Annotated in this window: 53 protein-coding genes and 1 tRNA gene (2 of these 54 cut by a window edge); 23 read left to right on the top strand and 31 right to left on the bottom strand. The window is 41.1% G+C overall.

Annotated features, from left to right (window positions below; translation table 11 throughout):
- Positions 1-1,060: the 5' portion of an excinuclease ABC subunit UvrB gene (gene uvrB, locus EDC44_RS00485; protein WP_131974271.1), read on the bottom strand. The gene continues 965 nt to the left of window position 1, outside the view; only the first 1,060 of its 2,025 coding nucleotides appear in the window; the start codon lies at positions 1,058-1,060; its stop codon lies beyond the left edge, outside the window.
- A 216-nt stretch (positions 1,061-1,276) separates the two neighbouring features.
- Here uvrB and tesB point away from each other — a divergent pair, with 216 nt between their 5' ends.
- Together tesB and EDC44_RS00475 are read left to right on the top strand one after the other, a co-directional pair.
- A complete protein-coding gene (tesB, locus tag EDC44_RS00480) occupies positions 1,277-2,143 on the top strand; it encodes an acyl-CoA thioesterase II (protein ID WP_131974269.1) in 867 nt (288 codons plus the stop codon).
- A gap of 103 nt (positions 2,144-2,246) precedes the next feature.
- Positions 2,247-2,582: a hypothetical protein gene (locus tag EDC44_RS00475; protein ID WP_131974528.1), complete on the top strand. Its 336-nt coding sequence runs from the start codon at positions 2,247-2,249 to the stop codon at positions 2,580-2,582.
- On the opposite strand, the gene EDC44_RS00470 is transcribed toward EDC44_RS00475, so the two are convergent.
- Positions 2,579-2,986 carry a Cd(II)/Pb(II)-responsive transcriptional regulator gene (locus EDC44_RS00470; RefSeq protein ID WP_131974267.1) on the bottom strand — a complete coding sequence of 136 codons (408 nt, stop codon included), beginning with the start codon at positions 2,984-2,986 and terminating at the stop codon, positions 2,579-2,581. The two genes, EDC44_RS00475 and EDC44_RS00470, sit on opposite strands and share 4 nt — an antisense overlap.
- A 106-nt stretch (positions 2,987-3,092) precedes the next feature.
- Between EDC44_RS00470 and EDC44_RS00465 the strand changes: the two genes are divergently transcribed.
- The 5 genes from EDC44_RS00465 to EDC44_RS00445 are packed head-to-tail and all read left to right on the top strand — an operon-like array spanning position 3,093 to position 6,151.
- Complete coding sequence (locus tag EDC44_RS00465) at positions 3,093-3,773, top strand: DUF4198 domain-containing protein (protein WP_131974265.1); 681 nt, start codon at positions 3,093-3,095, stop codon at positions 3,771-3,773.
- Complete coding sequence (locus EDC44_RS00460) at positions 3,773-4,255, top strand: carboxypeptidase regulatory-like domain-containing protein (protein WP_131974263.1); 483 nt, start codon at positions 3,773-3,775, stop codon at positions 4,253-4,255. Before EDC44_RS00465 ends, EDC44_RS00460 begins: the two co-directional genes overlap by 1 nt.
- 8 nt (positions 4,256-4,263) lie before the next feature.
- The gene (gene cbiM / locus EDC44_RS00455) at positions 4,264-4,875 is read left to right on the top strand and encodes a cobalt transporter CbiM (RefSeq protein ID WP_131974261.1); all 612 of its coding nucleotides are present in this window, start codon (positions 4,264-4,266) and stop codon (positions 4,873-4,875) included.
- Positions 4,872-5,516 carry an energy-coupling factor transporter transmembrane component T family protein gene (locus EDC44_RS00450; RefSeq protein ID WP_207896663.1) on the top strand — a complete coding sequence of 215 codons (645 nt, stop codon included), beginning with the start codon at positions 4,872-4,874 and terminating at the stop codon, positions 5,514-5,516. The genes cbiM and EDC44_RS00450 overlap by 4 nt, the downstream gene beginning before the upstream one ends.
- On the top strand, positions 5,513-6,151 hold the full coding sequence (locus EDC44_RS00445) for an energy-coupling factor ABC transporter ATP-binding protein (RefSeq protein WP_131974259.1): 639 nt from the start codon (positions 5,513-5,515) through the stop codon (positions 6,149-6,151). Before EDC44_RS00450 ends, EDC44_RS00445 begins: the two co-directional genes overlap by 4 nt.
- On the opposite strand, the gene EDC44_RS00440 is transcribed toward EDC44_RS00445, so the two are convergent.
- Positions 6,108-6,509 carry a YbaN family protein gene (locus EDC44_RS00440; protein ID WP_131974257.1) on the bottom strand — a complete coding sequence of 134 codons (402 nt, stop codon included), beginning with the start codon at positions 6,507-6,509 and terminating at the stop codon, positions 6,108-6,110. The genes EDC44_RS00445 and EDC44_RS00440 overlap by 44 nt on opposite strands.
- Before the next feature lie 41 nt (positions 6,510-6,550).
- On the opposite strand from EDC44_RS00440, the gene tilS reads away from it, so the two are divergent.
- On the top strand, positions 6,551-7,855 hold the full coding sequence (tilS, locus tag EDC44_RS00435) for a tRNA lysidine(34) synthetase TilS (RefSeq protein WP_131974255.1): 1,305 nt from the start codon (positions 6,551-6,553) through the stop codon (positions 7,853-7,855).
- On the opposite strand, the gene hflX is transcribed toward tilS, so the two are convergent.
- From hflX to EDC44_RS00390, 9 genes are all read right to left on the bottom strand, one after another.
- Positions 7,836-9,209 carry a ribosome rescue GTPase HflX gene (hflX, locus tag EDC44_RS00430; RefSeq protein ID WP_131974253.1) on the bottom strand — a complete coding sequence of 458 codons (1,374 nt, stop codon included), beginning with the start codon at positions 9,207-9,209 and terminating at the stop codon, positions 7,836-7,838. The genes tilS and hflX overlap by 20 nt on opposite strands.
- Positions 9,210-9,223: 14 nt before the next feature.
- Positions 9,224-9,511, bottom strand: a complete 288-nt coding sequence (gene hfq / locus EDC44_RS00425; RefSeq protein ID WP_131974251.1) for an RNA chaperone Hfq — start codon at positions 9,509-9,511, stop codon at positions 9,224-9,226.
- A 149-nt stretch (positions 9,512-9,660) separates the two neighbouring features.
- A complete protein-coding gene (gene znuA, locus EDC44_RS00420) occupies positions 9,661-10,644 on the bottom strand; it encodes a zinc ABC transporter substrate-binding protein ZnuA (protein ID WP_424275952.1) in 984 nt (327 codons plus the stop codon).
- An 80-nt stretch (positions 10,645-10,724) separates the two neighbouring features.
- A complete protein-coding gene (gene tcdA / locus EDC44_RS00415) occupies positions 10,725-11,489 on the bottom strand; it encodes a tRNA cyclic N6-threonylcarbamoyladenosine(37) synthase TcdA (protein WP_165870205.1) in 765 nt (254 codons plus the stop codon).
- On the bottom strand, positions 11,489-12,610 hold the full coding sequence (gene mltA, locus EDC44_RS00410) for a murein transglycosylase A (RefSeq protein WP_131974524.1): 1,122 nt from the start codon (positions 12,608-12,610) through the stop codon (positions 11,489-11,491). Before mltA ends, tcdA begins: the two co-directional genes overlap by 1 nt.
- Before the next feature lie 67 nt (positions 12,611-12,677).
- On the bottom strand, positions 12,678-14,147 hold the full coding sequence (locus EDC44_RS00405; protein ID WP_131974245.1) for a tetratricopeptide repeat protein: 1,470 nt from the start codon (positions 14,145-14,147) through the stop codon (positions 12,678-12,680).
- Between the two features lie 72 nt (positions 14,148-14,219).
- Positions 14,220-15,575, bottom strand: a complete 1,356-nt coding sequence (gene gorA, locus EDC44_RS00400; RefSeq protein WP_131974243.1) for a glutathione-disulfide reductase — start codon at positions 15,573-15,575, stop codon at positions 14,220-14,222.
- 94 nt (positions 15,576-15,669) lie between these two features.
- On the bottom strand, positions 15,670-16,515 hold the full coding sequence (locus EDC44_RS00395; RefSeq protein ID WP_131974241.1) for a 23S rRNA (adenine(2030)-N(6))-methyltransferase RlmJ: 846 nt from the start codon (positions 16,513-16,515) through the stop codon (positions 15,670-15,672).
- Positions 16,516-16,573: 58 nt separating this feature from the next.
- Positions 16,574-19,177 (bottom strand): penicillin-binding protein 1A, encoded by a 2,604-nt coding sequence (locus tag EDC44_RS00390; protein WP_131974239.1) that lies wholly within the window; start codon positions 19,175-19,177, stop codon positions 16,574-16,576.
- Between the two features lie 137 nt (positions 19,178-19,314).
- Between EDC44_RS00390 and EDC44_RS00385 the strand changes: the two genes are divergently transcribed.
- Genes EDC44_RS00385 through EDC44_RS00365 form a run of 5 tightly spaced genes read left to right on the top strand, consistent with a single transcriptional unit; the run spans position 19,315 to position 23,082 of the window.
- Positions 19,315-20,256 (top strand): type IV pilus biogenesis protein PilM, encoded by a 942-nt coding sequence (locus EDC44_RS00385; protein ID WP_131974237.1) that lies wholly within the window; start codon positions 19,315-19,317, stop codon positions 20,254-20,256.
- Positions 20,234-20,785 (top strand): hypothetical protein, encoded by a 552-nt coding sequence (locus EDC44_RS00380; RefSeq protein ID WP_131974235.1) that lies wholly within the window; start codon positions 20,234-20,236, stop codon positions 20,783-20,785. The genes EDC44_RS00385 and EDC44_RS00380 overlap by 23 nt, the downstream gene beginning before the upstream one ends.
- The gene (locus tag EDC44_RS00375) at positions 20,782-21,327 is read left to right on the top strand and encodes a competence protein (protein WP_131974233.1); all 546 of its coding nucleotides are present in this window, start codon (positions 20,782-20,784) and stop codon (positions 21,325-21,327) included. Before EDC44_RS00380 ends, EDC44_RS00375 begins: the two co-directional genes overlap by 4 nt.
- Positions 21,328-21,717, top strand: a complete 390-nt coding sequence (locus tag EDC44_RS00370) for a pilus assembly protein PilP (protein WP_131974231.1) — start codon at positions 21,328-21,330, stop codon at positions 21,715-21,717. It abuts the gene before it with no gap.
- A gap of 9 nt (positions 21,718-21,726) precedes the next feature.
- The gene (locus tag EDC44_RS00365) at positions 21,727-23,082 is read left to right on the top strand and encodes a type IV pilus secretin PilQ (RefSeq protein WP_131974229.1); all 1,356 of its coding nucleotides are present in this window, start codon (positions 21,727-21,729) and stop codon (positions 23,080-23,082) included.
- A gap of 38 nt (positions 23,083-23,120) precedes the next feature.
- On the opposite strand, the gene EDC44_RS00360 is transcribed toward EDC44_RS00365, so the two are convergent.
- From EDC44_RS00360 to ompA, 8 genes are all read right to left on the bottom strand, one after another.
- Entirely contained in the window at positions 23,121-24,392 is a 1,272-nt protein-coding gene (locus tag EDC44_RS00360; protein ID WP_131974227.1) for an NRAMP family divalent metal transporter, read from the bottom strand.
- 143 nt (positions 24,393-24,535) lie between these two features.
- Positions 24,536-26,368 carry a glutamine--fructose-6-phosphate transaminase (isomerizing) gene (gene glmS / locus EDC44_RS00355; RefSeq protein ID WP_131974225.1) on the bottom strand — a complete coding sequence of 611 codons (1,833 nt, stop codon included), beginning with the start codon at positions 26,366-26,368 and terminating at the stop codon, positions 24,536-24,538.
- Positions 26,369-26,403: 35 nt separating this feature from the next.
- Complete coding sequence (locus EDC44_RS00350) at positions 26,404-27,171, bottom strand: DeoR/GlpR family DNA-binding transcription regulator (protein WP_131974223.1); 768 nt, start codon at positions 27,169-27,171, stop codon at positions 26,404-26,406.
- A gap of 123 nt (positions 27,172-27,294) precedes the next feature.
- Positions 27,295-27,621: a Grx4 family monothiol glutaredoxin gene (gene grxD / locus EDC44_RS00345; protein ID WP_131974221.1), complete on the bottom strand. Its 327-nt coding sequence runs from the start codon at positions 27,619-27,621 to the stop codon at positions 27,295-27,297.
- Between the two features lie 65 nt (positions 27,622-27,686).
- Positions 27,687-28,478, bottom strand: a complete 792-nt coding sequence (locus EDC44_RS00340; protein WP_131974219.1) for a TPM domain-containing protein — start codon at positions 28,476-28,478, stop codon at positions 27,687-27,689.
- On the bottom strand, positions 28,471-28,914 hold the full coding sequence (locus EDC44_RS00335) for a TPM domain-containing protein (RefSeq protein WP_131974217.1): 444 nt from the start codon (positions 28,912-28,914) through the stop codon (positions 28,471-28,473). The genes EDC44_RS00340 and EDC44_RS00335 overlap by 8 nt, the downstream gene beginning before the upstream one ends.
- Before the next feature lie 15 nt (positions 28,915-28,929).
- Positions 28,930-29,511 (bottom strand): LemA family protein, encoded by a 582-nt coding sequence (locus EDC44_RS00330; RefSeq protein ID WP_131974215.1) that lies wholly within the window; start codon positions 29,509-29,511, stop codon positions 28,930-28,932.
- Between the two features lie 154 nt (positions 29,512-29,665).
- Positions 29,666-30,709: a porin OmpA gene (gene ompA / locus EDC44_RS00325; RefSeq protein WP_131974213.1), complete on the bottom strand. Its 1,044-nt coding sequence runs from the start codon at positions 30,707-30,709 to the stop codon at positions 29,666-29,668.
- Positions 30,710-31,237: 528 nt separating this feature from the next.
- On the opposite strand from ompA, the gene ydiJ reads away from it, so the two are divergent.
- The 4 genes from ydiJ to EDC44_RS00305 all read left to right on the top strand — a co-directional run bounded on the left by ydiJ (position 31,238) and on the right by EDC44_RS00305 (position 35,910).
- Positions 31,238-34,324, top strand: coding sequence for a D-2-hydroxyglutarate dehydrogenase YdiJ (gene ydiJ / locus EDC44_RS00320; protein ID WP_131974211.1), 3,087 nt, complete (start codon positions 31,238-31,240; stop codon positions 34,322-34,324).
- A gap of 4 nt (positions 34,325-34,328) precedes the next feature.
- Complete coding sequence (locus EDC44_RS00315) at positions 34,329-34,751, top strand: hotdog fold thioesterase (RefSeq protein ID WP_131974209.1); 423 nt, start codon at positions 34,329-34,331, stop codon at positions 34,749-34,751.
- A 10-nt stretch (positions 34,752-34,761) separates the two neighbouring features.
- Entirely contained in the window at positions 34,762-35,712 is a 951-nt protein-coding gene (gene hemH / locus EDC44_RS00310; RefSeq protein ID WP_131974207.1) for a ferrochelatase, read from the top strand.
- A gap of 121 nt (positions 35,713-35,833) precedes the next feature.
- A tRNA-Met gene (locus EDC44_RS00305) sits at positions 35,834-35,910 on the top strand.
- Positions 35,911-36,033: 123 nt separating this feature from the next.
- On the opposite strand, the gene EDC44_RS00300 is transcribed toward EDC44_RS00305, so the two are convergent.
- Positions 36,034-36,243, bottom strand: coding sequence for a cold-shock protein (locus EDC44_RS00300; protein WP_165870204.1), 210 nt, complete (start codon positions 36,241-36,243; stop codon positions 36,034-36,036).
- A gap of 262 nt (positions 36,244-36,505) precedes the next feature.
- Here EDC44_RS00300 and EDC44_RS00295 point away from each other — a divergent pair, with 262 nt between their 5' ends.
- A complete protein-coding gene (locus tag EDC44_RS00295; RefSeq protein ID WP_131974205.1) occupies positions 36,506-37,288 on the top strand; it encodes an SDR family oxidoreductase in 783 nt (260 codons plus the stop codon).
- A 77-nt stretch (positions 37,289-37,365) separates the two neighbouring features.
- The gene (rnb, locus tag EDC44_RS00290) at positions 37,366-39,345 is read left to right on the top strand and encodes an exoribonuclease II (RefSeq protein WP_131974203.1); all 1,980 of its coding nucleotides are present in this window, start codon (positions 37,366-37,368) and stop codon (positions 39,343-39,345) included.
- A gap of 31 nt (positions 39,346-39,376) precedes the next feature.
- Here rnb and dnaX read toward each other — a convergent pair whose 3' ends face one another.
- The 10 genes from dnaX to seqA all read right to left on the bottom strand — a co-directional run bounded on the left by dnaX (position 39,377) and on the right by seqA (position 54,569).
- On the bottom strand, positions 39,377-41,377 hold the full coding sequence (gene dnaX, locus EDC44_RS00285) for a DNA polymerase III subunit gamma/tau (protein ID WP_131974201.1): 2,001 nt from the start codon (positions 41,375-41,377) through the stop codon (positions 39,377-39,379).
- Between the two features lie 27 nt (positions 41,378-41,404).
- Positions 41,405-41,947: an adenine phosphoribosyltransferase gene (gene apt / locus EDC44_RS00280; RefSeq protein WP_131974199.1), complete on the bottom strand. Its 543-nt coding sequence runs from the start codon at positions 41,945-41,947 to the stop codon at positions 41,405-41,407.
- Positions 41,948-42,028: 81 nt separating this feature from the next.
- On the bottom strand, positions 42,029-42,982 hold the full coding sequence (gene lpxM, locus EDC44_RS00275) for a lauroyl-Kdo(2)-lipid IV(A) myristoyltransferase (protein ID WP_131974197.1): 954 nt from the start codon (positions 42,980-42,982) through the stop codon (positions 42,029-42,031).
- Positions 42,982-43,746 (bottom strand): TSUP family transporter, encoded by a 765-nt coding sequence (locus EDC44_RS00270; RefSeq protein ID WP_131974195.1) that lies wholly within the window; start codon positions 43,744-43,746, stop codon positions 42,982-42,984. Before EDC44_RS00270 ends, lpxM begins: the two co-directional genes overlap by 1 nt.
- A gap of 11 nt (positions 43,747-43,757) precedes the next feature.
- Positions 43,758-44,615, bottom strand: a complete 858-nt coding sequence (gene mepA / locus EDC44_RS00265; protein WP_131974193.1) for a penicillin-insensitive murein endopeptidase — start codon at positions 44,613-44,615, stop codon at positions 43,758-43,760.
- Between the two features lie 134 nt (positions 44,616-44,749).
- Entirely contained in the window at positions 44,750-45,832 is a 1,083-nt protein-coding gene (gene aroC, locus EDC44_RS00260; RefSeq protein ID WP_131974191.1) for a chorismate synthase, read from the bottom strand.
- Positions 45,833-45,849: 17 nt separating this feature from the next.
- A complete protein-coding gene (mscK, locus tag EDC44_RS00255; protein ID WP_131974189.1) occupies positions 45,850-49,146 on the bottom strand; it encodes a mechanosensitive channel MscK in 3,297 nt (1,098 codons plus the stop codon).
- A gap of 8 nt (positions 49,147-49,154) precedes the next feature.
- Entirely contained in the window at positions 49,155-52,466 is a 3,312-nt protein-coding gene (mscK, locus tag EDC44_RS00250) for a mechanosensitive channel MscK (RefSeq protein WP_131974187.1), read from the bottom strand.
- Positions 52,459-53,904, bottom strand: coding sequence for an o-succinylbenzoate--CoA ligase (gene menE, locus EDC44_RS00245; RefSeq protein WP_131974520.1), 1,446 nt, complete (start codon positions 53,902-53,904; stop codon positions 52,459-52,461). The genes mscK (EDC44_RS00250) and menE overlap by 8 nt, the downstream gene beginning before the upstream one ends.
- A gap of 5 nt (positions 53,905-53,909) precedes the next feature.
- Positions 53,910-54,569 carry a replication initiation negative regulator SeqA gene (gene seqA, locus EDC44_RS00240; RefSeq protein ID WP_131974185.1) on the bottom strand — a complete coding sequence of 220 codons (660 nt, stop codon included), beginning with the start codon at positions 54,567-54,569 and terminating at the stop codon, positions 53,910-53,912.
- A 74-nt stretch (positions 54,570-54,643) separates the two neighbouring features.
- On the opposite strand from seqA, the gene EDC44_RS00235 reads away from it, so the two are divergent.
- The 4 genes from EDC44_RS00235 to prlC form a co-directional block, all read left to right on the top strand.
- Entirely contained in the window at positions 54,644-55,414 is a 771-nt protein-coding gene (locus tag EDC44_RS00235; protein ID WP_131974183.1) for an alpha/beta fold hydrolase, read from the top strand.
- Between the two features lie 101 nt (positions 55,415-55,515).
- The gene (accA, locus tag EDC44_RS00230) at positions 55,516-56,469 is read left to right on the top strand and encodes an acetyl-CoA carboxylase carboxyl transferase subunit alpha (RefSeq protein WP_131974181.1); all 954 of its coding nucleotides are present in this window, start codon (positions 55,516-55,518) and stop codon (positions 56,467-56,469) included.
- Between the two features lie 145 nt (positions 56,470-56,614).
- Positions 56,615-57,475, top strand: coding sequence for a pyridoxal kinase PdxY (gene pdxY, locus EDC44_RS00225; RefSeq protein WP_131974179.1), 861 nt, complete (start codon positions 56,615-56,617; stop codon positions 57,473-57,475).
- 83 nt (positions 57,476-57,558) lie between these two features.
- Positions 57,559-57,671 carry the start of an oligopeptidase A gene (gene prlC, locus EDC44_RS00220; protein ID WP_131974177.1) on the top strand. Its footprint extends 1,927 nt past the window's final position, so the window shows 113 of its 2,040 coding nt (coding positions 1-113); it begins with the start codon at positions 57,559-57,561; its stop codon lies beyond the right edge, outside the window.

Below are 57,671 nucleotides of genomic sequence, written 5' to 3'. Positions count from 1 at the left end.
GGTACATACCGCCGATTTGCGGCACGGTGACGTGGGATTCATCAATAATCAGCAGGGCATCGCTCGGCATATAATCAAACAACGTCGGCGGCGGTTCGCCTTCATTTCTGCCCGATAAATAGCGGGAATAATTTTCGATACCGGAACAATAGCCCAGTTCATTCATCATTTCGATATCAAATTGAGTACGTTGGGTAATGCGTTGCTCTTCCAGCAATTTATTATTTTTCAATAAATATTCCCGTCGTTCCGCCAGTTCTGCTTTGATTTGTTCGATAGCATCTAAAATCCGTTCTCTGGGGGTGACATAGTGGGTTTTCGGATAAACAGTAAAACGCGGCACAGAACCAAAATTCGCTCCTGTAAGCGGGTCAAAAATCACCAATCGCTCAATTTCATCATCAAATAATTCCACCCGAATAGCTTTATCATCCGATTCCGCCGGGAAAATATCAATAATCTCGCCCCGTACGCGGAATGTGCCCCGTTGAAAAGCCTGATCGTTGCGGGTATATTGCAGCTCTGCCAACTGAGCCAAAATCTGCCGCTGATTGATAATCGCCCCTTGCTGCAAATGCAACATCATTTTCAAATAAGAATCGGGATCGCCCAAACCGTAAATGGCAGACACGGAAGCTACCACGATAGTATCACGGCGTTCCAGAAAAGATTTGGTGGCAGATAACCGCATTTGTTCGATTTGGTCATTGACGGATGCATCTTTTTCAATAAAAGTATCGCTTGCCGGTACATAGGCTTCCGGTTGATAGTAATCATAGTAAGAGACGAAATACTCTACCGCATTTTCCGGAAAAAACGCTTTCATTTCCGCATAAAGTTGAGCGGCAAGGGTCTTATTCGGTGCAAGCAGCATTGCCGGTCGGTTGAGCCGGGCGATCACATTGGCGATAGTAAAGGTCTTGCCCGATCCCGTTACCCCGAGCAAGGTTTGATGAGCCAGCCCGTCATTCAAGCCTTCGATAAGTTTTTCAATCGCCTGCGGCTGATCGCCGGACGGTTTAAAATCAGAATGTAATTTAAAAGGTTTTGATGTTTTCATAAGTGCGGTTAAATTTTCAAAAATTTGATGAACTATTATCTGTGGTTATTTCCCTAATTTCAATGAAATAATACATCCGCCAATAATCCACAATACTCCAATGCTCTGCCCAAATGGCGTTATTTACCTTAAAGTTATATAACCGATACAGGCTTTTATCAGCTCAAAATACGCTTTATAATATGTGAACTCAACGGCACTAAAAGGAATACGATAATGTCTGATGTTTTAAACAATCTTATTCAATTATTGAAATTAGAAAAACTTGATGATTTACTTTTTCGCGGAAGCAGCCAAGATCTTGGATTTCGTCAAGTGTTCGGCGGTCAAGTAGTGGCACAAGCTTTATCCGCAGCTCAGCAAGTTGTACCACAAGATCGACTTTTACATTCCTGTCATGCTTATTTTCTCTCTCCGGGAGATTCTCAGCATCCGATTATTTACGATGTGGAAACGTTGCGGGAAGGCAGAAATTTCACCGCTTATCGTATCAAAGCAATTCAGCATAAAGATGCGATTTGCCATGTAACGGCATCGTTTCAAGTACCGGAAAACGGCTTCGAGCATCAAAGTGTGATGCCGCAAGTGGCTGCTGCCGATGAATTTCTTTCTGAGAGTGCGGTGCTACAAAAAATGGCACCATTAATTCCCGAAATGGTGCGGGATAAATTCACAGCAGAACGCCCTTTTGATATTCGCACCAAGTATATGAACAATCCGTTCCAAGGCTCTGCACTACCGCCGGAACAATTTGCCTGGGTGAAAGCAAACGGTAGCGTTCCTTTAGATCAAAAAATTCAAAAATGTCTATTAGCATATTTTTCGGATTTTCATCCGCTCTTAACCTCACTACATCCGCATTCCGTCGGTTTTTTACAAACCGGTATGAAAGTGGCGACCATTGACCATTCTATTTGGTTTCATCGGGAATTTGATTTGAATGATTGGTTACTTTATGCCTTGGAAAGCAATAACGCCTATGGCGGACGCGGATTGGCTCGCGGACAGATTTTTGATCGTCAGGGGCATTTAATTGCTACAACCCAGCAGGAAGGATTAATTCGTTACGCACCGAAAGCCTAAAGTGCGGTCATTTTTCAGTAAATATTTACCCCGATTTTTGTATGGTCTTTTCATTTGAAAGGCATACAATAACCGCATTATTGGAATAAATTGAGAAATTATGATGTCAAACCCGTTTACCGCCCGCTGGACCTCGCAAGGCAATACGCTTTGTTTGGGACATTGGGAAATTTCATACAATGGCACCGCTCTTGAGTTGCCCGAAGAGCAACGCGAACATGATATGGGAACCAACGGCATTTATAACTTCATGGATCCCGATGATGAATTATTCCGCGAAGGTTTAACGGAAGACGATTGGATCCTGCAAAACGTGGAATGGTTGAGTGATTTGTTCATTAAAGCGGATATTCCTTTGGAAGAAGAAACTATGCTTCAATTTTACCAAGCGGTAAATAAGGAAGATTGGCGTTGCGGCAGCTGTGGCGGCTGTATTTAAATTTTCACAAAACTGCCGCTGTGCTGCAATAGGGTTTTCATTAAATTATCCGCACCGTCGCTATCTTTAAATTTTCCTTTAAGCCGGATCAATTGTTGACGCAAATGATCCAGTTCGTGAATCCGTTTTGCCACGTCTTTAATATGACGATCCAATAATTCGTTGATCTCTTTTGATTGATTTTTCGGAGCTTTATCCAAATTAATCAACATCTTAATTTCATTCAATGAAATATCCAGCGTTCGGCAATAACAAATAAAAGACAGCTGTTGTAAATGTGCATTGTTATATACCCGAAAATTACCGTTTGTTCGTTCGGCATGGGATAACAATCCTTGTTTTTCATAAAAACGGATCGTTTCCACCGTGCAGCCCACCGCTTTTGCTAATTGACCTATTTTCATATTTTTTTGATCTTGTTCACGTTTTTCAAATATTTTCCTTGACCCTAAAGTTACTTCATATTTTATGATAACTAGGCATTTTAAACAATAGCAAGGAGAAGCAAAAATGAAGTTAAAACTAACCGCACTTTCATTATTGTTATTAAGCTGTACGGCAAATGCCCATAATGTTTGGCTGGAGCCGGTGAAAGAACAGGCAGATCGATATGTAGTAAAATTCGGCCATGAAGAAACGGAAAGTTATCCCGAGCATAAACTCAAGTCCATTCAAGCATTATCCCCTAAAGGGCAATTCACTGATATTCAACCGCAATTTAACGCAGGTGAAGCTTATTTTTCCGCCCCCGAAACATCCATTGTTTTTTTGCAATTTGATAATGGCGTTTGGTCAAAATTGCCAAACGGTCGTTATGCGGAAAAAACCAAACAGCAAGAACCTACGGCAGAATTCAGCGTAAATCCGTTAAAAATGGGAAAAGGGATTTTACAATGGAACGATGAGGCACTAAAAGCACATAATCAACCTTATGAACTCGTACCACAAACCAAACCGCAGGCAGGAAAGCCGCTGCAAATTTTAGTCTTACATAACGGCAAACCGGTGGAAGGTATTAAAGTGGGAGTGGGCGAAGATCATCCGTTTAATCTCACTAACGCACAAGGTATTGCCGAATTTACACCGACGCAAGGCTATAATAAAGTGTGGGCCGAGTTTGAAGAAGCGGTAAAAACAACGGATTATGACAGCCGCTCTATTGAATATATGCTAACCTTTGATGTGAAATAATGAAAAAATTAGTTTTTTTGACCGCACTTTTTATGCTATTTAGCGGTAATGTATCAGCTCACGCCCTATATGCAACCGCTCAATTTGACGGCAACACCATTACCGGAAAGGCTTATTATTCCGATATGACACCGGCGGCAGAAACCTATGTGGAAGCCTATGTCAATGGAAGTAAGGAACCCGTCATTAGCGGAAAAACCGATAAGAGCGGTCGTTTTTCACTGAATTTTCAAGGTGAAGGCATCGTCAAAATCGTTGTGGAAGGTGAAGAAGGTCATCGCGTGAATATTGTGGCGGACAAGTTGTCCTCTTCCCCGAAATCCACAATGGATCTAACCTTAATTCGCGAAGATATCGCTCAACTGAAAGATAAAATTTATTGGCGGGATGTTATCGGCGGACTGGGATATATTGTGGGTTTATTTGGTTTATGGGCTTGGTTTAGTGCCAAACAAGAACTTGGCGCCCGCAAACAAAAGTAGGAGTAATTATGCACTTGTCTGAAGGCGTCTTACATTCCGCTACCTTGCTCACCGGTGCGGTGATTGCCGTTGTCGGCATTGCAATAGGATTACGCAAAATTAACCAACAGCAGCTACCGCTCACCGCATTATTTGCGGCAGCATTTTTTGTTGCGGGTACTATTCATGTGCCAGTGGGTATTGGCAGTGTGCATCTGATTTTAAACGGTATTGCCGGACTATTTCTCGGTTGGGCGGTTTTTCCCGCATTTATTATCGCACTGTTGCTACAACTACTGCTCTTTTCCTTTGGCGGATTTGCCGTCTTGGGCGTAAATTTATGCGTAATGGCATTACCTGCGGTCGCTGTGCATTATTTATTCCGAACAAAAATACAAAATGGCTTTTCCCGCCTGCAACAACTTTTAGCCGGAATCGGTGCCGGTGTAATCGGTGTCGGCGGTGCCGGCTTATTGGCATCGCTCGTATTGGCGTTTGACGGCGGGAAAAGTTATTATGATTTAATCGGTTTATTGCTGATTTCCCATTTACCGGTATTTGTAATGGACAGCTTAATCAGTGTAGGGATCATTTTCTCGCTGACAAAAATGTATCCTAAAGCCTTTATACAAACCGTATGAAATTTTCCGTTTTTTCACCGCACTTTTTATTGCTATCATTGTTGCAACCTCATTGGCGGTTGGTTTATGCTTTTCTTTTCGGTTTGGCAATCAGTGCGATTCAACAAATTGATTGGCTTATCGGACTCAATTGTGCAGCCATTATCACCTTATTACTAACTTTAATTTTCAATAAAAAATCATTAAAACCTTATTTTTTTCGCTGGCTGGCAATCAATGGATTTACCTTGCTTATTTGGCTGACAATGAGCTGGAAAATAAGCGGACAAGGCATTGGATTTAATCCTGAAGGCATTCGTCTGGCACTTTTAATCAGCTTGCGGATGAATTTGATTTTATTCATAATATGGCTTTGTTTAATGAATGTGACTGATGTGATTTTAGTACAGGCAATCGCCAAACTGCCGCTACCGTCAAAATTGATCCAGCTATTTATTTTAACGGTGCGTTATATCAGCCTATTAGGTGAAATTAATCGAAAAATGGACATCGCCATGCGGGCTCGCGGTTACCAACCCAAATTAGATCGTCGCACAGTAAAAGTTTATGCTCAGCGCATCGTATTATTATTAATTCACGCCATGTTGAAAGCCGAAAAAGCAGAAATGGCATTGAAAGCACGGGGTTTTCAATTTAAATGAAGATAATTTCAGTCAATAATCTCAGCATACAACGTGATGATCGCCCCGTTATCCATGATTTAAGTTTCAGTATGCAAGAGCAAGAACGCGTATTTTTACACGGTGAAATCGGCACGGGAAAATCCACCTTATTGCACGCCCTACTCGGCTTTGTTCCCATTCATCGTGGTGAAATTAAATTATTCGATCAACGCTGTCATACAGAACAAGATTTTACACCCTTCCGTGGTTCGCAAATAGGTTTACTGTTTCAAAATCCCGATGATCAATTATTCGGCCCGACCGTGTTGGACGATGTGGCATTCGGTCCGCAAAATCAGGGAAAAACGGAACGGGAAGCAAAAGAAATCGCCTATCAACACTTAGTTCAACTGGGCATTGAACATTTACAGGATCGTCCGGTGAATTTATTATCCGGCGGTGAGAAAAATTTTACCGCCCTTGCGGGCGTATTAGCCATGCGGCCCAAAATTTTGTTATTAGATGAACCCACCAACGGGTTGGACAGTAAAAATATCGCAAAATTAACCGCACTTTTGCAACAGTTAGAGCTGCCAATGTTGGTGGCCTGTCATGATTTGGCATTTTCCGCTACACTTGCGGATCGGGTGATTGATTTGCCTGCGTTGCATTAACGGGCGGTGCCGTTTTAATCCAAAAGAAAAAGAACCAATATTTCACCACCAGCAAAATAGCAATCACAATTTTCCCGATTAATGGTGAAAAATAAAAGCCGATTAACAGTGTGATAGTCGCAAAAGCTAAAATATAAGCCTTGGCTTTTACCGTTAATGAGCGGTTTTTCTCAAAAGGTTGTACATGGTTGCGATAAATATCCGTTTGGATAAACCACGCGTGAACTCTGTCCGAACCTTTTGTAAAGAAAAACAGTGCCAGTAATAAAAAAGGCGTGCCCGGCAATCCCGGTGTGGGAATACCGATAATCCCCAAGCCTAAACAAACAAAACCAAGTATAATATAAATGACTTTCATTGATTTCTCTCTAATCTCAATAAACCGAAATGAGAATTATTATGCCATTAATTACGCAAATACAACAGCAAATTCAACAATTTTATTCGTCAAAACAAGCTTTTTTAATCGCATTAAGCGGCGGATTGGATTCCATGGCACTACTTTCGCTATTCGTAAAACTAAGAGAAAAACAACCGCACTTTTCTCTGCGGGCTATTCATATTCATCACGGGTTAAGTGCCAATGCTAATCAGTGGGCGACGCATTGCCAACAATATTGTGAACAACTTGCCGTACCTCTGATTGTGGAAAAAGTGAAAATCAACACCACAAACGGCATTGAAGCCGGTGCCAGAGAAGCCCGATATTCGGCTATTCAAAAGCATTTGCAAAAAAATGAAGTGTTAGTCACCGCACATCATCAAAACGATCAAACGGAAACTTTTTTACTGGCACTAAAACGCGGTAGCGGTGTGCAAGGATTATCCGCAATGGCGGTGCAAAGTGTGGTGTATAATGTGTCGGTTTTTCGCCCTTTATTGTCCGTTTCCCGTTCCCAATTAGAAGATTATGCCGTTGCAGAAAAACTGACTTGGGTAAACGATGAAAGTAATGAGAATAGCTACTATGATCGCAATTTCTTACGTAATGTAGTTTTGCCACAACTTCGCGAACGTTGGCCGTATTTCGACCAAGCGGTTTCTCGCACCGCTACGCATTGTGCTGAACAGCAACGGCTACTCAATGAATTATTGCAACAGGAGTTTCGTCAAATTTATGATAAAACCCACCGCACTTTAACTATTGCTCAATTTTCTGATTATTCAACAGCAAAACAAAAAGCCTTACTGCGGCTGTGGCTGGCAGAACAGCAGCTCTTAATGCCAAGTGCGGTGCAATTAGAACGAGTTTTAACCGATGTGATTCAGGCAAAAAATGACCGTAACCCGCAATTCCAGCTGGGCGGACAAATCATCCGCCGTTATCAACAAAAACTCTATTTAGTCAAGCAGTTTGCCGATTTAAAGGAAATTTCTATTCCGTTGGAATGGAATAAAAAAATTGTTCTGCCGGACAATCTGGGCAGTTTTATTCTTAACAAAACATCCGAAAAAATCACCGCACTTTGGCAAAGTCCGCAAGGTGATTTGGTTTCTGAATTACCGCCTGCCGAACAACCGATGTCGGTACGTTTTAGTTATTCCGGCAAAGTCAGACTCACGGAAAAATCCGTTAATAAAGATATTAAAAAAATCTGGCAGGATCTCGCCGTCCCGCCTTGGCAGCGGCAACGTATTCCGTTGATCTTTTACGGCGAGCGGCTACAAAGTGCGGTGGGATTTTTTACAATTTGGGATCACTAAGAAACTTTCTCCCGTTTACGGGAGAGAGTTTTAACTCATCAAACTGCTTCAACAACTTCTGCCATTCAATCTTATCAATTTGAATATCCAGCAAAAATTCGCCCTGATCACTGATATTTTCAGTTCTCACACAATTGAGCCGATATAAACAATGGCGAATTTTGCCTTGATGTGATTTCAGGGTTAAATTAAATTGCAGAATCTCATTTTTAAGCCATTCGGTGATGGCTGTGAACAATAAATCCAATCCTTCACCGGACACCGCTGAAAGATAAACCGCAACCGGGCGGTTTTCATCGTCATATTCAATATGCGGGGTAAATTCCGTTTGATCGATTTTGTTATATACCAGCAGCATTGGAATTTCGTCCGCATTAATTTCAGCCAATACGGTTTCCACCGCAAGAATATTTTCCTGCCGTCGGGCATCACTGCTGTCAATCACGTGTAATAATAAAGCCGCTTCCGTGGTTTCCTGCAAAGTGGATTTAAAGGCAGATACTAAATCGTGCGGTAAATGACGGATAAAGCCAACGGTATCCGCCAAAATAGTTGTGCCGACATCTTGAATTTGCAAACGGCGTAAGGTGGGATCCAAAGTAGCAAACAGTTGATCCGCCGCATAGACATCCGCCTGTGTTAAGGCGTTAAACAGCGTGGATTTACCCGCATTGGTATAGCCCACCAACGAAACTGTCGGAATATCCGCTTTTCGACGGGTGCGACGGTTTTGTTCGCGCTGTTTATTAACTTTGGTTAAACGGTTTTGCAATTGGGCGATACGCACTTTAATCAACCGACGGTCGGTTTCTAACTGCGTTTCACCGGGTCCGCGTAAACCCACAGCCCCTTTTTGTTGATCCAAGCCGGTTTTACGTCGCACTAATCGGGTGGAAAGATGCTTTAATTGTGCCAGTTCCACTTGCAGTTTACCTTCGTGGGAACGGGCACGCTGGGCGAAAATATCTAAAATCACCCCAGTACGATCCACTACGCGGCATTGGCACAGGCTTTCCAAATTACGGGTTTGAGCCGGTGTTAAGCCGTGATTTACCAACACCACATCCGTATTGTGCAATTTTACTGCTTTGGCAATTTCATCGGCTTTACCTAATCCCACAAAATATTTGGCTTGCGGCGTGCTACGGGCGGTGGTGATGGTTTGCAGAATTTCCACTTTGGCCGATTCTGCCAACTGTTGAAATTCCATTAAATCATCAAAATCACGATTTTGTGAAAAAAAGACATGTACCACAATGGCTTTATCATTATCCGTTTGTGGCAAATCGGAAGAAACAGGAAGTGCGGTAGAATTTTCGTTAAATTCTACCGCACTTGAGAATACACTATTCAATGTGACTAAAACCGTTATTCAGTTTCCGTATCAGCCTGTTCTACGGCTGCCGGTTGTTGAGAATAAGATTGTTGTTGTGCATTGTTATTATGGTGTGAAATAGCTCGTGCCGGTACGATTGTTGAAATCGCGTGTTTATACACCATTTGGCTTACTGTATTTTTAAGTAAAATAACAAATTGGTCGAAAGATTCAATCTGCCCTTGCAATTTAATACCATTTACCAAGTAAATAGACACAGGAATTCGCTCACGACGTAATGCATTCAAATAAGGATCTTGTAATGATTGTCCTTTTGCCATAGTGTTTTTCCTTTCTTACTTTTATTTATATATAGTGACAACGTTATAGAGAAAATAGGAATTTTCTTATTATTATGTCCCTTACCTGTCAAATATAACAACAATTTTGGATGTTGTCACTATAATAATTTAATACGACCAATACAAGGTTATTGAACTAAGCACTGAATATAGCTGTCGGCAATATTTTGTAAAAACGCTCCATATGAATTTTTACCTAATGCTACTTTTTCACCTAACGGGTCTAAAGTACCAACATGGACACCGGTGGATTTTTGCAATGATTCAATCACTTTCGGGGTAAATTGCGGTTCGGCAAACAAACAGCTGACTTTATGCTGTTCGATTTCCGATTTAATTTTCGCCAAAGTTCTCGCGCCCGGTGCTACTAAAGGATTAATGGTGAATGAACCGGTTTGTTGTAAGCCGTAAGTCTCATTAAAATAACCGTAGGCATCATGGAAGACATAAAAACCTTTCCCTTTAACCGGGACAAGTTGTTGCGTGATTTTTGCACTTTGCTCTGTTAAATTCGTTTTAAAATCAGCCAGATTTTGAGCAATCAATGCTTTTTTATCCGGATATTGTGCAATCAACTTTTCAGCTAACTGTTCTGCCACCAATTCACTGACTTTCGGCGAGAACCACACATGCCAGTTTAATTCGTGTTCACCGTGATGGTGTCCTTCATGATCATGATGATGTTCATGAGCCTCATGTTTCTCATGGTCGTGATCCGCATGCTTACCATGACCATCATGATCGTGATCATGGTGATGATGATGTTCGCTGCCTTCGGATAAAAGCGGTTCGACACCCTTAATATCCGCGATGGTTAATACATTTTTTTCATCCAAACCGTCCACGGTTTTCTCCAAAAAAGCATCTACATCTTCGCCAATCCATAAAACCAATTGAGCCTCTTTCACTTTTTGTACATCAGAAGGTTTGAGACTGTAATCATGCGGTGATGCACTGGCAGGAAGCAATACTTCCGTTTCAGTCACACCGTCGGCAATAGAAGAGGCGATAAAACCAAGCGGTTTAATGGTGGTTAACACGTTGGCATTTGCCGCAAAGGAAACGGAAAGTACTGCGCTGGCGATAGCGGTTTTGCTAAATAATGACATAATTTACTCCTTTTGTTGTGTTGTTTTACGAATAATTATCAATAAGGTGTAAAGATTAGTCCTTTTTATTAAAAAAGCAACCCCTATTTTGCTAAAAGCTTATCAATCACGCGAGATACGGCAAAAAAACCGAAGGTTGCCGTAATCATTGTCGCTGCACCGAAACCGTTAGCACAGTTCATTGTGGCAGACACACCGCAATTTCCCGTGGTTTGCGGAAAAATCAACGGCTGGGTGGAAAACACACAATCCACACCGAATTTGCGTTTTGGATTTTGCGTAAAATGATATTCTTTGCGTAAAAACGACCGCACTTTTGCCGCCAACGGATCTTGAATGGTGCGGCTTAAATCGGCAATTTGAATTTGACTTGGATCCGTTTGCCCGCCCGCACCGCCGATGGTAATGATCTTGATTTTATTGCGTTTGCAATAAGCTATCATTGCGGCTTTGGTTTTCACGCTGTCAATGGCATCAATCACATAATCATAACCACGGCTGAGGTAGTCTGCTAAATTTTCTGTTGAGATAAAATCATCAATAATATCAACGTCACATTCAGGGTTGATCAGCTGCACCCGCTCTTTCATTACTTCGGTTTTTAATTTGCCGATATTGCCGCTTAAGGCAGGCAGCTGACGATTGATATTGGTGACACAAATATCATCCATATCAATCAACGTGAGTTTGCCGATACCGCTGCGTGCTAAGGCTTCCACTGTCCATGATCCCACACCACCGATACCGATCACGCAAATATGAACCTGACGTAAACGGGTAAGTGCTTCCTGCCCGTATAAACGGGCTATACCACCGAATCGTTGTTCGTAATTATCAGTGCGTTCCATTATTTTAAGATCCAAGCTCGACCGTAATGTTTTAATAATCCTGCGGTGTGTCCTGCTTTATCGCCGATACCTTGATATAAATCGAAGTGCTGGCCTTTGATCGCACCGCCTACATCAAGTGCCACCACTAAACGTAAATCGTGCTGACCTGTCCAGTTTCCGTCACTATCAATACGCGGCATTTCAACCAATACGATACTGCCTAGCGGCACAACATTTTTATCCACCGCAATAGAAGATAAACTGATCAACGGCACGCCCGCCGCACCTTTTGGTTTATCCGTCGGATCACGCTTGAAGAACACATAAGACGGGTTACGTTCTAACAATGCCTGAAAACGGGAAGGATTGCGTTCCCCCCATTCTTTAATGGCCTGCATAGACATTTTCTCTTTTGGAATTTCACCGTCTTCCACTAATAAACGCCCTACCGCCGCATACGGATAACCGTTTTGCCCGCCATAAGCGAAGTGTGTCAAATGCCCATTGCCCATATCCATAAAGCCGCTCCCCTGCACGCCCATAGCAAAGACATCATACATAGTGCTATACGCTAATTCTAAGCCTTTACCTTCCAATGCACCGCCATAAATTTGGGCTCGAGTGAAACGTTTATTGCTTGGCATTGCATATATCGGATGCTGATATTTGCCGGTTTTATTCGGGCTACCGTGAAAAATAGGAATATAATAACCGGTCATTAATACATTTTGATAGCCGTCTTCACCGCTTAGTTGTTGTAAATTAATCCCAAAATTGCGTAGTTCTGACACATCCGCACCGGATAATACCCAGCTGGTAACTTTGCCATACGTACCTGCGTGACGATTTACTAAGTTGCCGGAATAATGACGAACTTCGTATAATTGAGTTAAAAAATCGCCTTGATTTATGACCGCACTTTGGTTTTCTACCCGAGATACCGGAATTAAGGATAAACCGGAATAAGAACGCCCCTCATACACCGCGCCCAATCTTTTGTAATCTTCCAAAGTCATTGCCGCAGTTCCCGCTTTCACACCTACATTGGATTTTTTCGGTGCATTGCCGGAACACGCCACTAATGCCGCCACCGTCAAAAGTGCGGTCGCTTTTAATAAAGTTTTTAATTTCATTGCTATTCCTAAATGAATCACCCGTTACAAGGGGCGTATATTGTATGTTTTTTGATTCGTAAAAACAAACGCTTTACAACTGCTCTAATGCCGACCGCACTTTTTCAATGGTCGGCTGCCAATTAAGGTCATCATCTTGTCTAAATACCCTCACAGAATCATACCAAGCACAATCATCACGGTTAAGCAACCAGCGGAAATCCGGGAATCCGTTAATTAAAACCCACGTAGGTTTACCCATTGCTCCCGCAAGGTGAGCGACAGAACTGTCAATCGTTACAATTAAATCTAATTGCTCAATTAAACCGGCTGTATCGGAGAAATCATTCAATTCTTTATCCCATAGTGTCAAATTTTTGATTTTAGCGGCTTTAACCCGATCGAATTTACTGATGTCTTTTTGTATACAGTGAAAATCTGCATCAAAATCTAAAATTGATTGCAATTCGTCTAAAGCAATGCTGCGTTGATGATCGCGAGCGTTAGTTTTCGAGCCTGCCCAAACAATACCGATTTTTAACTTTTTGGATGCCGGTATTTGCTTTTTCCATTTGCGATCAAATTCCGCTTCCACTTGTAAATAAGGGGCTTTATTCGGAATATTGTCGACGGTAGTGCCAAAATAATGCGGCAAACTCATCATAGAAACCTGATAATAGGCTTTTTTTGACAACTTCTCGCCATTCATCATTACATCAATGCCATAGCGGGCAAGGTTTGCTTTTAAAAACGACTGTAGCGGGGTAAAATTCCACACTGCTATGGCAAACCCGCGTTTTTTCGCTTCTAAGGCATAGCGTAAAAATTGAATGTTATCACCAAATCCTTGTTCCGCATAAATCAATAATTTACGTTCACCAACATCTTGTCCGCACCAACGTTCTAACCCTTCAACAGGACTTTTCACTGATAGGGTTTTCATAGATAAACGCTGTTCATAGATTTTCCATCCCTCTTCATGCTCGCCTAGTAACAATAACAACATTGCTTTACGCGTCCAAGCGTGGGCATTTTTCGGATTTAATGCTAAACAGCACTCTAAATCTTGCTTGGCTTTATCATATTCTCTTAATTCACCGTATACACGAGCTCGGTGATAGTACGCGTTATAATGTTTCGGATATTGCACAATAAACTCATCAAATAATGATTTCACGGCTAAAAAATCCAAACGAGATTCCGCTACGGCTTGCCTGGTTGATAAATAAAGAAAACGATTATGTTGATTTGGATGTAATTTGACAGATTTATGAAAATAACCTAATGCCACATGCATATTATTCATTTTCTTAAACAATTGACCAAACTGAAAATAAATATCCGCATTCTCAGGATCAGTTTTTAAGGCTTTTTGTAAATTATCTTGTGCCGGTTCTAATTTATTTAAATGAATTTGTATATTTGCCAAAAAAGTAAGAATCTGTGCATGATTTGGATGATGTTGTAAGATTTCATTTAAAGAAATTACAGCTTCAATAAATTTGCCTTGATTAGCCAGTTGCTCGGCTTGGAAAAATTTTTTACGAACGGTTTCCAGATTCATATTCAATAAAATCGTCAAGATAAAAAAATGCCTACATTGTAGTAGGCATTTGTTGTCACATCAATACTGCATTTAACGCATTGTAACAAATTCTTCCGAACCTGTCGGATGAATAGCCACAGTGTTATCAAAATCGGCTTTGGTTGCCCCCATTTTGATGGCAACGGCAAAGCCTTGGATCATTTCATCCACGCCGAAACCGATGCCGTGCAAACCAACAATTTTTTCATCTTTACCCGCGCATACCAATTTCATACGGCACGGTTGGCGATGTTGGGTGACGGCGGTGTACATTGCGGTAAAGCCGGATTTATACACTTTCACATTAGCTTCGCCATATTGCGCAATGGCTTGCGGTTCCGTTAAACCGATCGTGCCGATTGGCGGATGGCTGAATACTACGGTCGGTACAAGTTTATAATCCAAATGTTCTGTCGGTTTGTTATTAAATAAACGTTCGGACAAACGACGACCGGCCGCCACTGCTACCGGAGTTAGTTCGATACCGCCTTCAATAATATCGCCTACTGCATAAATGCCGCGAACATTAGTGTTTTGGTATTTATCCACTTTGATAAAGCCGCGTTCATTGGTTTCAACACCGGTTACGGCAAGATTAATCTTATCGGTAGCCGGTTCACGACCAATTGCCCAAATCACTTTTTCAACGGTTTGTTCGCGACCGTCTTCCAATTTCAATGTGAAAGTGCGGTCGGAATTTTGCACGATTTCTTTCGGAATCGCACCGGTGTGTAGTCTAATACCGTCTTGTGTCAATACTTCCACTAAGGTTTCTACGATAAGCGGATCAAAATTGCGTAACGGTGATTGTTTGCGTACGAATAAATGAGTTTCCGCCCCTAAGCTATTTAATACTCCTGCAAGTTCAACAGCGATATAACCTGCTCCCACCACGGCAACGCTTTTCGGCAGTTCATTTAAGGCAAATACGCCGTCGGAATCAATACCGAATTCCGCACCGGGAATAGTTGGACGTGACGGTCGACCGCCGGTAGCAATCAAAATATGATCAGCAGTAATTAATTCACCGTTGACTTCCACGGTTTTGCTGTCCACAAATTTTGCAAAACCGTTGATCACATCCACATTATTTTTACTTAATACGTTGTTGTAGGAAGTATGAATACGGCTGATATAAGCCTGACGGCTTTCCACTAATTTAGCGAAATCGAAATTGTTAACGGTAACATCAAAACCATAATCCGGTGCATAGTGATGAATAGCTTCGGCAATTTGAGCCCCGTAGAACATCACTTTTTTCGGCACGCAACCTACGTTGACACAAGTACCGCCTAAGGCTTTGGCTTCAATAATGGCACATTTTTTACCGTAGCCCGCAGCACGATTAATAGATGCAATACCACCGGAACCGCCACCAATAGCTAAATAATCGTAATGTTTTGTCATTTTTGTATCCTTTTTTATAAGAAGTCTGCCTTATTGTGGGGGAAATTCTGCAATAAGGCAAACAAATAAATTAGATTGTTTTGATTGGTGCCACCTATTCAGGCGTGATCCATTTCACCGTCCAACCGCCCGTACCTTCCGGCACCAAAGCATTAGTTAAATACGGCAAAATTTGTTTCATTTGGTTTTCCAGCTGCCACGGCGGATTAATCACAATCATACCGCTTGCGGTCATCCCCCGTTGATCGGAATCCGGTCGCACTGCGAGCTCAATTTGCAGAATTTTACGGATACCGGTGGCTTCCAGACCACGAATAGTGCGTTTGATTTGCTGACGCATCACCACAGGATACCAAATAGCATATACACCTGTGGCAAAGCGTTTGTAACCTTCTTCAATGGCATTAACCACTAAATCATAGTCTTCTTTTAATTCATAGGGCGGGTCAATCAGTACCAAACCGCGGCGTTCTTTCGGCGGCAGGGTGGCTTTGAGTTGTTGGAAACCGTTATCCCGTTTAGTCACCACATTCTCAAATTCTTTAAAATTATTGCGTAACATCGGGTAATCCGCCGGATGTAATTCCGTTAATAATGCACGGTCTTGCAGACGTAGCATTTGTGCCGCAATCAGCGGTGAGCCCGCATAGTAACGTAATTCTTTGCCGCCGTAATTAAGTTTTTTGATCATATCCACATAGCGCTGCACTTCTGCGGGCAGGTCATTACGATTCCATAATCGGGCAATGCCTTCTTCAAATTCAGCGGTTTTCTCTGCTTCTTGCCCAAACAAACGATAACGCCCCACACCGGCGTGCGTATCTAAATAATAAAAACCTTTGTCTTTTTGCTGCAAACTTTCAATAATCAGCATTAATGTAATATGCTTCAACACATCGGCATGATTGCCGGCATGAAAGCTGTGACGGTAACTTAACATACTGTATCCTATAATTTTTGGAAAAATAACCGCACTTTATGAAAAGTGCGGTAATAAATCAGAATAATTCTTCGCTTTTCGCGCTGCCGGTTCCCTGCGGTGCACTTGGATCGTATTCCGATGAGCCTGGCAGAATCACTTTATAACCGCGATCCGGCGGCGTATAAACTTTAGTCGGTTCAGTACCTTTAATAAAGTATTCCATTTTACCGCCACCGTTAGCCAACATACCGGAGCTCATATCAATGCGCTTTTCAATGATATTTGGCGGTAACGGGGATTGGCGTTCATCAATCTCCGACAACACCGCTTTCATATAAGAAATCCACGCCGGCATTGCTGTGCTTGCACCGGCTTCGCCACGGCCTAATACTTTCTTGTTATCATCAAAACCCACATACACTGCCGTAGTTAAGTTTGCCCCGAAGCCCACATACCACGCCACTTTAGAGTTATTGGTGGTACCGGTTTTACCTCCGATATCTTTACGGCTAAATTCCTTGCTCATACGCCAGCTGGTGCCTTTCCAGCCTTGACCTTTTTCACCATAAACCGCCGTGGTTAAAGCATCGCGAATCAAAAACGCAATTTCAGGACTTAACACACGCGGCGCATATTGCACCTGTGATGATGCCGTTTTCGATTCGGCCATTAATTCCGGTGAATTTTCCGTTAAAACCACCGCACTTTGTTGCAATTCAGGAATATCCGGCACAATGCCTTCCACATCTTCCACTTCTTCACCATTAGTGCTGTCATCGGTTTTTTGCACATCGGATACGACAGCTTCATCGGTTTGATTATTTAATTTATAAGCATCCAATAATTCGGTTTTACCATAAATGGACGGAATGTCATCACAGGTAAAACAAGCGATTTTCGGGTTTGCCACAAACAGTTCTTTACCGCTATTATCTTCAATTTTTTCAATTAAATAAGGATCGATTAAGAAACCGCCGTTGTCAAACACTGCATAAGCACGAGCCATTTCTAACGGGGTAAAAGAAGCTGCCCCTAAAGCCAATGCTTCACTGGCAAAATATTGATCACGTTTAAAGCCGAAACGTTGTAAATATTCCGCGACAAAATCAATACCGGCAGTTTGCAACGCTCGGATGGCAATCATATTTTTAGATTGCCCTAATCCCACACGCAAACGCATCGGACCATCATAACGGTTCGGTGAGTTTTTAGGAGCCCATTGTTTTTGCCCCGGTTTATTAATCACAATCGGTGCATCTTGCAACACACTGGATAAAGTTAATCCTCTTTCTAAGGCTGCCGCATAAATAAACGGTTTAATGGATGAACCCACTTGCACCATAGATTGTGTTGCTCGGTTAAATTTACTTTGCTCAAAACTAAATCCTCCCACAACGGCTTCAATCGCCCCGTTATCACTGTTTAACGACACTAAAGCCGAATTTACTGCCGGAATCTGACCTAAAACCCATTCCCCGTCATCGCGTTTGCGGATCCAAATCTGTTCGCCAGCTTTGACCGGATTGTTTCGCCCCGTCCAACGCATTGCCGAGCTACCTAAATCCATTTTATCACCATTCGCCAATAATAATTGAGCCGCCCCTTTACTGACAGACAATACTGCCGCAGGAATAAACGGATCAGATGCCGGCAGTTTTTTCAAGAAACCGATAATACGATCTTCATCCCAAGGCTCTTCTTTATCTTTCCATAAAGGTGCACCGCCGCGATAACCGTGACGCATATCATAGTTAATCAAATTGGTCCGCAAGGCTTTTTGTGCTTCCGCCTGATCTTTGGAAAGCACCGTGGTATAAACACGATACCCCTTGGTATAAGAATTTTCTTCCCCAAAACGTTTGATCATTTCCTGACGCACCATTTCCGTCACATAATCCGCACGGAAATCCAACTGAGCACCGTGATAAGAGGCAACAATAGGCTCTTTAATGGCTGCATCATATTGCGCTTTAGTAATTTTTTGCTCGTCTAACATACGACCCAATACCACATTACGACGTTCTTCCGCGCGTTTTGGAGAATACAACGGATTCATGGTAGACGGTGCTTTTGGCAAGCCTGCAATCAATGCCATTTCCGATAAGGTTAAGTCTTTCAGATCTTTACCAAAATAAGTTTTTGCCGCAGAAGCTACACCGTAAGAACGATAGCCTAAATAAATTTTATTTAAGTAAAGCTCTAAAATTTCCGGTTTAGTCAGCGTATTTTCAATTTCAATGGCCAGTACCACTTCTTTAATTTTACGCATAATATTTTTTTCCGGCGTTAAAAAGAAGTTACGAGCCAATTGTTGGGTTATAGTACTTGCCCCTTGTGATGCACCTTGATTTTTCAATGCTACCATCACCGCACGAGCAATACCGACAGGATCTACGCCATGATGACCGTAAAAACGGCTGTCTTCCGTAGCGAGCACCGCATCAATTAACGGCTGCGGGATATCCACTAATTTCATCGGAATACGGCGTTGTTCTCCCACTTCACCAATTAGTTTTCCATCAGCGGTATAAATTTGCATCGGTTGCTGCAATTCCACATCTTTTAATAAATCAACACTGGGTAGATCCGATTTAATGTAAAAATATCCAACACCGGCGACAATCAGACCTAAAATAACCACCGTTAATAGCGTACTTAGAATTAATTTTGTGATCTTCATTCCAAATTTCTCTTAAAAATCTTGCTTTTTCGTGCATTTCCTCAAGGGGCAGCTGACAATTATACCTGTAAATGATGTAATTCGCATCTTTTCGTTTGTTGTACCCAACCTTCATCCTAATACAAAAGGAAAAAATTATGGAATTTCGTATTACGCAAAAATCAAGCAAATTCAAAGTGCCGGTAGGTATTTGGAAAAACGGTAAAAAATTTGAACTGGCATGGTTAACCAAAACGGAAAAAATTTGTTCTGTGACCATACCGGAAAAGAAAGTACATAAGATCCCGAATATTGTTTTAAAAGAAACCTTAAGGGCTGACGGAATAACTTCCGGACAAGTAAACAATTTATATGAGTTTAGTTATATTTCCGCTTTACCGCCACATCTTATTTGGTCGAAAAGTGTTATTTTAGCCGGAAATCCTACCGCACTTGAGTGCGAACGTTTCTGTGAATTTACCCTAGAAAGAGAAATTCCCTTTCCCATCGATGATGTACATTTTGATTATCGTAAAACCCCCTTGGGACAACAAAACGAACCATCGTCTCAATTAGACATTTTTGCAGTACATAAAAAGACAGCCGAAGACTATATAGAAAGCCTGCAACCGCTTCGTATCGAAGTGCTTGATCATTCCGCTTATTGTTTATTACGCTGCATAGATATTATTGCCCCCGAACGAAAAAATACCAACACCCTTTGGATTTATTTGGATCATAGCGGATTTATTTTGATCCGCGAACGATACGGTCAACTGCAAGTTATGCAACAGGCAGAAATTGGTGATTTGATTGAATTAAAAAATAAATTCGTTGCACGTTATGGTGATGAACCGGAGCATTGTATTGCAATGAATTGCGATAATTTCCGTCATATCATAAAACCCGATTTTATGGATTATCAACTTATGAGTGTGCCATTTATCGCATTTGGTTGTGCATTATGGGGAGAAGGACAAAAACTGCTTAATGATCTGGAAATTACTATTAAACCTATTGAAATCGAACTGACATTGGCAGATGAATCAGATAACCCGAATCATTACGGAGAAAAACATGACGCTCAAGTCTTGCATTAATTTATTGCCTTGGCGGGAAAGGCGTTATGCCCGACAATGTTATACGTTATACCGTAATATCGCACTCTTACTCTTGATATTACTTGTAACATGGAACGGTTATCGATACTTTTCAAATCGATTAAACGGACATATCCAACGACAACAACAGCACTTGGAGCAACTCAGACTTAATCTGACAAACACTGTTCGAGAAATCAAACAATTACAAAAAGATTACAAGCAACAAGAACAACGTCTGTCGGCACAAAATCCGCATATTATGGAAATACTAGATTTACTGACTCATATTCCGCTAGAACAAGGAGAACTTGATCTCTGTATTGTTGAGCCGTTAGCACAACAAAAAATGAAAGTGACACTAAAAGGGTGGGCAAAATCACAAACAGAATTTGAACAGGTTCATCATTTTCTAAAAAATCACGCTATGATTACCGATGCAAAGTTATCGCAGTTTGAGTCGCAACAAACAGGCGAATTGTTATTTGATTTTATCCTTACTCTCTCTCCGATAGAAAATTCACAATGAAAATGCCGTTAATTCCTTATCGTTACGCAAAAAATCCCCACCATTTCTTCGCAAAATGGCTACAACTTACGCCACTCAATCAGTGGTTAAGTTTAATATTCATTGTGATACTACTTAGCATAATTCCACTGTTTCAACTCTACCAGCAATATGTATTACATGAACGTTTAAACATTGAGCGACAACAAATTGAGGGGAATTTACAGCATCAACAAAAAATATTCCAAACGCTTAAACAAAAAGCCGACAATACAGCTCTGACGGCAGAAACCGCTTCGGTTTTAGTTCCGATCAATAAGCAAATTCAATTATTGCTTCATAAACATAATTTGCAGGCGGAACAAAGCCAGTGGTTATTTTTTACCGTCCCTTCACTGGATTTAAAACTTAAAGGAAGATTTGCTGATTTTCATCAATTTTTGACCGCACTTTTACGTTTATTTCCTCATTTAAATATAACGGGGCTGCACATCGATAAAACCGAACAAGGTTTTATTGCTTGTCATTTATCTTTTCAACTCACTTTAGCGGAATTTAACTAAATGAATTATCGAATTATTTTTATATTTCTTATGGTGATCAGCCACATTTCAACGGCAAAAGATCCCTTTAATCAATCTCAGCGTACTCAAATGAATAGTAACAATATGACAGAGGAACAAATAATCACACCATCATGTCAGCCCGTTCATTCCGTCATTGCAGAAAATCATTCAATCAAAAAATTACAGATCCGCGGTGTAATTTTACAAAAAAATAAACGATCGATTCTTTTTGAAGCGGATTCGCACATTTTTTTCGCCGGAGAGTCGGATTTTATTGCGACAGAAAAGCTTCAAATTTTATCTATCGGTAAAAAAGAAATTCGTTTGGCAGATTGGCAACATTCTCCAAACTGCACCAATCCGAATATTAAAGTGATTAAATTTTAAGGAAAAATAATGAAAGCTGTCTTTTATTTTTTAACAAAGTGCGGTCTTATTTTGGCATTTTTTTATAATATTGCTTGGGCAAATAACGAAACGATTTTCTCCGTTCGATTACAACAAGCACCGATTGTAGCAAGCTTACAACAGATCGCTTTGGAGCAAGGTATTGATTTGATTGTGGATGATGATCTGCAAGGTACTGTTTCTCTCCAACTGGATAATACGGATTTCGACCGCTTGATCCGTGCCGTTGCCCGCATTAAAAACCTTAGTTTAGAACAAGATAACGGCATTTATTATTTACATAATCCGTCCAAAGAAGAACGTTTTGCCCAACCAATGAACCTACCTAATATGGCGGAAATTCCTAATAATTTAACCGCACTTGAGTCCAAAATCATTACAACATCCATAAAATTACAATTTGCCAAAGCTTCGGAAGTCATGAAATCTTTAACTACGGGTAACGGTTCATTGCTTTCTCTTCAAGGAAGTATCAGTTTTGATGATCGAAGTAACTTGTTAATTATTCGGGATGAAAGCGAACATGTTAAACAAATTAAAAAATTAGTGGGTGAAATGGATAAACCCATTGAACAAATTGCTATTGAGGCCCGTATCGTCACTATTAGCGATGAAAGTTTGAAAGAATTGGGCGTGCGTTGGGGAATTTTCAATCAAACCGGTATATCGCATCGCGTATCCGGCAGCTTAGAAGCCAACGGTTTTGATGTCACCAATCAATTAAATGTGAATTTCCCAACATCATCTGCTGCTTCCGTGGCATTACAAGTAGCGAAAATTAACGGTCGATTATTAGATCTGGAACTCACCGCACTTGAGCGGGAAAATAATGTGGAAATTATCGCCAGCCCAAGATTACTGACCACCAATAAGAAAAGTGCCAGCATCAAACAAGGTACGGAAATTCCTTATGTGATCAATAACAACAAAAATGAAACGCAGTCTGTGGAATTTCGCGAAGCGGTTTTAGGATTAGAAGTCACTCCCCATATATCTAAAGATAACAGTATATTATTAGATCTTATCGTTAGCCAAAATTCACCTAATGCCATTTTTAATAGCCAGACCAACCAATTTACAACGATTGATAAACAAGAGATCAATACGCAAGTTTTTGCCAAAGACGGAGAAACCATCGTGTTAGGCGGTGTATTCCATGACAGTATCACCAAAAACGAAGATAAAGTACCGTTGTTAGGCGATATTCCGATAATTAAACACGCTTTTCGTTCTGAGAGCGAAAAACATCAAAAACGCGAATTAGTCATTTTCGTTACGCCTCACATTCTCAAGCAGGGACAAAGTTTAGACGAATGGAAAAAAATTAAGTTGAAAAAACAATAAAATAGAGAAAGGGCGTATTTAACGCCCTATCATAAACATCATTTAAGCCAACCGGCTTGGTTTGCAATAAATAGTAACGTAAATCCGCTTAAATAAATTAAACCTAGGAAAGACAACCATAATAATCCGCCTTTTACTTTATGCTTGCCTTTCAATACTAATGAAAGATTCAGATAAGCGAATAACGGTGCCGACACAAAAGAAGCGATCATCGCAAAGTATAACATCGGCCCTACGGCATTTTTGAAATAGAAAATAATCGCTAAGCCGGATAATGCTGCGAATAAAATAGCAATATTCAGCGTACTTGGACGGCTTTCTTTTTTATTTAACAATAAACGTAACGATTCCACATTGGTACGCGAATAACCGTCGATTACCGTAATCGTCGTACCAAACATACACATAAACGCAATAAAGGCAATTAAACCGCGTGCCCAATCGCCAATCGTGCTTGCATACATATTAATCAACTGGGCAATATATTTACCGCCCACCATTTCAACTTGCTCACCGGAACCGAATTGCACTAGCGCTCCTAATGCCAAGAATACAATAGCCAAAATTGCCGTACCGATAAAACCGACGTTAAAATCGAAAATCCCATCATTATAAGATATTTTGGTCAGACGACGTTTTGCGACTACCCACATGGAATTGACTGCTGAAATTTCAATCGGTGCCGGCATCCATCCCATCAGTGCCACAATAAAACCCAATGCCCCTAAATTCCACGGACTGGCTGCTACATAATCTGTCGGTGCAACACCCTGCACACCGGTACGACTAAGAGCAATAGCTACTGCCACCACAGTAGTGATCGTCAAGGCAATCATAATCATTTTGGATAAATTGTCCAATACACGATAACGGCCTAATAATAAAATTGCCGTACAAACTACAATAACCGCAAAGCTGGCAATCCCCGGAATAATCTGAGGGAACATAAAATTCAAAATCGCCGCACACAGTAACCCTACGGCTGCCGTATTGATAACGGTTGCAAAGACATTAAGTAAAAAGAATACCCATAGATAAATCAAGCCTTTTTGACGATAACCCTCAAGCAATGTATTGCCCGTATCTAACGTATATTGAGCACCGAAACGGAAGAAAGGATATTTAAAAACGTTTGCTAAAATAATAATAATGGCTAATTGCCATCCGTAAATCGCTCCTGCTTGAGTGGAGGCGATAATATGCGATCCGCCCACGGCCGCAGAAGCCATAAGAATACCCGGACCGAGTGCATTAAGTTTTGACCGCCAAGAGGTATTTTCCTCTGACGTTTGTTGTGTTGATTGTTGCATAATATATTGATTCCTTTCTTTTATTAAAAAAATAATTGGTTAAAGTAGCGAAAAAAACTTTAGAAATCAAGCAAAAAAATAACCGCACTTTAAGCTATCGATAGGAAGAGCTTAAAGTGCGGTTAAATTTCAAAAAATTTTAATTATTCTACGGTTACCGCTTTAGCAAGGTTACGCGGTTGATCCACGTCGGTACCTTTAATTAAGGCAACATGATATGCCAATAATTGCATTGGTACGGTGTAGAAAATCGGGGCGATATATTCATTCACTTCCGGCATGGTGATGATATTCACATTATCAGAGCTCGCAAAACCGGCATCTTTATCTGCAAATACATACAACTGACCGCCGCGGGCACGCACTTCTTCTACGTTAGATTTTACTTTATCTAATAAATCGTTAGTCGGTGCAACCACAATCACCGGCATATCCGCATCAATCAACGCTAACGGACCGTGTTTTAATTCGCCGGCGGCATAGGCTTCCGCATGAATATAAGAAATCTCTTTCAATTTCAATGCCGCTTCCATTGCGATCGGATAATATTCACCACGACCTAAAAACAATGCGTGATTTTTCTCTGCAAAATCTTCTGCCAACGTTTCGATTTGTTTGTCAAAAACCAAGCCTTTTTCAATATCAGCCGGTAATTGATGTAACGCTTTCACGATATCTTTTTCTTGTTCGTGAGAAATATTACCATTTAATTTACCAATAGCAGTTACCAACATCAACATTGCGGCTAATTGCGTGGTAAAGGCTTTGGTTGAAGCCACACCGATTTCCACCCCCGCACGGGTCATAAATGCCAAATCGGATTCACGTACCAAAGACGAACCTGCTACGTTACAAATGGTCATTGCCGCCATATAACCTTTTTCTTTCGCCAAACGCAATGCTGCCAGCGTATCCGCAGTTTCACCGGATTGAGAAAGAGTCAATAACAAGCTATTCGGGCGAGTGACAAATTTACGATAACGGAATTCAGATGCAATTTCCACATCACAGCTCACCCCGGCCAAAGCCTCAAACCAATAACGCGCTGCCATACCGGAATTGTAAGATGTACCGCAGGCCACGATTTGTACGTGTTGTACTTTTTCTAAAATCTCTTTCGCTCCGTTACCGATAGCTTCCACCACAACGCTGTCGTGTGTCACACGACCTTCCATAGTGTTAATAAGTGCGGTGGGTTGTTCAAAAATTTCTTTTTGCATAAAGTGACGGTATTTGCCTTTTTCCGCCGCATCATTTTCAAGATTCGATTCATGTGTATCGCGCGCTACTTTGTTGCCGTGGGTATCATAAATATCTACCGTACGGCGGGTAATTTCCGCAATATCACCTTCTTCTAAAAAAATAAAACGACGGGTTACACTCAACAATGCCAATTGGTCAGAAGCTAAGAAGTTTTCGCCTAAACCTAATCCAATCACTATCGGACTACCGGAACGGGCAACCACTAAATGCTCTGGTTGCTCCTGGTGCATAACAACCGTACCGTACGCCCCTTTAAGTTGTTTGACGGTGTGTTGTACTGCTTTTAATAAATCCTGTGTGGTACGAAATTCCCATTCCACTAAATGTGCGATTACTTCGGTATCCGTTTGAGAAACAAATACATAACCACGAGCCTGCAATTGGGTACGCAATTCTTCATAGTTCTCGATAATGCCATTGTGTACCACGACAATTTTGCCGCTGCGATGTGGGTGAGCATTGGTTTCGGAAGGTTCGCCATGAGTTGCCCAACGCGTGTGAGCGATACCTGTTCCACCAACTAAAGGTTGTACTTCAATCGCATCATCAAGAGCTTTTACTTTACCTACGCGACGCACAATTTGCATATTATGATCCTGATCCAATACGGCAATACCCGCTGAGTCGTATCCGCGATATTCCAAACGATGTAAGCCATCTACTAAAATTTCCGCTACATCACGTTGTGCTACCGCACCGACAATTCCACACATAGTTTTTTCCTTTGTTAAGAGATTTAATCAATAATTTACTGTGCAATCACTACTTCCACACCTTGTGTTTCAATAGCACGTTTATTTTCTGCCGACAGCAAATTATCCGTTACTAATACATCTATTTGCTGCCAACTTAATTCTACATTCGGCATCCGTCTGCCGATTTTTTGCGATTCCACCATCACGATGACTTCGCGGGAAACTTCTGCCATTACACGGCTTAGTCCTACTAATTCGTTAAACGTAGTCGTGCCGCGTTCTAAATCGATACCGTCGGCTCCGATAAATAATTGGTCAAAATCATATGAACGCAATACTTGTTCCGCCACATTCCCCTGAAAGGATTCAGAACGGGTATCCCAGGTTCCGCCTGTCATCAACAAAGTAGGTTCATTTTCTAAAGCCCGTAATTCATTGGCAACAGAAAGCGAATTAGTCATTACAATCAAGCCTTGTTTTTTATTCAACTGTTTAATTAATGCGGTGGTTGTACTGCCGCTATCCACAATAATCCGATTATGATCACGAATTTTCTCTGCTGCTGCTTTGGCAATAGATAACTTTCGTTTCGAAAGATTTTCTTCTTGAGATTCATCAATAATTTCATTGGGCATTAATACCGCACCACCATAACGACGCAATAAAAAACCATTTGCCTCAAGTACGGTCAAATCTTTACGAATTGTCACTTCTGAGGTTTCGAATAACTGTACTAACTCATCTACACTCACTTCGCCTTGCTGCTGTAAGCGTTGCATAATTAAGTGACGGCGTTGTTGTGTGTTACGTTGTTTTGACATATTAACTTCCGAAAAGATCACATTAAGTTTCGAATCGAAATTTTATAGAAAGAATGATTGGATGTAAAGAAAAAAATAAAAAATGCCCTTGTAAATTACAAGAGCATTTTCTCATTAGTGAAATTATTCAGGATGACGTTCTGCGACTTCTTTGAGCAAGGATTGCAATTCACCTTGTTGGAACATTTCTAATACAATATCACAACCGCCGACCAATTCGCCTTCTACCCATAATTGTGGGAAAGTTGGCCAGTTGGCATATTTTGGTAGTTCTGCACGAACATCAGGATGTTGCAAAATATCTACATAACCAAAAGGAACTTTACAGTTAATTAGTGCTTCCACCGCACGTGCGGAAAAACCACAAGACGGAAATTTTGGCGAACCTTTCATATAAAGTAAAATCGGGTTTTCGCTAATTTGTTGTTTGATTTTATCTAAAGTTTCCATTGCTCTTCCTATATCTTAGGCTAAATTATAAAATGTGAACGAATTGTAACATAAGGAAGTATGTATTACCAGCTGCCACCGGCACCACCACCACCGGATGACCCGCCGCCAAAACCACCTCCGGAACCTCCCCCGAAACCGCCGCCAAATCCGCCACCGAAACCATCATTTCGTCTATTCGTACGACGCAATGCACTTTGTCGCACTACTTCGTTTAACACATGATTTGCCATAGTAGGACTAATATAAGGCTTATTACGATCTCCCAGTTCACCGAAAATAACAAACAAAATGAAGATCAGCACAAAAATAAACGGAATAAAATCTTCAATGGTTTGTTCTTCTTCCTGAGCGGCAAATTCCCCTTTACTGGCTCGAATAATATAGTCTAATCCCGCAGAAATACCTTGAGCATATCGATTTTGAGCAAATTCCGGCGTAATCACTTTACGAATAATCTGCGACACAATAGCATCAGGTAACACACCTTCAAGACCCGGTCCTGTGGCGATAAAGATCTTACGATCATTTTTCGCGACAACCATGAGCACACCATTATTATGCGCTTTCCGCCCGACACCCCATTTATCCATTAAATCGAAAGAATATTGTGAAATATCATTGCCACCGGTAGTCGGTATGATGGCAACAGCAATTTGTGAACTGGTTTCATTACCATATGCGATAAGCTTATTTTCAAGGGTTTGCCATTCTGTTTTCGATAATGTTTGCGTATAATCGTTCACATAATGAAACGGATTGGGAACTGCCGGTAATTCAATGGCTTGTGCTAATTGTGCGATAAAAATAAAGCAAAAAACCACCGCACTTTTAAGAAATTTTTTCACTTTAACCATTGATCACCACCTCATTTGGCAGTTCATTCACATCATGTTCTTGAATTGGAAAATGTATGCTCAATTCCTTACCAATATGCTCAATACCCCGAACAATACCGAGAGTAAATTCACCTTGTTTAAAGAAAGAAACCATCATATCGCACGTAGCCTGCCAAAAATGATCGCCAACGAATTGGTGAATCCCTTGATCGCCCAATAAATAACATTGGTGCTCTTTATAAGCGAGATAAATCAATACTCCGTTACGATGTTGCGTTTGTTCCATCTCTAACTGCCGAAATACTTCGCACGCACGCTCAAAAGCCGTTTTCACGGCTTTTGGCATTTTTCGTTCAATAAATACCCGCACTTCCGCGGAAGTACATTTTTCCAATTCGGCTATGGTATTCTCGATTTGCGTTTTATCAACCGGAATTTTTGAAAATAACGCCATATTAGCTTACTCTAATTATTGAAAACTAACCGCAGGAGCATTTTGTGAACCTTCTGCGGATTTGAAATAAGGCTTTGCATTAAAACCGAAAATAAGAGCGGCTAATTTTGTTGGAAATTGACGAACTTTTTGGTTATAAGTACGTGCAGCACCATTAAATTTATTACGTGCAACATTGATACGGTTTTCCGTACCTTCCAATTGAGCCTGTAAATTCATAAAACCTTCATGTGCTTTTAAATCCGGATAACGCTCAATACTCACTAGCAATCGTGATAATGCCGAGCCCAATTGATTTTGATTTTGTTGAAATTGAGCCAATTGCTCTTCGGTCATATTAGACGGATCAATTTTGCTCTGAGTCGCTTTTGCACGTGCTTCAATGACACTGTTTAACGTTTCTTTCTCAAAATTAGCTTGACCTTTCACCGTATTCACTAAGTTAGGAATCAAATCTGCACGGCGTTGATATTGAGATTCCACATTTGCCCATACGGAATCAATTTCTTCTTCCGCTTTCACTAAACCGTTATAGCTGCTCATTAAACTAAAACCGGCAATAATCGCCACTAAGATAATTGCAATCCACTTTTTCATAAAGTTACCTCTATTGTTAATAATATGTACAAATTACACACCATTACAGATCCTATCTGCAAAATAATTTTTCGTCAATTTAACTTAAATTCATGACAAAAAAATCCCGGTAAAAACCGGGATTTTATAGGATTCATAATTAATCAACGATTAATTATTTAGAACCGTTTAAAGTAATTTCAACACGACGATCCGGTGCTAAACAAGCGATTAATGCTTTACGACCTTTCACTGCATCACAAGTGTTACCAGTTACCGGATTTGCTTCACCGTAACCGGTTGCAGAGATTGCGTTCGCATCAACACCTTTAGAAACTAAGTAGTTAGCTACTGTTTCTGCACGACGTTGTGAAAGTTTTAAGTTGTATGCTTCTTTACCCATACGGTCTGCATAACCTGCTACCGATACTTGTGGGTTAGTTACTTGTGCGATTTCACCGTAAACGCCGTCTAAAGTCGCGGCTGCTTCAGGTTTTAAGTTGTATTTCGCAGAGTTGAATAATACATCAGAACTTAAAGAGAAAGTTTTGCTTTCAATTGGCGCTGCTACCGGTGCACCTTGACCGAAACGGTAAGATAAACCTAAAGATACAGAACCGATGTTTGGAGTGAAGTCTAGATCTTCAGCATATTCGTTATCTTTACCTACACCCTGAACCCATTGGTATTCTAAGCGTAATGCCAAATCGGTTAAACCCGGGATTGCATATTCAAGACCCGCAGCAAATACCGGAGATACTTTAAATGAATGAGCACGTTCAGTCCATTCACCACCAACTTTACCCGCTTTATAGTCAGTACGGATTAATGCTGCACCAACACGACCATAAACATCTAACCCTTCTAATACTTCATAGCTTGGTTTAATGCTTAAATGCGCACCATGGTTAGTCATTTTTCCAGTAGTGTCACCATATGTACGAGCTTTAGCGCGGCCAAAATCATCATAACCTAACTCAACCGCTAAACCGAAGTTATTACGGTTAAGAATTTGATAACCACCAAAGATACCGTAAGTTACTGAGTTACGTAATGTACCTTTATCACCTGCTGCATCTTCAAATTGTTCAAAACCATCATGGAATGATGCCCAACCCGCTTTAGCACCTGCATAGAAAGTGTTTTCTTGTGGTGCTGCCTGTGCTACTGATGCAGCTGCTAAACCAGCTACGGCTAATGCGATTGCAGTTTTTTTCATTTTGATGTCCTCTATCATTTTAGTCATCTTTGAATTTATTTTACAACTATTATTGCTATCATAAAGTTCACTGTATAATAGTTGAAACTGAACACAAAAAAATTTGTGTTGCTCGATCCTACACAGTTAAAAAAATAAAACAAGTTTTAATTGATAAATGTGTTGAATTTTTGCTCGGACGAAACGCCCGTTTCCTCTTTTGAAGTATTCATCAATTCTGAATGACCATTCAAAATTAACATTATTATCTTACTAGTTTTTTAAAAAATCAACTTTTTCTATTTATTTGACTAATTTTTAAACAAAAAAAAGTCTATTACTTATCTGTTTTTAACTTTTTTTAACAAAAAATTAAAAAAAATACAACGTTTAATTTAAATTAAAAAATAATTAACACTACTATATTCGGGCAAATTTTAGGCTTAATCATATAGCCAGAGGTTAAAAACCAAATTCCAGATTGAGATATCACAAAATCTCTACTAGAATGAAGCCAGTTTTATCAATATACAGAGATTCCCTAACACAATGATTCCACATTTACACAATATCCCCGGCTTATCTCAATCGGTGGAAAACTATCTGCTACAACTCAAAGCACAGCAGTTTGAAGGTGATATTGCCTCAAATTATGCCGACCGTTTAAGTTTGGCGACGGATAATAGCGTTTATCAGCAACTCCCGCAAGCTATTTTATTCCCCAAAACGGTAGCCGATGTAGTGCGGATTACCAAACTCGCCCAACAGGAAGCCTTTCGTTCTCTCACCTTTACACCGCGCGGCGGTGGTACGGGCACAAACGGACAATCTGTTAATAACAATATTATTGTAGATCTTTCCCGTCATTTAACGCAAATTTTAGAACTGAATATAGAAGAACGCTGGGTGCGGGTGCAGGCCGGTGTGGTGAAAGATCAGCTGAATCAATTTTTAAAACCTTACGGCTTATTTTTCTCACCGGAACTGTCCACCAGCAACCGTGCCACTATCGGCGGGATGATCAATACTGATGCTTCCGGTCAGGGCTCATTGCAATATGGCAAAACATCCAATCACGTCTTAGCCTTACGCAGCGTGCTGATGAACGGTGAGATTTTAGACACAAGTGCGGTCAAAACGGCAGAATTTTCTACCGCACTTTCCGGTTTGAAACTTACCGCCACAGGTAAACGGATCCACAATGAAGTGTTTGAACGTTGTAAAGCCAAACGTGAACAAATTATTAAGGATCTGCCGCAGCTAAACCGTTTTCTGACCGGCTATGACTTGAAGAACGTGTTTAATGATGATGAAAGCGAATTTAATCTCACCCGGGTACTCACCGGCTCGGAAGGTTCATTGGCGTTTATTTGCGAAGCAAAACTGAATTTAACGCCGATTCCGAAATACCGCACTTTAATCAATATTAAATACAACTCATTCGATTCCGCCTTGCGTAACGCACCGTTTATGGTGAAAGCCAATGCGTTATCCGTGGAAACTGTAGATTCTAAAGTGTTGAATCTTGCCAAAGAAGATATTATTTGGCATTCCGTCAAAGAGTTGCTGACCGAAGACGAAAACAATCCGATTTTAGGTTTAAATATTGTGGAATATGCGGGCAGCGATCACCGCATTATCGAACGAAATCTGACCGCACTTTGCCAAGCCTTAGATGAAAAAATCACCCAACAGCAAGACGGCATTATTGGCTACCAAGTGTGTTCCGATTTGCCTTCCATTGAACGGATTTATGCCATGCGGAAAAAAGCGGTGGGCTTATTGGGAAATGCCAAAGGTGCGGCAAAGCCAATTCCATTTGTGGAAGATACCTGCGTGCCACCGGAAAACCTTGCAGATTATATTACGGAATTTCGTGCCTTGTTAGACAGCCACCATCTCAGTTACGGGATGTTCGGCCATGTAGATGCCGGCGTGCTGCACGTACGTCCGGCGTTGGATTTAACGGATAAATCACAAGTCAACCTGTTTAAAGAAATTTCCGACCGAGTGGTGGATCTCACATTGAAATACGGCGGTTTGATTTGGGGCGAACACGGCAAAGGTGTGCGTTCCGAATACAGCGACCGTTATTTCACACCGGAACTTTGGCAGGAATTACGGATTATTAAAGGTTTATTCGATCCGAAAAACCGTTTAAACCCGGGTAAAATCTGTACTCCGTTAAATATAGATGCGCCACTCTACTCTATTTTATCACCGATGCGGGCAGATCTGGATCGTCAAATCCCGATAAAAATGCGGGAAGAATTCAGCGGTGCAATGAATTGCAACGGCAACGGATTATGTTTCAACTTTGATGTCCATTCTGTGATGTGCCCGTCAATGAAAGTGAGTAAAAACCGCGTATTCTCACCAAAAGGCCGTGCTGCGATGGTGCGGGAATGGCTGCGGTTAATGGCAAACGAACAGGTGCAACCGGAACAATTACATTTTAATACTACCGAAGTGAAACTCACAGACTTAATACAAAAAGTGCGTAACAGCGTGCAAAAATGGCGAGGCGAATACGATTTCTCTCACGAAGTGAAAGCCGCAATGGATACCTGCCTGGCCTGTAAAGCCTGTGCTTCGCAATGCCCGATTAAAATCGATGTACCGAGCTTCCGTTCAAAATTCTTTAATTTTTATCACAGCCGTTATTTACGTCCGGTGAAAGATTATGTGTTAGCCAATGCGGAATATATGGCTCCGGTCATGGCAAAAAAACCGGCATTTTTTAATGCGATTATGAATGCAAAATTTATCGCACCAATCACAGAAAAAGTATTGGGAATGAAAGATCTGCCGTTGCTTTCCAATCCGCCTTTACAGCAACAGTTAGTAGAAATCGGCTATCGAGGACAATCTTTGGAAGCCTTGGAACAATTAAGTGCGGTAGAAAAACAAACTATTTTATTGATCGTACAAGATCCGTTTACCTCTTATTATGATGCCAAAGTGGTGGCAGATTTTGTGGCTCTTACACAAAAACTCGGTTTTAAGCCGATACTTCTACCGTTTAAACCGAACGGCAAAGTGCAGCATATTAAAGGCTTCTTAAAACGTTTTGCGAAAACCGCAAAAAGCACCGCGGACTTTTTAAACCGCACCGCTAAATTAGGCTTGCCGATGGTGGGCGTAGATCCGGCGATTGTGTTGTCTTATCGGGAAGAATATAAAGAAATTTTAGAAGCCGAACGGGGCGAGTTTAAGGTGATTAGCGCTCACGAATGGCTACGAGATAATCTCAATCAAGTCAAAAATGCGGTAGAAAATTTGCCAATTTCCCACCGCACTTCAACGCAACAAGCATGGCATTTATATCCGCACTGCACGGAATCCACTTCAATGCCAAACAGCCCGAAAGAATGGCAACAGATTTTTGCCGCTTTCGGTGAAAACTTGATCATTGAAAATGTTGGCTGCTGCGGTATGGCGGGCGTGTTTGGTCACGAACAACAAAATATGGCTATGTCAAAAGAAATCTACGATGTGTCTTGGGGCAATAAATTAGACGGCAAAAATCCTGATTATTGCTTAGCTACCGGCTATTCCTGCCGCAGCCAAGTAAAACGTTTTGCCCATTTTAAACCGAAACACCCTGTGCAAGCCTTATTGGAATTATTAGGATAACGTTATGACAATTTGGAAAAAAAATATCAACCTTGAACTGCTAAACCGCACTAATCAAAACACCGCGGCGGCACATTTAGGTATTGAAATCACCAAATTCGGCGATGATTATTTAGAAGCCGTAATGCCGGTAGATTATCGCACAATCCAACCAATGGGCTTTTTAAACGGCGGTATCTCTGTGGCATTGGCGGAAACGCTAGGTTCCATGGCGGGATTTTGCTGTGTTGATGAAAATCAGACCGTGGTAGGCAATGAAATTAATGCCAGTCATTTACGCCCTGTGCGGGAAGGGTTCGTGCGTGCTAAAGCCAGTCCGATCAAATTAGGAAACAGTTTACAAGTTTGGCAAATTGACATTTACAATCAACAAGATAAACTATGTTGTATTTCGCGACTGACACTTTCAGTGCTCAACATACGGTAATCAACTTTCAATGAAAAAAATCGGCATTATTTTAGCAAATTTAGGCACACCGGACGATCCTACTCCACGGGCGGTTTCCCGTTATTTAAAAGAATTTTTATCTGATCGCCGCATTGTTGATCTTCCTCGTTTAAAATGGCTTTTTTTATTAAATGCTATAATTTTGCCACGTCGCTCTAAGCGGGTGGCTAAAAAATATCAAACGGTGTGGACGGAACAAGGTTCACCATTGTTGGTTTTTAGTCAAAAACAGCAGCAAAAATTACAATCGGCTTTAGGCAGCGATTATATTGTGGAAATCGGAATGAGTTACGGCAATCCGACCATACAAAGTGCTATGGATAAGCTCATTGCACAAAAGGTAGAAAAAATTATTGTGCTGCCGCTCTATCCACAATATAGCAGCACAACGACAATGCCGGTGTTTGATGCCTTTGCTAAAAGTCTGACAACACACCGCCACATTGTACCGTTTGAATTTATTCATTCCTATCAACAACATCCGCTTTATATCAAAGCATTGGCTGACAGCATTAAAGTGCGGTTAAAATCCGATGAATTTTTACTGTTTTCCTATCACGGTATTCCATTGCGTTACGAAAATAACGGGGACTATTATCGCGAACATTGTAAACAAACTACGATTGCCGTCGTAAATCAACTCGGTTTAACCGAAAATCAATGGGCAATGAGTTTTCAATCCCATTTTGGTAAAGAGGAATGGCTTCAACCTTATACTAATAAGGCCATTGAAAACTACCCGTCAGAAGGAATTCAGAAATTAGCTGTGATTTGTCCGGGATTTTCTGCGGATTGTTTGGAAACCTTGGAAGAAATAGAACAAGAAAACCGCGAATATTTCATGGCGGCAGGAGGAACTTCTTATCAATATATTCCGGCTTTAAATGATGATGAGGCACACATTGCTTTAATGAAAGCGTTAATTGTTGATAAAAAGTAAACAAATCGTTTAATTTTTTGCCGAACAAATATTTTTTTCGATAATTTTGTTGCAATAAAATTTTAAAAGCGTATAGTACGCAACACTAAAACAACGGCATTGATTAACACGCCGTTTCAGACGCGGGGTGGAGCAGCTTGGTAGCTCGTCGGGCTCATAACCCGAAGGCCGTCGGTTCAAATCCGGCCCCCGCAACCAGATACAGAAAAAGGCACAGTTTCACAAGACTGTGTTTTTTTTACATAATTCCATTTCAACTTTAAGCCACTCTGTGGAAGCAGTGGCATATGAACAACCAATTTATAGTTATAACGACAAAAATTAAGCAATCACTGTTACGTTTTCAGCTTTTTTACCGCGTGCATCATCAACTAAATCGAATAACACTGCTTGTCCTTCTTTTAAGGTACGAAAACCTTCGCTCTTAATTGCAGAAAAATGCACAAATACATCTTCACCGCTCTCAATTTGTAAAAAACCAAATCCTTTGGCATCGTTGAACCATTTTACGGTTCCTTTAATACTGGACATAATATTTCCTAATACTGCATATTAATAAAACATCATAATCACAATAAATCCTTATGATTATGCATAACCGCTTATATAAGCCTAGTCAGCTTAGCAGTATTTTAATAAATGTACAGCTTTACTTCATATAATCCGTAACCTTTTGTCAATTTTATGAAGTAGATCACAAAATTCAGCACAAATTTGCCGTTATTTAAATTTTCCCTTATACTATGCAGAATTTTTATCACACACAACCACACAATATAAATAGGACAACAAAATGGGTTTTCTAACAAATAAACGTATTTTAATTACTGGTTTGGCAAGCAATCGTTCTATCGCTTACGGTATCGCAAAAGCAATGAAACGTGAAGGTGCGGAATTGGCTTTCACTTATTTAAACGATAAATTAAAAGGTCGCGTCGAAGAATTCGCTCAAGAATTTGGTTCTGATATCGTGTTGCCGTTAGATGTAGCGACGGATGAAAGCATCACAAACTGCTTTGTCGAGTTAGGTAAAGTATGGGAAAAATTTGACGGTTTCGTACACGCTATCGGTTTTGCTCCGGCAGATCAGTTAGAAGGCGATTATGTAAACGCTGCGACTCGCGAAGGTTATAAAATCGCTCACGACATCAGTGCATACAGCTTTGTAGCAATGGCTCAAACAGCTCGTCCGATGTTAAACGAAGGTGCGGCATTATTGACCCTTTCTTATTTAGGTGCAGAACGTGCGATTCCAAACTACAACGTAATGTGTTTGGCAAAAGCATCGCTTGAAGCGGCAACCCGTGTAATGGCAGCGGATATGGGTAAAGAAGGTATTCGTGTGAATGCAATTTCTGCGGGTCCAATCCGCACTTTAGCCGCTTCCGGTATTAAAGATTTCAAAAAAATGTTGGCGACTTTCGAAAAAACCGCACCGTTAGGTCGTTGTGTAACCATTGATGATGTAGGTAACTCTGCGGCATTCTTATGCTCTGACTTATCTGGCGGTATCACTGGTGAAGTGGTTCACGTTGATGCAGGATTCAGCATTACTGCAATGGCAAATTTAGATTAATTGACAACAACATTTATTAATCATTTACGGACGGCATATTATGCCGTCCTAAACATTCTATCTCAGATCACCTTATTATGTTCCAAGATAATCCCCTACTCGCTCAACTCAAGCAACAAATTCACGACAGCAAAACCTTTGTGGAAGGCGTAGTGAAATGTTCTGATAAGGCTTTCGGTTTTTTAGAAACCGATAAAAAAAGTTATTTTATTCCGCCTGCGGCAATGAAAAAAGTCATGCATGGCGACAAAATCCGTGCTTCTATTGAAACTATCAATGATAAAGAACAGGTAGAACCGGATGAATTACTCGAACCGATGCTGACCCGTTTTATCGGCAAAGTGCGGTTTAATAAAGACAATAAATTACAGGTATTGGTGGATCATCCGCTGATTAATCAACCTATTGGTGCCAATAAAAACAAATCTGTTAAAGAAGAGTTAAAAGAAGGTGATTGGGTGGTTGCAAGTCTAAAAACGCATCCGTTACGCGATGATCGCTTTTTCTTTGCGCAGATCAACCAATTTATTTGCCATGCTGAGGACAATTTCGCCCCTTGGTGGGTAACACTGGCTCGTCATGAACAATCCCGTTATCCGGTGCAAGGTGCAGATCATTATGAAATGTTGGATCAACAAACTCGCGAAGATTTGACCGCACTTCATTTCGTCACCATCGACAGCGAAAGCACGCAAGATATGGACGATGCTTTATATATCGAACCGATTAATCAGAACGGTGAACAAATCGGTTGGAAATTAGTGGTGGCCATTGCCGATCCAACGGCTTATATTGCCCTAAATACGCAAATCGAAAAAGATGCCAAACAGCGCTGTTTCACCAATTATTTGCCGGGCTTTAATATTCCAATGCTACCGCGGGAACTGTCGGATAATATTTGTTCTTTAGTAGCCAATGAGGCTCGTCCGGCGTTAGTGTGTTATATTGAAACGGATTTACAGGGCAACATCTCTGCTAAACCGCATTTTATCTCCGCCATGGTGGAATCGAAAGGCAAACTGACTTATAACAAGGTGTCTGATTATTTGGAAAATCAATCTGACAGTTGGCAGCCTGAAACCGCCGACATCAAACAGCAAATTGACTGGCTGCACCAATTTACGCTGGCTCGCGTAAACTGGCGTAAAACTCATTCGTTGTTATTCCGCGAAAAACCGGATTATTCATTTATCTTAGAAGAAAATGGCAAGATCAAAGAAATCAAAGCGGAATACCGACGCATTGCCAACCAAATCGTCGAAGAATCAATGATTATCGCCAACATTTGTGCGGCACAATATTTAGATGAAAATGCTCACTGCGGAATTTTCAATACTCACAGTGGTTTTGAGGCAAAATTCTTGCCGAATGCCCAACAATTCTTATTGGCAAATTTAGCCAATGATGAAAATCGAGAATCCTTAACGGAACGTTATTCGCCGGAAAATTTAGCCACATTGGACGGCTATTGTCGTATGCGTCACGATATCGAACCGTTGGCATCCGATTATATGGAATACCGTTTACTCCGCTTCTTAACTTTTGCGGAATTTAAATCAGAAAACGCACCGCACTTTGGTTTAGGTTTGCAAGGCTATGCCACTTGGACATCACCGATTCGTAAATATTCCGATATGGTGAACCATCGTTTAATTAAAGCCTGTATCACCAATCAATCTTGTCACAAACCGGAAGACAGCGTATTAATTCGTTTGCAAGAAGCACGCCGTCAAAATCGTTTAGTAGAACGTGATATTTCTGATTGGCTATACAGCATTTACTTAAATGAACAGGTTGAACAAAAACCGGAATTTGATGCAGAAGTGGTGGATATAATGCGTGGCGGTTTGCGTGTATTGTTATTAGAAAACGGCGCCGGTATGTTTATTCCGGCATCCACATTGCACAATAACAAAGACGAAATGCTTGTCAATACCGATGAACTCGCTCTATACATCAAAGGCGAACGGGCTTACAAAATCGGGGATATTGTCAAAGTCCGCTTAACGGAAGTGAAAGTGGAAACCCGCAGTATCGTAGGAAATGTGGTGTTATAAAAAAAGTGCGGTGGATTCTCACCGCACTTTTTTAGCCGTTTGGCACAATACTGCTTAAATCTAATTTCCCGTCAAATTCTTGTTCCAGCATTTTTAATTTTTCATCTTGCTGTAAATCTATTCTAGCCTGTTCTCTTAGTTCCAAATAAATCTGACGACGATTTTCCAGCGGGGTTAATTGGCCTTGCTCATCATAAATTTCCACCGAAACCTGCATCTGTTTTTGATAATGTTCGCTCAAGGCATTTTGTAAAAATGCCACTGATGACTCTTTATTTAAATGAGCTTGAGAAGAACGCAATCCTAATTTAATTTCAGAATCCGTTTGCTGTAAAATAACTGAATTTAACGCCAATTGCTTTACTAATTTATCTAGCCCTAAATCGCTGATAGTTTTTTCCCAAGGATCTTTAGCCTCAGATAACATCAAGATCTTTGCAACCAATTCCGGTGTGCGTTTATTTAAAATAGCCTGTTTAATTTCTGACGGGCGAATCTGCTCCACGTCTTTTGCCAATTCAGGATTACTCCACTCCCAGCGATAATTTTCATCAGACTCAATTTCATCATTATCATTGCCGACCGAATCATCCGCCGTCGTTTCCGATATCGACGATGTGCCCTTATCCGATTGGCTGTTCTGTGTTGCTAACTTAGCAAAACGTTCAAGCAAATCCGTACCGGTTTTACGCTTTGGGGGAGTCGAGACCACCGGTAATTCAGTGACTTTCGCTTCCTTTTGCGGTGACGGTTCCTGAGCGGTTTGACTGTTGAGTTTCTGTAATTGCTCTAATGCGGCCAACCCTATGGACTGACTCGGTTTGGTGATTTTACCGTCAGAAATAACCGGCATATCCACTAAATTTTGTGTATTTTTGACCGCACTTTTTACTGAATTATTTGCGTTTTGTGTTATTGAAGGCTGTGCAAGCCGAATCTCAGCGGTTGCACTCACGGACTTTGGGTGAAATGCCAGCGCCCGTAATAAAGTCATTTCCACACCGGCACGACGATCCGGTGCCAAGGCTAATTCTTTTCGGCCTAACACGATGATTTGATAGAATAATTGCACATCTTCCGGCGAAATATGGCTAGCCAAAAAACTGATTTGATTACCGTCATTCACATTATTTTGCGGTAATAATTGTTGCATTGCAATTTGATGCAGTACAGAAGCCGTTTCAACCAATAACTGTTCCCAATCCACGCCGCGATCCGCCGCTTTTTGAATGGCCGTCATTAAGGCTTCGCCGTTAGCCTGTTGCAAAGCTCGTACAATTTCAATGGGTTGTTCATCATCTAACAATCCCAGCATAGTATTCACTACTTCCGTCGTGATATTGCCGTTGCTCATGACAATGGCCTGATCCGTCAAACTCAAAGAATCGCGAATACTGCCCTGTGCGGCTTTTGCCAATTTATCAAGTGCGGTGGATTCAAAAGGAATTTTTTCTTGTGTAAGAATATAATCTAAATGCTGAGCAATTTGCGATTGATCCAATGCCTTCAAATGAAATTGCATACAGCGGGATAAAATCGTAATCGGCAATTTCTGCGGATCGGTGGTCGCCAACAGGAATTTCACATATTCCGGCGGTTCTTCCAACGTTTTCAACAACGCATTGAAAGAATGACGGGAAAGCATATGCACTTCGTCAATCAGATAGACTTTATAACGCCCTTGCACCGGTTTATATTGTACGTTATCCAACAATTCACGGGTATCTTCCACTTTGGTACGAGATGCCGCATCGATTTCGATTAGATCGATAAAACTGCCTTCTTCAATGGCTTTACAATGAGCACATTCACCACAAGGTTCCGCAGTAACACCGTGCACACAATTTAACCCTTTGGCAAATAAGCGGGCAATGGAAGTTTTCCCTACGCCCCTTGTACCAGAAAAAAGATAAGCATGATGCAGGCGGTTTTCTTTCAAACCGTTTGCCAGTGCAGTCAAAATATGTTGCTGCCCCACCACTTCAGAGAACTTTTTCGGCCGCCATTTGCGGGCCAAAACCTGATAGCTCATACTTATCCTTTTTGTTATATGTGAAAATTAATGTCCGGCAAAATCCACTAAAGTAAAGGGCTCGACACCTAAATTACGTAAGCGTTGCTCACCGCCTAAATCCGGCAAGTTGATGACAAAAGCGGCATTTTTTACACTTCCGCCCAAACGTTGTACTAATTTCACCGTTGCTTCTACTGTACCGCCGGTTGCTAATAAATCGTCAATAATCAATACGTTATCATCAATTTTAATCGAATCCGTATGAATTTCTAACGTATCTTCACCATATTCTAACTGATAGCGTTGAGAAATCGTTTCTCGAGGCAATTTATTCGGTTTACGTACCAATACAAAGGGACAATTTAACGCTAATGCGATAGGTGCACCAAAAATAAAACCACGGGATTCCGTCCCTAAGACTTTATTAATACCTCGATCTTTATAATGTGCCACGGTCAAATCCACCACCGCTTTGAAAGCTTGCGGCACTTCTAAAAGACTGGTGATATCACGGAAAATAATCCCAGCTTGCGGATAATCGGGAATAGATTTAATAGATGATTTAATTAAATTTAGTTGTTCGTTCATACTAATCACTCAAAGTGCGGTTGATTTTGTTAAATTTTTAAAACGCTTAAATGTAGAGAATATTCGTTTATTTTGCAAGTCTTATTGATAAATATCTTGTCCGTCTTGACGGGTTTTTAAGATCCGTAAAATCCACACATATTGCTCCGGTGTCGGGATCACAAATTGTTCAATTTCCACATTCATGGCACGGGCGGATTGTTGCGGATCATCGCTAAGTTCCAACGGCGGATGAATTTCCATTTCATATAAACCGTTTTTGGCGTTATAACGAGGAAACATGGGGATAACCACAGATTTCGATAATTTCGCCATTTTATTTAATCCAGGTAAAGTCGCTTTATAGGTAGCAAAAAAATTCACAAATTCACTCAGTTTCGCACCATAATCTTCGTCCGGCAGATAATAACCCATATTGCCTTGTTTAATGGATTGCAAAAAAGGTTTTATACCGTTTTGACGAGCGTGCATTTTACCGCCGAAACGTTCACGGGTGCGATTCCATAACCAATCTACTAACGGATTTCGGTGCGGGTTATACATTGCAGTCATCGGCATACCGTGGGTATGCAGAATAATACCCGAGGCATCTATTGCCCAACCGTGCGGCACCATTAAAATAATATTATGTCCGTCCGCTTTAGCCTGCCGAATATGTTCAAGACCGATAAATCGGCTGCGTTTTTGCAAATGTTTTGCCGAACGAATCGCAATTTCGCCGATGCCTAACATAACCTGAGCTAACGTCACAAACATTTCATCAATCACTTGCTCCCGCTTTTCATCGCTCCACTGCGGGAAGCAATATTGCAAATTCACACGGGCTTTATGGCGTGGTTTTTTCGCTAATTTAGCTGCTAATAAACCGATTTTTCCGGCAAACCAATCACGCCAACGAAACGGCATTAAACCTAATAACACCAAACCCAATACGCCCAGCCATACCCCCCAATATTTCGGCAATAAAAACGCTTTCAGAAATTTAGGATCATAGCCGATTTTGGCGGTGTATCGTACATTTTCCTGTTCTGTCATCAGCTAAACCAACCTTGATCGTAAAGCATTTTCACCGCCATAATAAAGGACATCACTACCACCATTGGACGAATCCAGGTTTTACCTTTAGTTAGCACCATTTTCGCTCCTAAATTGGCACCGATAAACTGTCCCAACATCATAATCATCCCCAGCGACCACATCACATTACCGTAAATCAAAAAGAAAATCAGCGATGCGATATTTGATGTAAAATTCAGCACTTTAGCGTGAGCAGTGGCTTTGGATAAATTGAAACCAAGCAACATCACAAAAGCCAGGCTCAGAAAAGATCCTGTACCCGGTCCGAAAAAACCGTCATAAAAACCGATGCCTAATCCGGCGGTAAAAGCAAATCCCCAATAGGAAATACGTTTTTGACGGTCTTCATCGCCTAATTTCGGTGTTAATAAAAAATACAGGCCAATCGCTACAATTAAAAATGGCAAAATACCTTTTAACAGCGAAGCATCAATCAATTGAATTAATACCGTGCCAATCACCGCCCCGATAAAGGTGAGCAGAATCAGCATCCAAATTTCCGATAAATTCACCGCTCTTTTACGGATAAAATACAAACTCGCCGAAAAAGATCCGCCGCAGGCTTGCAATTTGTTGGTGCCAAGTGCCATTGCCGGCGGCATACCCGTTGCGAGCAAAGCGGGAATAGTGATTAATCCGCCACCGCCCGCCATGGCATCAATAAAACCGGCAATTAGTGCTACGCCAAACAGCAAAGCGATAATGTCAATGCTTAATTCCATTGGATCTCCTATTATTCAAGCCATTCACTACGATTGGGTGAATTGATTACCTGTTGGCATAATGCCGGTTCCGGTGGTAACACTTTCGGTTTTGCCGGTGTGCTTGATGGTTTTACCGGTTCAAACCAAGAATATAATTCTGCTCCGCAACCGTCGCCTGCCGGTACCGGAGCTTGATTTTCACAGTAGACAGCCCCTTTCGGACAAGTTAAACGCACATGGAAATGGGAATCGTGAGCATACCAAGGGCGGATTTTTTGTAACCATGAACGATCAGCTCGTTCCGTTTGACACAATTTCACTTTAATGGCAGGGTTCACAAAAATACGTGAGACTTGACTGTCTTGAGCCGCTAGTTTGATCAGATTAAAGTGGTTACTGTTCCAAATTTTATCATCTACGCGTTGGGTTGCGCGGTTTACCACTAACAAGCCTTTGCCGTCGGAATTAATGGCATCTTTATCGGACATCGTCCCCATCCGCAACCAAATATCCGCATCCAATCCGATCTGATGGCTGGCGTGACCGGTTAAGAATCGCCCGCCTCCCGGCATAGCAATATCCCCGACCAACATTGTGGGCAAACCTGCGTTTTTCGCTTTTTTTCCTAAACGCTGTAAATAGCTGATCATATCCGGATGACCGTAAAAACGATTGCGGTTAATACGGATTACTTGATAGCCGTCACCTTTGCCCGGTAAAGCCTGAGCCCCGATAATACAACCGTTGGAATGAGATCCTACCGGTATCGGTTCGCCCGGAATCGGACGCTTAATTTTCTGCCAATCTTGCGGTAATGCTTTAGCTTGAACGGACAAAACTGCGGTAAAAATCACCGCACTTAAGGCTTTTAATATTGTTTTTTTCATTGATGTTCCCATTTTTTTGCCTATGGTTTCACCATAGGTTAAGCATAGTTCACCCCTTTGAGGTTATTGCGATTAGGAGTGCAAAGCAGCCTAACTTGCTTAATCGTGGGTGGAGGCCCACGGCTTAATGTTTTTTAACGACACTGTGCTTTAAAGCGTAATAAATGATCCAGCAATACAATCGCCGTCATGGCTTCGGCAATAGGCACGGCACGAATGCCGACACAAGGATCGTGGCGGCCTTTGGTGCTCACATCCACTTGCTCATTATTAAGATTAACCGTATGCCCCGGCACAGTGATGCTGGATGTAGGTTTTAAGGCGATATGTGCAATAATCGGCTGGCCTGAACTGATACCGCCTAAAATACCGCCCGCGTGATTGGATTCAAAACCTTGCGGATTCATTTCATCACGGTGTTGGCTGCCTTTTTGGTTCACGACGGCAAAACCGTCGCCGATTTCTACACCTTTTACCGCATTAATTGACATTAATGCGTGAGCAAGATCCGCATCCAAACGATCAAATACCGGCTCACCTAAACCCAACGGCACATTTTCTGCGATTACCGTAAGTTTTGCCCCGATGGAATCCCCTTCTTTTTTAATTTCACGGATCAATTCATCGAATTTTTCCACCGCACTTTCGTCCGGGCAAAAAAACGGATTGCTGTTTACTTGTCGCCAGTCGATCTTAGCAATATCGGCTACGGATTGAGGATCAATTTTTACATCACCGATTTGTGATAAATAGCCACGCACTTCAATGCCAAACTGTTCACACAAATATTTCTTGGCAATGGCTCCGGCAGCCACCCGCATTGCGGTTTCGCGGGCAGACGAACGACCACCGCCGCGATAATCTCGAATACCGTATTTTTGTTGATAGGTAAAATCTGCGTGTCCCGGACGGAAACGATCTTTAATCTCGCCGTAATCCTGCGAACGTTGATCGCTGTTTTTGATGATTAAACCGATACTGGTTCCCGTGGTTTTGCCTTCAAATACACCGGATAAAATCTGCACTTCGTCCGCTTCACGGCGTGGCGTGGTATAACGGGACGAACCCGGTTTGCGACGGTCTAAATCCGGCTGAATATCCGCTTCCGTTAATGCCATGTTCGGCGGTATGCCGTCCACAATACAGCCTAAAGCGATACCGTGAGATTCCCCGAATGTGGTAACGCGAAAAAGTTGTCCGATGCTGTTGCCTGCCATGTTAATTCCTTCTTATATTATGCTTGTGTTTGTATAGGTTCAGGTAAATTAATTTCCATTCGCTCGGTAGCAATTTTAATACCGTGCCGCTCAAATAATTGGTTAATTCGATAATTAATAAAGTTGGTGGTCGGCATACGATCATCCAATTCCGGTACATGAACCTGCAATTCATATTCCAAACCGCTCTTGCCGAAAGCTAAGAAATTCACTTTAATGTCTTGATCTTGGGCAACTTTAGGCGCTTCATCCGCCACTTGACGGAGTAATTTTGCCACTAAATCCAAATCCGAGCCGTATGCCACTTCCACCGGAATCACAATTCTAGTCATTGTATTGCTTAACGTCCAGTTAATAAAGCGATCCGTCACAAAAGCCTGATTCGGTAACACTATATCTTTGTCATCGGAATCAATTAAGGTTGTGGAACGCAAGCGGATTTGTGTCACCGTACCGGTATATTGCCCTACGGTGACTTTATCCCCCACCCGCACCGGGCGTTCGAATAATAAAATCAAACCGGAAATAAAACTGCCGAAAATTTCCCGTACCCCGAAACCGAGACCGACGGAAAGTGCGGTGAAAATCCATTGAATTTTAGTCCAAGACAAACCCAGATTTGAGAACGACCAAATGCTACCGATAAGAATCATCACATAACGTAAAATTGCGGTGGCAGTATGTGACATCCCCCGCACAAATTTACCGCGGGAAAAAATCAGGACTTCTAAAATACCTTCTAAATTTCGGATAATCGCGTACATTCCCAACAAGATCAGTAAAGATCGCATTAAATTTAATAAGGTAATACTATCGACATTATTACTGCTATCTACGCTTTCCCATAAGATCACGCCATCTAAATAATAAGCCACACTGATTAAATCAGACCAAATCAAATAGAAACAGAACAGCAGCACGACCCAACCCACAAGATCCGCCATACGGAATAATTGTTGGTTGACGGTAGAAATCTTAATGCTATTTTTTTCTTCCGCTTCCAATAATTCTTTGACTTTTTCTTCGCCTAATTCTTTTTGTTGACGAATTTGTTCCCGTTTTTCTTTTAACCGACGATACGCCATTCGGCGGGATGAGACGGTAAAAATGCGATATACCACTTGGCGGGCAAAAATCCATGCAATGACTAATAAATAACAATTCAATAAATGTTTGGTCAGCGTTACGGCGGTGTAATAATAGCCCAAAGTGATCAGAAACATTAAGGAAATCGGGATTACCACTAATACCACACGTAACAATTTCATCCATTTAGTATTTCGTTTTTCACCATTTTCCGTTACAGTATTTTCATATTTGCGAATGGCTTTATTAAAAAGCGGCAAAATCACAAATTGGCACATAATCAACGCAATTAAACTGATTACCTCACCAATCACATCATTGCTGTAATCCACTTGTTCAATATAAGAAAATCCGAACGAAATCACAAATAACACGAATACAATAATGGATTTACCAATCACTTCGCGGAATACTTCGTTGCTTTCCGGCGGCATACCGAAATGGCGATAGGCAATGCCGTGCGGTCGTAGCAGAGATAATACGGTTGAGAAAAACAACCAGTGTATAAATAAAATTCCGCTCACCAGCAAAGCGGTGAATTTATTTACAAAGATAATATTTGCTCCGAATCCTACAATCGCAAAGAAAATAAGGGCGTTCGGTAACGCCAAAACAACCGTCCACAATAACGCTTCCGGCGTATGCCAATGACTGTCGTTTTTTAATGTATTCACGTAGGTCGCCAGCACTTCCAAACGTGCCTTAATAGCTGATTTTTCCCATATGATTAACATGTAGGTGAATAACAATAACGCACCGATAGCAATCAAGGAAAATAAATTCTGTGTAATTTGGCTTAAATCAAAGGTTTTAGACAGTTCTTTAAATTCCCATAATGCAAGATTAGGAAAACTTTTTACCCAATCCAAATCAATGGGACTATTACTTTTTACCCAAAAACTTTGTTGTTGTAATTTTGCCTGCAAGGCATCGCTGATTGACAGAACTTGTTGTTGATTCAGATCGACATTAATCGCCAAGTTAAGCTGATTATTTAATGAACGAATCTGACTTGTTAAAATCTCACTGCGTTCCTGTAAAATCATTGCCAATTGTGACCGCTCTTTTTCATTGAGCGTTACTTTTTCAGTGGTTTGCAGGGTATCAATATAGCTTTGCGGATCCGAAAGGCTGTCCCGCATTTTTGTGGTTTCAAATACCTGTACCCGCAAATCCGTGATTCGTTTTGCCAATCCCTGCACCATTTGCTCTTTCGGCAGATCCTGACGCAGTTCGTTGATCACTCTCGACAGCAACAATGTACCTTGTAACATATTGAGTTGATCTTCAATATAATGTTGAGTCTGTTTTAAATTATCCAACAAACTTTTACTGCGTAAACTGTCTTGCGACAAATTATTCATCTGTGTCGTTTGCTGCAACAAATCCTGACTGAGTTTAGTATTGATCGCCAATTCCCGACTAATCAACGGATGGCCATTATTTTTTTGTTCCAATTGCGTGGCCTGAGTGACTTGTCGTTGAGAAGCCTGTAAATTCTTTTCATTAATGGCCTCTTGCAATGCAATGATTTTACGCTGCAATATTTGTTGCTGTAAGCTTTTTTCTTCGGCTTGCGTTTCATACATAAAACGCAATTTATCATTTTCCTGTAATAAAGATTGATTATAGGTATCGCGTAACTCAATTAAAGTTTGTTCCAACTGTAAGCGTGTTTTTTGTGCCTTCGTAGTCGCATCGGCCCATAAACGAACCAAATCTTGTGAACGAATCAGGTTTTCTTTTAAGGAGGTTTGCACCCGTTCAACTACGGTATTCTGAGAACTGACTTTAGTGTTGATTTCAATTAAGGATTCTTGCACCTGATCTAAAGCAGATTGTTCGGTTTCTAGTTGCTTTTGTAACGCTTCCAGCGTTTGATTGACTAAATTTTGCTGAAAATTGACCGCACTTTGTTGCCTTAGCTTCGTAATATTAGCTTGACTTTGTGCTAACATAGAAGGCACTTTGGCAACATCTTTGGCTAATGTTTCATTCAATTGCTGTTGCTGCGTGATTTCTTTCGTGAGCTGTAAGGTTTCTTCCAACGTTTTGATCGTCGCTTGCGATTCGGCAGAATTACTGTTTCCCGCTTTCGCTTCATTCAATAATGCCGTCACTTTTGCTACCGTCGGAATTTCAGGCAGAGATAAAGACTCCGCTCCGACCGAAAACGCCGGAACAAAGGTCAAATAAATAGCTAAAATTGTGCGATACAATAGTTTCATCAATTATCCTACGCAATTAAAGGTTGTTTTTCTTCGACAATCTTCACTTCATCACCGGTCGCAGGGTTCTTAATAAATACATCAAGTTGATTAAAAGCAATATCGATATTGTTTTCTGCAAAAAGTTCGTTAATGCGACGGTTTAAGAAATCAATGGTGACTGTGCGATCATTAATATGTCCCACATGGACGCGTAATTCGTGATCCAATGTACTTGCACCAAAGGTTAAGAAATACACTACCGGCGGCGGATCTTTTAAAACTAACGGGGATTGTGCGGCAGCCTGTAACAGTAATTTTTTGGTCAATTCTAAATCAGAACCGTAAGCCACGCCAACAGCAATGGTCAAACGGGTAACGGAATTAGTGAGCGACCAGTTAATCAAACGCTCGGTTACAAAAGCTTTATTCGGTACAATCACTTCTTTCCGTTCAAAATCCACCAACGTTGTGGCACGAATACGAATTTTAGATACCGTACCGGAAAATTCACCGATGGTAATGGTATCCCCGATACGGGCGGGACGTTCAAACAGGATAATGATACCGGAGACGAAATTCGCAAAAATTTCTTGTAAGCCGAAACCCAACCCCACAGAAAGTGCGGCGAATAACCATTGTAATTTTGACCACGAAATCCCTAAAATGCCAAAGGCTAAACCCGCTCCTAAAGCAATGATTCCATAAGTCATCAATGTTGTAATCGTATAAGGTGCGCCTTGTGAAAAATTAAAACGGGAGAAAATCAAGGTTTCCAACATTCCCGCAATATTACGAACCAATAAATAGGTAATCAGTAAAACAACAATGGCCACCAGCAAATTAAATAATGTGACGGATTCCATCACCGTACCGCTATCCGTGGTGACACTTTGCTGCCACAAAGTTACGCCTTCCAGATAATAAGCGACTTTAACCAAATCCGACCATACCCAATAAAGCAACACAAATAACCCGGCCCACAACAATAGATTCATGATATTGGACATTTGTGTTTTTACCTGACTGATCGCCAATTCATCCTGCTGAGGATCAATTTTCACTTCATTTTCTTTATTCGAATTAGCTTCCGCCTGTTGTTTACGTTTTTCCTGTAAACGACGGTAAGCTAAACGGCGTGAACCCACGGTTAACGAGCGATAGACGACTTCTCGGGCAATCACCCATAACGCGACCACATTAAAGGTTAAAATCAAATGACTAATCAGCGTTAACGCAGTGTAATAATAACCAGTAACAACCAATGCAATTAAAATAATCGGTGCGGCCAAAAAAGTTAGCCGAACAAACTGCAGTAAGAATCGATCGGATTGTTCCGCTTTATCGTTAATATTTTGCTGATATGCCGCCATGGCTTTACGAAAACGCGGACCGGTCACCAATAATAAAATCACTAATGCGATAACGGTTAAAGACTGCCCCAATACGTCATTTTTAATCCCGATTTCCATATCGGAGAAAAGCGATAAATTCAAAAATAACGCTATCCACCAAGCGGAGTGTTTGAGATCTCGGCGAAAAATCGCAGCATTTTCAGGCGGCATATTAAAGTGACGAATAGCCAAGCCGTGCGGACGCAACAACGCCAAAGTAAAGACAAAAAACAACCAATAGACCGCCATTTTTAGTCCCCAATTCCACGCGGTGGTCGGGTCTTGAAAACAAATATAAGTCACTAAAATAAACAGCGTTAAGAAAAATGCGGTACTCGGCAAACATAAAATAAGCGTCCAGAAAATCGCCCGCGGCGTATGCCATTGCGTATCCGCAATTAACGTATTGATTTCGCCGTTAATCATCGCCAAGCGGGATTTAATCCGTTCTTTCTTACGTAAAATAACACCGGCAGCCAATAATAACAATCCGATTTGAATGATTGCCGACGTTAAATTATCCTGCCAGTTATGAAAATCCAATTTTTGTTTGATGAATTGCAATTGCCATGCGGCAGTTCTCGGAAAATTTTGCAACCATTTCAAATCAATCGGTTCATTACTTTTTACCCAAAAACTTTGTTGTTCCAGTTTATTTTGTAATTCATCGCTGATTGTCGTAATTTGTTGCTGATTCAACTCAATATTAATGGCTAAGTTCAGCTGTGAATTCAACAAAGTGATTAAATCGGAAATCAATTTACGGCGTTCCTGTAAAATATCCGTCAATTGTGACCGCTCTTTATCATTTAATGTAACTTGATTATTCTTTTGAAAATTACTGATATAGCTATCGTCATTAAATACCGTATCACGCAGTTCCGTTAAATCAAAAATGCTGACCCGTAAATCCGCAATTCGTTTCGGCAATCCGCTGATAATTTCATCTTGCGGTAACGATTGGCGTTGTTTATTGATAATTCGAGAAAGTACCAATGATCCCTGCAACGCACTAATTTGTTCGTCAATTGTACGCTGCGTTTGCTGCAAATTATCCAACACATTTTTAATACGCAAATTATCTTGGGATAATTCGTTAAGCGTAGCGGTTTGCGTCACTAACTCTTGACTTAAACGGGCATTTCCCTCTTGCTCTTTCGCCAACGGCGAATTTTCTGAAGATTGTTTTTGTGATTGAGCGGTCGTTTGAACCGCTTGCTCTTTGGATTCTTGCAATAATTTTTCATTGATGGCGGTTTGCAGACGTTGTGCCTGTGCTTGTAATAACTGTTCTTCCAGTTGTTTTTCATCCTGTTGAGCTTCATATAACGCGGTCAGCGCGGCATTTCCGCTTAATAGCAACTGATTATAGGTATTCTGCAAACCGATAAGTTCTAATTCCGTATTTAATTTATTTTTTTGTGCCTCGGGCATTGGTGTCAGTAACAGTTTATTAATCTCTTGTGTACGCCGCACATTTTGCATTAACGCCGTTTGTGCACGATCCGGCGCTGTGTTTTGCGTAACCAAATTGGCATTAATCGTCATAAGTTCGGTTTGAACCTGTTGCAAATCGGATTGCACCGCACTTAATTGACTTTGCAATTTATCCACGCTGACTTTACTGAAATCCGAATTTTGAGCCGTGCTATTTTTTAATTTTGCGGCTTGATTTTGTGCATTTTTCATTAATTTAGCCGCTTGTGAAATTGCGGTGCCGAGCTGATCATTTTGTTGTTTTTGTTGGTCGATTTGGCTTAACAATGTCAGCGTATCTTCCAAATCTTGCACTAATGCTTTAGAATCAGCTGAGTTCGTTTTATCTTTTTTTGCCGTTTCCAGTTGGGCAGAAATATCTACTGCCGTCGGAATATCAGCCGCAAAGACGAAATTCATAAACCCGACACAGAAAAGTGCGATCAAAAAATAACGAAATATTTTATTCATTGGTTTGCTCTCGGATTTTATTTAATTCATTTTTTAATAATTGGCGTGATATTTTAATGTTGCCTTGTTGTTGGTATTGTTCCACATTTAAAGCGTAATATGCCACCGGTTGTTTAAACTTTTCAATTTTATCTGACAGCCATTTTTGTAATTGGCTGGTAAGTTCGGCGGAAAAAGTTTGTGAAAATGCCACAAAAGCCACCGGACGTTGTCCGAATTCAGAATCATCAATCGGTAATACAAAGGCTTGTCGCACTAATTCGTATTGTTGAATCACCGCTTCGATTTCTTCCGGTTGAATATTTTCTCCGCCGGAAATAAACATATTATCCACACGTCCGATGACAATTAATTCATCATCAAACCAATAGCCTTTGTCTTTGGTTTGAAACCAACCTTGTTCGTTCAAAAGGGAAACTATTTTACCGTTTTGCCAATAACCATCCGCCAATCCCGCACCACGCAGCCAGATTTCATCATTCACTAATCGATATTCACGACCACGTAATGCTTGCCCCACACCTTTTTTACCGTCACTGATTTTGGCAAATACCGTGGAAGCCATTTCCGTCATCCCATAACCGGTATAACTTTGAATACCAAGTGCGGTCAGTTTTTGGGTTAATTCTACGGGAATTAGTGTACCGCCCAACAAAATATGTGCGGTACGGAATTGAGAAATTTTATGCGATTCAATATATTGCAATAACCGTTGAGCTTGCGTAGGCACTAAAGATACGTGAGTTGCATTCAATACGGAAGCATAAAAATCATCGCCCGGTAAATGTAATTCCGCTCCGCTTAATAACCAACGCCACACAATGCCTTGACCGGAAACATGATAAAGCGGTAACGACAATAGCCAGCTATTATGCGGTTGAAATTGAGTCAATTCACACACACCCTGAGCATTGGCAAGATGGGCATCAATAGTATGTACCACTGCTTTAGGCGAACCGCTGGAACCGGAAGTCAAGGTTAATGTTGCTCCTTTCCTGTTTACGGGAGAGGCCGGAGAAAATACAACACATTTTCGTAAAAGAAAGGAAAGAACATCACCTTGTTCTTTTGAAATTTTGCAATGCAAAAATTTCCCCTCTCCAGCTTTATAGGCATTCTCTCCTGTAAACGGGATAGAAGAAAAAAGAAAATCAATTTGATTTTCTTTACAAATCGACCGCACTTTTGCATCGGAAAAAGCCGGATTAATTCCCAAAACACGTGCATTCAATTGCAAACCGGCCAGATAATATAACAATAAATCCAAACTATTTTTGCCGCATAACGCAAAACCCGAGCCCGCAGTAACGCCTAGCTCGGTGAGTGATTGAGTAAGTTGATTTAATTGTTGATTGAGTTGTCGCCAAGTTAAAACGCGATCCGTTCCCTCTCGCAGTGCAACTCGTTCACAATCGGCTAAGGACTGCCAAGGAAACATTCGCACTAATTCACTACGAAAAACTTACGGACATCGTCAATAATCTCGTCTGGTAAATGCATTGAACTCATTGCCCCTTCAAGCATTAATAATTTACGACCGCTATTATTATTGGTAATCACCCAATAAGGCGTTTCCGGAATTTGTTTTGGTTTCGTGTGGTTGCCCGCCATTAACAATGTGCCTTCATCGCGGGCAAAATACACGCGGGTACGTCCTTGCAATGATTCGGTGGCTAATGCAAACCCTTCCGGATTGGTGCGGTATAACACAGTCAAAATAGAAAGAAAACGTACCACCGCTTTGGTTTCTTGTAAAAAGTCCTCGGAATCAAACAACTTACGTAATTTATCCACCGTGCGGGCGATCACTTCATCAGATTGCTTTTTAGTGGCGACTTTTTGCGGCAGTTCGTCTTCTTTTGTCACAACCGCTTCCGTTTTTTTCGTTTCAACAATTTTCACATCGGCTGCCGATTTTTCTAAAATTTGCTCCGCACTTTCCGCAACCGCCGGTACATTTACCGGTTCGGACACCTTTGACGGCACATTAAGAGAAGATAAATGGAGCAAACGGCGTAAAATATCCGATGCACTTTCACCGATAGATTGCGTATTGCTTGCGATAAATTGATAGAGTTCTTCATCTACTTCAATAATTTTCATTTTATCTTCCTATTTTTAATTTATAATCTGTGGGATTATAATTCATTCTTACCATTTCTAAAATACTAAAAACTATGAATTTATTACATTATCAATTTAATCCGCTACCCGAATCGCAAAATCCCGTTTTGGTATTTATCCACGGATTGTTCGGTGATGCCAATAATCTCGGTGTAATCGCCCGTGCCTTTAGTGACAATTACCCGATTTTACGAGTGGATTTACGCAATCACGGAAACAGTTTTCATTCGGAAACAATGAATTATGATGTTATGGCAGAAGATTTGCTCATTCTGCTCAATCAGCTTGAACTGCATAATGTCATTTTAATCGGGCACTCAATGGGCGGTAAAACGGCAATGAAAACCGCCGCACTAGCGCCCAACTTAGTGGAAAAATTAATTGTATTGGATATTTCCCCCGTGCAATACCAAGGTAATCATCACGATGACGTGTTCCAAGGTTTGTTCGCCGTGCAACAATCCGATGTCCAAACCCGCCAACAAGCCAAACCGATTTTAGCTCAACATATTAAAAATGAAGCTATCATTCAATTTATGTTGAAATCCTTTGAACCGCAGTCCGCTGAAAAATTTCGTTTCAATGTGACCGCACTTTTCCGCAATTATCGCAATCTAATGGATTGGCAACCGGTGTTTTTTGATAAACCGACATTATTCATCAAAGGCGGACAATCGGATTATATTTTGCCGGAATACGGCAGCATGATGTTAAACCAATTTCCGCAAGCCGCCTCTTTTGTGATTGCCAACAGCGGACATTGGATTCATGCCGATAAGCCGGACAGCGTAATTCGCGCGATTAATAAATTTTTACAGAAATAACGCCGGTTTTCAGTAATAATATTTGCCCCCTGATCAAAAAATTGATAAAGTGCGGTGCAAAAATAAATTTTTTATCTTTACCCATTTAGCAGGACAAAAGAATGAGCCAAGAATATTTAGATTTTGAATTACCGATTGCAGAACTCGAAGCAAAAATCGAATCATTGCGTTCGGTAACAGAGCAAGACAACAAAATTAATCTTGATGACGAAATTGCTCGTTTACAGAAAAAAAGTGAAGAACTCACGAAAAAAACCTTCGCCGATTTAGATGCGTGGCAAGTTTCCCGCATGGCACGTCACCCGAATCGTCCTTATACTTTGGACTATATTGAACATATTTTCACAGAATTTGAAGAGCTTGCCGGCGATCGCGCTTTTGCCGACGATAAAGCCATTGTCGGCGGTTTGGCTCGTTTAGACGGCAAACCGGTGATGATTATCGGTCATCAAAAAGGTCGTACGGTAAAAGATAAAGTCATGCGTAACTTCGGTATGCCGGCTCCGGAAGGTTATCGTAAAGCCTTACGTTTAATGCAAATGGCAGAACGTTTTAAACTACCGATTATTACGTTCATTGATACGCCGGGAGCCTATCCGGGCGTGGGTGCGGAAGAACGCGGCCAATCGGAAGCTATTGCACGTAACCTGCGTGAAATGTCCACCTTAAGCGTACCGGTGATTTGTACAGTGATCGGTGAAGGTGGTTCCGGCGGTGCATTGGCTATCGGCGTAGGCGATAAAGTGAATATGCTGCAATACAGCACCTATTCCGTAATTTCTCCCGAAGGTTGTGCCTCTATTTTATGGAAAAGTGCGGAAAAAGCCTCCACTGCGGCCGAAGTAATGGGCTTAACCGCAAAACGCCTGCATGAATTAAAATTAATCGACAACATTGTGCCCGAACCGTTGGGCGGAGCACATCGTCACTACACCGAAATGGCCGATAATTTGAAAAAACAAATTCTTAATGATTTGGCAGACCTTGAAATGCTGGATAAAGAAACCTTACTGGAACGTCGTTATCAACGTTTGATGAGCTACGGTTATTGTTAATCGACATTAATCTATAAAAGAGCGGTAAAATTTACCGCTCTTTTTCAGAAGAATTAAATTTGATACCTATATGTTTATTTAACGAAATGATTTAAACAATTTATTATGGAAAATAATATTTAATAATGATAACAAGGAGACAAAAATGAAGAATGTTTTATCAATCCAATCTCATGTCGTTTACGGTTATGCCGGCAATAAATCTGCGATTTTCCCAATGCAATTATTGGGCGTTGATGCGTGGGCACTTAACACTGTGCAATTTTCCAACCACACCCAATACGGTAAATGGACAGGTATGGTGATCCCGAAAGAACAAATCGGTGAAATCGTCCGCGGTATCGATGAAATCGGCGAATTAAAAAAATGCGATGCGGTACTCTCCGGCTATATGGGTTCTGCAGAGCAAGTAGAAGAAATTTTGAAAGCCGTACAAAAAGTCAAATCATTAAATCCTAATGCTATTTACTTATGCGATCCGGTGATGGGTAATGTGGAAAAAGGCTGTATCGTGGCAGACGGCGTGAAAGAAGGCTTGTGCAATCTAGCCTTGCCGCAAGCGGATATCACCACGCCGAATCTAGTGGAATTACGCGAACTGTCAGGCTTAAAAGTCGAAAGTTTTGATGAAGCGGTAGAAGCGGTGAAAATAATTTTAAGCAAAGGTCCAAAACGTGTGGTGGTGAAACATTTAAGCCGTGCGGGAAAAGACCCTAGCCAATTTGAAATGCTGTTCGCCAACCAAGAGGGCATTTGGCATCTTACCCGTCCGTTACACGAATTCAAACTCGACCCTGTGGGCGTGGGCGATTTAGTGGCTAGCCTGTTCCTAGCCAATTTGCTAAACGGCAAATCCGATCTGGATGCCTTTGAACACACTGCCAATGCAGTAAATGATGTGATGTCCATCACCCATCAGCTTAATTCTTACGAATTGCAACTGATTGAAGCCCGTCACGTAATTGTTAATCCGGTAAGTAAGTATAAAGCGGTGAAAATTGCGTAAAATCCGACCGCACTTTATTACTACAACATCTACAAGGGCATACTTAGTATGCCCTTCCAGTCAAAAATATAAAGGAAACTATAATGTCTAATCCCCTATTAGAAAACACGGTATTGCCGCAGTTTTCAAAAATTAAGCCGCAGCATATTCAACCGGCAGTAGAACAACTTGTTCAGGAATGTCGTGATACCACGGA

This window comes from Cricetibacter osteomyelitidis (assembly GCF_004340985.1).
Classification (GTDB): Bacteria; Pseudomonadota; Gammaproteobacteria; order Enterobacterales; family Pasteurellaceae; genus Cricetibacter; species Cricetibacter osteomyelitidis.
This window is presented reverse-complemented; position numbering and strand designations above follow the sequence as displayed.

Bases quoted from the DNA above. Each gene is read 5' to 3' on its own strand.
- mscK (WP_131974187.1), bottom strand. From the start codon at position 52,466: ATGAATAAAATATTTCGTTATTTTTTGATCGCACTTTTCTGTGTCGGG.
- EDC44_RS00380 (WP_131974235.1), top strand. From the start codon at position 20,234: ATGACGCTCAAGTCTTGCATTAATTTATTGCCTTGGCGGGAAAGGCGT.
- EDC44_RS00335 (WP_131974217.1), bottom strand. From the start codon at position 28,914: ATGGCGTTATTTTCAAAAATTCCGGTTGATAAAACGCAAATCGAGAAT.
- ompA (WP_131974213.1), bottom strand. From the start codon at position 30,709: ATGAAAAAAACTGCAATCGCATTAGCCGTAGCTGGTTTAGCAGCTGCA.
- glmS (WP_131974225.1), bottom strand. From the start codon at position 26,368: ATGTGTGGAATTGTCGGTGCGGTAGCACAACGTGATGTAGCGGAAATT.
- tcdA (WP_165870205.1), bottom strand. From the start codon at position 11,489: ATGGAACGCACTGATAATTACGAACAACGATTCGGTGGTATAGCCCGT.
- menE (WP_131974520.1), bottom strand. From the start codon at position 53,904: ATGTTTCCTTGGCAGTCCTTAGCCGATTGTGAACGAGTTGCACTGCGA.
- EDC44_RS00365 (WP_131974229.1), top strand. From the start codon at position 21,727: ATGAAAGCTGTCTTTTATTTTTTAACAAAGTGCGGTCTTATTTTGGCA.
- EDC44_RS00270 (WP_131974195.1), bottom strand. From the start codon at position 43,746: ATGGAATTAAGCATTGACATTATCGCTTTGCTGTTTGGCGTAGCACTA.
- EDC44_RS00395 (WP_131974241.1), bottom strand. From the start codon at position 16,515: ATGTTAAGTTACCGTCACAGCTTTCATGCCGGCAATCATGCCGATGTG.
- apt (WP_131974199.1), bottom strand. From the start codon at position 41,947: ATGAACGAACAACTAAATTTAATTAAATCATCTATTAAATCTATTCCC.
- mscK (WP_131974189.1), bottom strand. From the start codon at position 49,146: ATGAAACTATTGTATCGCACAATTTTAGCTATTTATTTGACCTTTGTT.
- EDC44_RS00440 (WP_131974257.1), bottom strand. From the start codon at position 6,509: ATGAAAGTCATTTATATTATACTTGGTTTTGTTTGTTTAGGCTTGGGG.
- EDC44_RS00350 (WP_131974223.1), bottom strand. From the start codon at position 27,171: ATGTCAAAACAACGTAACACACAACAACGCCGTCACTTAATTATGCAA.
- EDC44_RS00390 (WP_131974239.1), bottom strand. From the start codon at position 19,177: ATGAAGATCACAAAATTAATTCTAAGTACGCTATTAACGGTGGTTATT.
- grxD (WP_131974221.1), bottom strand. From the start codon at position 27,621: ATGGAAACTTTAGATAAAATCAAACAACAAATTAGCGAAAACCCGATT.
- EDC44_RS00340 (WP_131974219.1), bottom strand. From the start codon at position 28,478: ATGGTTAAAGTGAAAAAATTTCTTAAAAGTGCGGTGGTTTTTTGCTTT.
- EDC44_RS00405 (WP_131974245.1), bottom strand. From the start codon at position 14,147: ATGAATCTGGAAACCGTTCGTAAAAAATTTTTCCAAGCCGAGCAACTG.
- cbiM (WP_131974261.1), top strand. From the start codon at position 4,264: ATGCACTTGTCTGAAGGCGTCTTACATTCCGCTACCTTGCTCACCGGT.
- lpxM (WP_131974197.1), bottom strand. From the start codon at position 42,982: ATGACAGAACAGGAAAATGTACGATACACCGCCAAAATCGGCTATGAT.
- pdxY (WP_131974179.1), top strand. From the start codon at position 56,615: ATGAAGAATGTTTTATCAATCCAATCTCATGTCGTTTACGGTTATGCC.
- EDC44_RS00235 (WP_131974183.1), top strand. From the start codon at position 54,644: ATGAATTTATTACATTATCAATTTAATCCGCTACCCGAATCGCAAAAT.
- hemH (WP_131974207.1), top strand. From the start codon at position 34,762: ATGAAAAAAATCGGCATTATTTTAGCAAATTTAGGCACACCGGACGAT.
- gorA (WP_131974243.1), bottom strand. From the start codon at position 15,575: ATGACAAAACATTACGATTATTTAGCTATTGGTGGCGGTTCCGGTGGT.
- EDC44_RS00445 (WP_131974259.1), top strand. From the start codon at position 5,513: ATGAAGATAATTTCAGTCAATAATCTCAGCATACAACGTGATGATCGC.
- EDC44_RS00470 (WP_131974267.1), bottom strand. From the start codon at position 2,986: ATGAAAATAGGTCAATTAGCAAAAGCGGTGGGCTGCACGGTGGAAACG.
- EDC44_RS00460 (WP_131974263.1), top strand. From the start codon at position 3,773: ATGAAAAAATTAGTTTTTTTGACCGCACTTTTTATGCTATTTAGCGGT.
- EDC44_RS00385 (WP_131974237.1), top strand. From the start codon at position 19,315: ATGGAATTTCGTATTACGCAAAAATCAAGCAAATTCAAAGTGCCGGTA.
- rnb (WP_131974203.1), top strand. From the start codon at position 37,366: ATGTTCCAAGATAATCCCCTACTCGCTCAACTCAAGCAACAAATTCAC.
- accA (WP_131974181.1), top strand. From the start codon at position 55,516: ATGAGCCAAGAATATTTAGATTTTGAATTACCGATTGCAGAACTCGAA.
- EDC44_RS00450 (WP_207896663.1), top strand. From the start codon at position 4,872: ATGAAATTTTCCGTTTTTTCACCGCACTTTTTATTGCTATCATTGTTG.
- tesB (WP_131974269.1), top strand. From the start codon at position 1,277: ATGTCTGATGTTTTAAACAATCTTATTCAATTATTGAAATTAGAAAAA.
- EDC44_RS00330 (WP_131974215.1), bottom strand. From the start codon at position 29,511: ATGAAAAAGTGGATTGCAATTATCTTAGTGGCGATTATTGCCGGTTTT.
- tilS (WP_131974255.1), top strand. From the start codon at position 6,551: ATGCCATTAATTACGCAAATACAACAGCAAATTCAACAATTTTATTCG.
- mepA (WP_131974193.1), bottom strand. From the start codon at position 44,615: ATGAAAAAAACAATATTAAAAGCCTTAAGTGCGGTGATTTTTACCGCA.
- EDC44_RS00370 (WP_131974231.1), top strand. From the start codon at position 21,328: ATGAATTATCGAATTATTTTTATATTTCTTATGGTGATCAGCCACATT.
- seqA (WP_131974185.1), bottom strand. From the start codon at position 54,569: ATGAAAATTATTGAAGTAGATGAAGAACTCTATCAATTTATCGCAAGC.
- EDC44_RS00295 (WP_131974205.1), top strand. From the start codon at position 36,506: ATGGGTTTTCTAACAAATAAACGTATTTTAATTACTGGTTTGGCAAGC.
- EDC44_RS00465 (WP_131974265.1), top strand. From the start codon at position 3,093: ATGAAGTTAAAACTAACCGCACTTTCATTATTGTTATTAAGCTGTACG.
- EDC44_RS00475 (WP_131974528.1), top strand. From the start codon at position 2,247: ATGTCAAACCCGTTTACCGCCCGCTGGACCTCGCAAGGCAATACGCTT.
- EDC44_RS00315 (WP_131974209.1), top strand. From the start codon at position 34,329: ATGACAATTTGGAAAAAAAATATCAACCTTGAACTGCTAAACCGCACT.
- aroC (WP_131974191.1), bottom strand. From the start codon at position 45,832: ATGGCAGGCAACAGCATCGGACAACTTTTTCGCGTTACCACATTCGGG.
- dnaX (WP_131974201.1), bottom strand. From the start codon at position 41,377: ATGAGCTATCAGGTTTTGGCCCGCAAATGGCGGCCGAAAAAGTTCTCT.
- hfq (WP_131974251.1), bottom strand. From the start codon at position 9,511: ATGGCAAAAGGACAATCATTACAAGATCCTTATTTGAATGCATTACGT.
- EDC44_RS00375 (WP_131974233.1), top strand. From the start codon at position 20,782: ATGAAAATGCCGTTAATTCCTTATCGTTACGCAAAAAATCCCCACCAT.
- ydiJ (WP_131974211.1), top strand. From the start codon at position 31,238: ATGATTCCACATTTACACAATATCCCCGGCTTATCTCAATCGGTGGAA.
- EDC44_RS00360 (WP_131974227.1), bottom strand. From the start codon at position 24,392: ATGCAACAATCAACACAACAAACGTCAGAGGAAAATACCTCTTGGCGG.
- EDC44_RS00300 (WP_165870204.1), bottom strand. From the start codon at position 36,243: ATGTCCAGTATTAAAGGAACCGTAAAATGGTTCAACGATGCCAAAGGA.